Genomic DNA, 56,339 nt, shown 5'->3' on the forward strand with positions numbered 1-56,339 from the left:
CATAGTACGACAGTTGAGTCCACCGGCGAACCTACTCGCCGCGATTTCCTTTATTTGACGACAGGTATGGCCGGTGCGGTGGGTGCAGTTGCCGTCGCATGGCCGTTTATCGACCAGATGCGGCCCGACGCATCGACACTCGCTCTTGCATCCATCGAAGTCGATGTGTCGAGCCTTGAGCCCGGCATGTCCCTGACGGTGAAATGGCGCGGTAAGCCCGTCTTCATCCGTAACCGCACGCAGAAAGAAATCGACGATGCCAAGGGCACGCAGCTTTCGGACCTGAAAGATCCGGTCGCTCGCAACGCCAATCTACCGTCCGATGCACAGGCAACCGACGTTGCCCGTTCGGCCGGCGAGGGCAAGGAAAACTGGCTCGTCATGATCGGCGTCTGCACTCATCTCGGCTGCATTCCTCTCGGTCAAGCGGGCGAATATGGCGGGTGGTTCTGTCCCTGCCATGGCTCGGTCTACGACACCGCCGGCCGCATACGCCACGGGCCTGCGCCGATGAATCTTGCGATTCCGCAATATGCGTTCACGTCGGAAAAGAAGATCAAGGTCGGTTGAGGGGGAGCTGAATCATGAGTGGTCATTCGTCTTACGAGCCATCCACAGGGCTCGAAAAATGGGTCGACGCGCGGCTTCCGCTGCCACGTATGGTCTATGATAGTTTCATCGCCTATCCGGTTCCGCGCAACCTGAACTATGCCTATACGTTCGGCGCCATGCTGGCGGTCATGCTGGTCCTGCAGATCCTGACCGGCGTCGTGCTGGCCATGCACTATGCGGCCAATACGGCGATCGCCTTCAATTCGGTCGAAAAGATCGTCCGCGACGTCAATCACGGCTGGCTGTTGCGCTATATGCACGCCAACGGCGCATCTTTCTTCTTCGTGGCCGTCTACCTGCACATTGCCCGCGGCCTCTACTACGGCTCCTACAAGGCGCCGCGCGAAATCCTCTGGATTCTCGGCGTGATCATCTACCTCCTGATGATGGCAACCGCCTTCATGGGCTACGTTCTGCCCTGGGGCCAGATGTCCTTCTGGGGTGCGACCGTCATCACCGGCTTCTTCTCGGCCTTTCCATGGGTCGGCGACTGGATCCAGACCTTCCTGCTCGGCGGCTTTGCCGTCGATGATCCGACGCTCAACCGCTTCTTCTCGCTGCACTATCTGCTGCCGTTCATGATTGCAGGTGTCGTCATCCTGCATATCTGGGCGCTGCATGTGACCGGCCAGACGAACCCGACCGGCGTCGAAGTCAAGCTGAAGACCGACACTGTTGCCTTCACGCCCTACGCGACGTTGAAGGATGCGCTTGGCGTTTCCGTCTTCCTGCTGGTCTTCGCCTATTTCGTCTTCTACCTGCCGAACTTCCTCGGTCATGCCGATAACTATATTCCGGCCAACCCGCTGAAGACGCCGGCTCACATCGTTCCGGAATGGTACTTCCTGCCGTTCTACGCGATGCTGCGCTCGATCACCTTCAACATCGGCCCGATCGACTCTAAGCTCGGCGGCGTTCTGACGATGTTCGGCGCCATCATCGTGCTGTTCTTCCTGCCCTGGCTCGATACGTCGAAGATCCGCTCGGCTGTCTATCGCCCGTGGTACAAGCTGTTCTTCTGGCTGTTCATCGCCGATGCCATCCTGCTCGGCTGGCTGGGCTCGCAGCCCGCGGAAGGCATCTACACCACGGCTGCGCAGTTTGCGACGCTGTTCTACTTCCTCTTCTTCCTCGTCATCATGCCGGTTCTCGGCATTGTCGAGACACCGAGGCGCATTCCAAATTCGATTACGGAAGCGGTTCTTGAGAAACAAGGCGGTAAAGTTGCCGCTTCGGTTCAAGTATAACCGGCGATAGAGGAAGAAAACGATGAAAAAACTTGTTGTCGGCCTTCTATCCCTGACGCTCATCGGAGGCCTTTCGACCGCCGCCGTGATCGCTGCGGAAACGAAGCCTGCCGCAGAAGCAGAGACGCCGCACTATCCGCTGAAGGAGCCGCGCGAGCAGCATTGGACCTTCTCCGGCCCATTCGGCTATTACGATAAGGCGCAGCTGCAGCGTGGCCTCAAGGTCTATACGGAAGTCTGTTCCGCCTGCCATTCGATGAAGCTGGTGGCTTACCGCACGCTGGAAGACCTCGGCTATACGGAAGCACAGGTGAAGGCCTTTGCCGCCAATTACGAAGTGCAGGACGGCCCGAACCCTCAGGGTGAGATGTTCACCCGCAAGGCGCTTCCGTCTGACCATTTCAACTCGCCGTTCCCGAACGACGAGGCTGCCGCTGCCTCTAACAACGGCGCCGTGCCGCCCGATATGTCGCTGCTTGCCAAGGCACGCGAAATCGAGCGCGGCTTCCCGCAGTTCATCTTCGATATCTTCACGCAGTATCAGGAAGGTGGACCGGACTATATCTACTCGCTGCTGACCGGCTACGAAGAGCCGCCGGCCGGTTTTAAGGTGCCGCAAAACTCGCACTACAATCCGTATTTCGATGCGGCCGCGACCTTTGCGATGCCGAAGCCGCTTTCGGATGGTCAGGTGACCTACGACGACGGTTCGCCGCAGACGGTGGATCAATACGCTCGCGACGTATCTGCCTTCCTGATGTGGACATCCGAGCCGCATTTGGAAGATCGCAAGCACCTCGGCTTCATGGTCATGGTGTTCCTGCTGATCTTCTCAATCTTGATTTATCTCACCAAGCGTTCCGTCTATGCCAAGGCCGGCGCTCACTGAGCATCGCACAATGATCGAGAAAAGGCGGCCCGGCGAGGCCGCCTTTTTTGTTGGTATAGCGCCCTGGTATTGATAGGGTGCAGCCGGCCCTATCACAGCCTGAGAGACTATATTTGATGAACACTATTGCTTCGGAGCTTGCCGCCAGCATCCGCTCCATTCCGGACTATCCCAAGCCCGGCATCATCTTCCGCGACATCACGACGATGCTTGGCGATGCCAGAGCATTCCGCCGTGCCGTCGATGCGCTGGTACAGCCTTACGCCGGCACGAAGATCGACAAGGTTGCCGGTATGGAAGCACGCGGCTTCATTCTCGGGGGCGCGGTGGCGCACCAGCTGTCGTCCGGCTTCGTGCCGATCCGCAAGAAGGGCAAGCTGCCGCACGACATCGTCCGCATCGCCTACAGCCTGGAATATGGTGTCGACGAAATGGAGATGCACCGTGATGCGGTCAATCCGGGTGAGAGGGTCATTCTCGTCGACGATCTGATCGCGACTGGCGGCACCGCCGTCGGCGCGACGAAGCTTCTGCGCCAGATCGGTGCCGAAGTGGTTGCCGCCTGCTTTGTCATCGACCTGCCTGATCTTGGCGGCCGCAGGAAGCTCGAGGAGCTTGACGTGCCGGTACATACGCTGGTGGAATTCGCCGGTCACTAAATGGCCGAAAGGACTGTTGGGGCCGCTCCGAACGGCCCCGCAGCTCGCTATTCAAAAGCCAGAACGCTGCTTTCGAAGCGCAGGGCGGGAGCGCCGTCCTGGTTCACTCCATCGCAGGCGAGCGTATAGAGCGTCCAGCCAGCGCGCGAGGCCAATGGGCGGCTGTCAAGGATCGTGACGCCATAGCTGATCGTATCACCGGCGAAGACGGGCCGCAGCCATTGCAGGTTTTTGAAGCCAGGCGAGGGGCCGAGGACGGGCGGCGTCTTGCCTTCGGCAATCAACCGGGCCTGTTCGGACTTCCAAAAATCGACGAAGCTGCGCATCCACATAGAGCAGCTATGCCAGCCGGAAGCGCAGAGACCGCCGAACAGGGAGTGCTTGGCCGCTTCCGCATCCATATGGAAGATCTGTGGATCGAAGCGCGAGGCAAAGTGCACGATGCCTTCAGGCGTAAACGTATGGCTGCCGATATCGATGCGTTCGCCGACGGCATAGAGTTCGTTCATCTTCATGCCGAAACCTCCGAGACGCTGCGCATGCGGATCATGACCGCGTTCTCTCCGAGGCAGACCAGTTCGCCGCGTTGGTTTTCGACCTCATGGCGGAACCTGACGATGCCGATACCCGGACGGGAGCGCATGGGACGGGCCTCGACGACGATCGATCGGCCCGACAGGGTATCATCAGCCAGAACCGGCTTCTTCCACTCCATAAAATCGATGCCCGGCGCGCCTTGCGCATCGGTGGCAAGGAGATAGGAATCGCACATCATGCGCATGAACACCGCCGAGGTGTGCCAGCCGGAAGCGGCAAGGCCGCCGAGAATGCTGGCGCGGCCCGCTTCCTCATCCAGATGCATCGGCTGCGGATCGAATTCCCTGGCGAATTCGATGATCTCCCCCGCCGTTACATGTTTCGGGCCGAGCGGAAATTCTCGCCCCGGCTGGAAGTCTTCGTAGACGAATTTCGTCATGTCTTCTCTCCTCCTCCACGTCTCGTTTATCGGCAAATCGCATGGCCGGCCGTGGTGGCGCAAGCATTTTCACGGTCAATATAAGGAAGGGACGACGATGACTGTCTATTGGCCGCCGACAGCCCTTGATTGTATGCCGGCGATATGTTGAGGCTTGGGTCGTGGCAAGATGGTATGAGAGCTAGAATGAGCGAACTCAAAGTCGCACTGGAAGAAGCAGCAGGCGCGGGGATCATTTCCTCCGGTCAGGCCGAGAGATTGCTGCCCTATCTGGCGGACAAGAACATCGGTGCGTTGCCGACCGGACAGGGTCTCTCGGCACCGCGTTTTCCGGATGATCCCAACCCTCTGGAAGATACGGAAGCGCCGCGTTTCGTGCGAGGCTTTCACGATGTGCTCATCACCATCGGTCTCGTCGTTCTGCTCATCGGGCTATGGGGGCTTGCGAACCGCTATGCGCCCTTGCTGGCAATCGTCATCCTGGCCGAGATCCTGGTGCGCCGACAGCGGCTGGCGCTTCCGGCCGTGGTCTTGACCGTCGCGCTTGTTGTCTGGGTTTTCTACATGGTGGTCAGCTATGTGAGTTCCACACCGACGCTGAGCGATAATTTTACGATCGGCGCAATCGTCCTGGTGGCGCCATTCCCGCTGTCGCTGGCCTTGTTTTACTGGCGCTACCGCGTGCCGCTGTCGCTGGCCTTGTTCCTGTTTTCACTGTTCGGCCTGTTTCTCGCCGCGGTCTTCTATGTCGCCGGCACAGTAGCTGGCTCTTCGAATGTGCCGACGGATTACCCCATCCAGACGATGATGATCTTGCTGGTGACTGCTCTTGGCAGTTTTGCGTTGGCAATGCGTTATGATCTCAGCGATCCGCAGAGGGTTACGCGCCGTTCCGACGTGGCCTTCTGGCTGCATCTCGCAACGGCGCCGGCTCTGCTTTATTCGACGATCCTCTTGGCCCTGCGCCTCGAGCTCGCCAGCAGCGGCATCGTCTTCACCAATCTCACCGATGCCCTCTTCGGGGGCTATCTGCAGGCGGTGACCGTCCTCGTGGCGGTGCTGGTGATGATGCTGATTGGGCTTATCATCGATCGCCGCGCTTTCGTGACCGCCGGCCTCGTATCGCTGGGCTTGGCGACGGCAGCCATCCTCAGGCACAACAATGCCGGGCTCGACAAGGTCGGCTTCCTGGTGCTGATGATTGTAGGTCTGGTCGTCCTCGTGATCGGCATCGGCTGGGCCGATCTGCGCCGCCTTATCGTGCGGCGCCTGCCCGCCGGCATGCAAGCGAGATTGCCGGCGCTGAGATAGAGCTTTTCCGCTTTTTCCCCGAATCGCGAAAACGCTCTATCCTTTTGTTTTAACGCAATTCCGGACGGAAAACCGCTTCGCACTTTTCCTGAAATTGCTTAGGCGCCGGCATCCGAAAAGCGATCAGGTGTTGAAGCGGAAGTGAATGACGTCGCCGTCCTGGACGACATATTCCTTGCCTTCGTCGCGTGCCTTGCCGGCTTCCTTCGCGCCGGTTTCGCCGTTGTAGGCGATATAATCGTCATAGGCGATCGTGTTGGCGCGGATGAAGCCGCGTTCGAAATCCGAATGGATCACGCCGGCCGCCTGCGGCGCCTTCGTGCCCTGTTCGATCGTCCAGGCACGCGTCTCCTTCGGGCCTACGGTGAAGTAGGTAATGAGGTGCAGGAGCTTGTAGCCGGCACGGATCAGACGGTCGAGGCCGGCTTCATCGAGGCCGAGCGCGGAGAGGAATTCCTTCGCTTCTTCGTCGGGCAGCTGCGCCACTTCCGCCTCGATGGCTGCGGAGATGATGACGACTTCCGAATTCTGCTCCTTGGCCATGGCAGCGACGGCGGCCGTGTGCTCGTTGCCGGTTGCGGCATCGCCTTCGGCGACGTTGCAGACGTAGAGCACCGGGTGCGAGGTCAGAAGGTTCAGGCTTTTGAGGATGCGGATCTCTTCGGCGTCGAGTTTCGACAGCAGCGTGCGCACCGGCTTGCCTTCCTGAAGCAGCTTCAGCGAGGCTTCCATGATCGGCAGCATCGCCATGGATTCCTTGTCCTTGCCGGTAGCGCGCTTGCGCGTCTGCTCGGTGCGGCGCTCAAGGCTCTCAAGATCGGCGAGCATCAGCTCGGTCTCGATCGTCTCGGCATCGGCGACCGGATTGATGCGGCCTTCGACGTGGGTGATGTCGCTGTCTTCGAAGCAGCGCAGCACATGCACGATGGCATCGACTTCGCGGATATTGGCAAGGAACTGGTTGCCGAGGCCTTCCCCCTTCGAGGCGCCACGGACGAGACCTGCAATATCAACGAAGGAGATGCGCGTCGGGATCAGTTCCTTCGACTTGGCGATGTCGGCAAGCTTACGCATGCGTGGATCGGGAACCGCGACTTCACCCGTGTTCGGCTCGATCGTGCAGAACGGATAATTCGCCGCCTGCGCCGCCGCCGTCTTGGTCAGCGCGTTGAACAGAGTGGACTTGCCGACATTCGGCAGCCCGACGATACCGCATTTGAAACCCATGGCACCTTGTCCATATCTTGAAAATCTTTGCAGTGCCTATGGGGGAAGGGCCGTTGCGGGTCAAGTCTTGTGCGGAAGCTGAGCCGATTTTCTGCTGAAAGCTGGGCTTCCGGGTGGATGCTGGCGGCATTGTCCCCTGACGCAACTGTCCTTGAAGGATGTGGTGCGCTGCACTATAATCCTCTCATTAGCCCAAAACCCTTTCCCCTGTCGTCAACGGTGATGCCGATGAGTGACAATGATGTTGTCCTGAAACCGAAGACCAAAACGAAGCCGAAGGTCGAACGGCCGAAGCTCTACAAGATCATTCTCGTGAACGACGATTATACGCCGCGCGAATTCGTCATCATGGTGCTGAAGGCCGTCTTCCGCATGAGCGAGGAGGCCGGCTATCGCGTCATGATGACCGCGCATAAGCTCGGTACTTGCGTGGTCATGGTCTGCGCGCGGGATGTCGCCGAGACGAAGGCGCAAGAGGCGGTCGATCTTGCTAAAAGCGCTGGATTCCCGCTGATGTTCACGACAGAGCCGGAAGAATAGGATTGGCCGTTCTCACCGCGCGGGCCGGCGGATATGGAAGCCGGTCTTATCCTGCTTAAAGCCGCAATTGGCGTAGAAACGCAACGTTGCCGGGTTCTTCGAGCCGGTCAGCAGCATGACCTTGTAGCAGTTCTTTTCCCAGGCAGTTGCGAATGCCGCACGGATGACTGCGCCGGCAAGGCCGCGCTGACGGTAATCGGCGTGGGTTACCACGTTCTCGATCAAAGCATAGGGCGTACCGCCGCGCGTGAGATTGGGAATGACGACCAGCGTCACGGACGAGACGGCCCTGTCGCCGTCAAAGGCGGCGAGGATCGTCATGCCGGGATGAGTGAGGATTTCTGCGAGGCGGCTTTGCGCCAGTTGCAGATCCAGCACCGGGTCTTCCGTGTTCAGATGCCGATAAAGCGCAAGCAGCGTCGGAAGGTCCGCCATTGCGACCGAGCGGATGGGGAGATTTGCGGCGTCTGCGACTGCTGGCTGCGGCACCTCAATCGTCCTTCTTGCCGAACATCCTCTTCAGCATTTCCGCCATAGGCCCGGTTTCCGGAACCTTTGGCTTGATCTGATTGCGCGCCTGATGAATGTGGGACTTGGCGGGCGCTTTCTTTTCCTGCTTCGGCGCGTCTTCTTCCGGCTTGCCGCCGAGGGCAAGCGCGATCTTGTTCATCAGCTGCGAATCCTCGCCGCGCACCAGCATGTCGGCATTGTCGGCGAGCGCATCGAACAACGGGTCCAGCCAGTCCTTGTCCACTTTGGCGAAATCGCCGAGAACGTGGTTATGCACCAATTCCTTGGCACCGGGATGGCCAATGCCGAGCCGCAGACGGCGATATTCCTTGCCGCAATGAGCGTCGATGGATTTGATGCCGTTATGGCCGCCATGGCCCCCGCCCGTCTTCAGCCGGGCCTTGCCGGCCGGCAGGTCCAGTTCATCGTAGATGACAACGAGATCGGACGGCTGGAGCTTGTAGAAGCGCATGGCTTCGCCGACGGCTTCGCCGGAGAGGTTCATGAAGGTTTGCGGCTTGATGAGCAGGACCTTCTGGCCGCCGAGTTCGCCTTCGGCTATCTCCGCCTTGAATTTCTTCGACCAGGGCGAAAAGCTGTGGCGACGATAGATCGCATCCACGGCCATGAAGCCGATATTGTGGCGGTTGCCTTGATACTTCGCGCCCGGATTGCCGAGGCCCGCGATGAGAAGCATGCGCTTCATCCCTTGGAAAATACCGATGCCCTTCACCACAGCGATTTGACGGCAAAGTCAAGGCGGCATGCGGTCAGTCGTCAAGGTGCAGGCCGTACTTCAGGAAAATCTGCCGCTGCGTGCCGTTTGCGATCAGCATGTCGAGCGCCGTCTGCATTCTGCCTTGGAGTTCGGCAGGAAAATCCTTCTGGCATGCAATGCCCATGGGCTGCTGGGAAAGGATCGTCACTTTCTCGACGGCATTGCCTTCCTTGCGCAGCTTGTCGAAATAAAATTCCGAGATCGGCATCAAGTCGATACGATCGCTCATCAGCTTCTTCAGGGTAGCTTTGAAATCGCTGCCGATGTCGATGCGCGGGAAATTATTCCGGCGCAGGATCGCTTCCGTATAGTCTTCGCGCCATGTGCCGACGATATATTTCTTGGCTTCGGCGATGGTCGTTGCGGCAACGTTGGAGCCGCTATGCTTGATTAGAACGTTGCGATCGATCAGCAGCGGCTGTATCCATTTAAAGAGCTTGTCGCGCTCCTCATTATGCGCGGTGACGAACACGCAGGTCATCGGCTCCGCCAGAGCCTGATTGTAGGCTCTCGCCCACGGCATGACATCGATCGTATAGTCGACCCCAATATCGGCCATAAGCTTTTGTATCTGCTCGGTGGCTGCGCCGACGGGCGTCTTGCCTTCACGATAGTTGAAGGGTGGATATTCCTCGGTGGTGAAATGAATGCTTTCGGCGTGGGCCGGAAAGAGACATGAAAACGAAAGCAGGCTGATGGCGATTATGAACAGCAGCCCTCGCATCCGGCTCTCCATTGCTATGACGCCTGCGCCACGGGGCGGTCTTCCCGCAGGCTCGCCAACGTCTTCATGAGGTTGTCGGGATGCAGCGGGCGATAGAAAAGATAGCCTTGGCCGTAGTCGATACCCATCGTACGAAGGGTTGCGCATTCCTCTTCCGTTTCCACGCCTTCGGCAATTACCGTACAGTTCATCTTGTGCGACAGGGTGGTAATGCTTTCGACCAGCATGCGGCTCTTGGCGCTGACATCGGAGGCGGTATCATTGATCGCGCGGATGAAGGATTGGTCGATCTTGATGATATCGACCGGGAAGCGGTTTATATAGCTCAGCGAGGAATAGCCCGTGCCGAAGTCGTCGAGCGCGATGCGGCAGCCGTAGTGGCAAATCTCGTTGATGACCATGCGCGTCTCGGGATTGTCGTCCATGAGCACGGCTTCGGTGATTTCCACGACGATGCGCCGGGGTGCGATTTCGTAGCGTGACAACAGAGCCGCCATGCGCAGCGGCAATTCGGATTCGAATTGCAGCGGCGAGAAGTTGATGGCGAGATAGGTATCCTGCATGCCCTCGATCCGCGAGAGACGGGCAAAATCGGCGATAGCCTTCTCCATGATGCGGTTGCCGATGCGAATGATCGAGCCGGTCTCTTCTGCGACCTCGATGATGCGGCCAGGGGGCAGGATGCCTTTCTGCGGGTGATGCAGGCGCATCAGCGCCTCGAAGCCAGCGATGGAGCGGTCGTCTATATTGACCACGGGCTGGAGATAGGCCTCGAACCAGTCTTCGTTGAGGCCGGTTTCGATATGGCTCTCGAGTTCGGCGCGGCGGCGGGAATCGTCCAGCATGCCGTTGTCGAAAATCTGTGCGCCATTCTTGCCATCGCGCTTCTTGGCATACATGGCGATATCGGATTTCAACAGCAGTTCGGCCGCATTGGTGGCTTGACGCGGGTAGATCGCGATCCCGATGCTGGCGCTGAGGCGCGCATCGCCGACGAAGGGCGCCTCGAAGACCTCGGCGATGAGGGCGGTCATTTCGATTGCTCTTGCTTCGGCATTCTCTGCCAGAAGCAGCATGGCAAATTCATCGCCGCCGAGGCGGGCGGCGATATCGCCCGGCGTCATGCATTTCTGCAGGCGCGATACCAATTCGCGCAGTGCAGCGTCGCCGGCAGCGTGGCCCATATTGTCGTTGATCCATTTGAAACGGTCGAGATCGACGAAGAGGCAGGCGAGTTCGCGCTTGCGCAGGTCGGCTTCGTTGATCTTGGCATCCAGCGCGCTCTCGAAGCCCTGGCGGTTGAGAAGGCCGGTCAGATGGTCGGTAATTGCCTGCCGCAGAATACGGTCTTCGGATTGCTTGAGTTCGGTGACGTCGGTCATGACGGAGAGCGACAGGCCATCCTGGATCGCTGTTGTCTCAAGGATAAGGACATCCATGACCCTCCCGTCTCGGCAGAGGAATTTTACAGTGACGTCGATGCGGGCGGCGCTGTGGGTGTTGCCGCGTTTGCGCTCGATATATTGCGAGCGCGAATCCGGCGAGACCAGGCTCGCGAACTCGCGTCCGATCACTTCGGCACGATCATAGCCCGTGGTGGCAAGCCAATAGTCGCTGACGGCCGCGATGCACTCGTCCTTGTCGAGCGAAAAGAGCATGGCGGGCGTTAGATTATACGTGTCGGTTGCCCGGCGGTGGGCAAGCTTAAGTTCGTTTTCCTCTCGCTGCAGCTTGCTCTGCATGTCGTTGAAACTGCTTGCAAGCCGGCCCATTTCATCATTCGACTGCCAGTCCACATGATGACGCGAGCCGAGCCTTCGCGTAGCCTCGATGGCATGTGTCAACCGCATCAGCGGCTGGATGACGAAGATGCGATTGCCGATCAGCGCCGCGCCGAACACAGTCAGGACGGCGAAGATGAAGATGGAGATGAAGACGATCTCCTCGCTCTTCAGGCCGTCGAAGAGGCCGAGCTTAGGATAATAGACCGTGATGGTCCCGAGCCGTTTCGCACCATCGATGCCGTTATAGATGATCGGCCGGTCAATGGACTCGAGATCGCCCTTGTATGATTTCGGAATGGTCGATTGCGTGACGTCGAGCTGGCCGGAAAGATCGCGGACATTGACACGAACGATCGCGCCTTCCGCAACGGTCGTCGCACTGATCTGGGTCACGCTGTCTTCGTCCAGATCCCATAGCGGTTTTGCAAGGGCTTGGGCATTGGCGACGAGGAGAACGGTTATGTGATCCTTGATTTCCTTTTCCGCGCGTTCGGACGACAGAAAAAGGAATAGGACGAAGAGTGGCGCCACGAAAATCAGTAGCGCACCGCAGACGATCGCGAAAAACCTGTTTTCGACCGAATGACTCATAATTCCGTTAGCTCCCCAGCCATAGACCAGCAGATCTTGGGGCCGCATTCTACAACTCTTTCGCGTAGGTTTTCATGAATCCGTTAAATGTTGCTGAAACTGTGGGGTTAATGGAAATCAACCAATAGTATAGATTCCAAGTCGTTCTTAGTTTTACTTTCTCTAATATTTATTTCTAGGCATAAAAAACCCGCCGTCCCAGAGGGCGGCGGGTCTCAATGTGTGGGCTTGAAGATGCCAATCAGGCGCTGGCTTCTTCGCCGCCTTCAGCTTCGTCTTCAGCAAGGCCGGCAGCCGGGGCAACGATCGTTGCGATCGTGAAGTCGCGGTCGGTGATGACCGGCGTCACGTTCTTCGGCAGCTTGATGGCGGAGATGTGGATGCTGTCGCCGCTCTTCAGGCCCGTGAGGTCAACGGTGAAGAATTCCGGGATCGCATCGGCCGGGCAATGAACTTCGACTTCGTGGCGAACGATGTTCAGCACGCCGCCAGCCTTGAGGCCAGGCGACTTCTCGTGGTTTTCGAAGTGAACCGGGATTTCGACGGTAACCGCCGTGTTGCCGGAAACGCGCAGGAAATCGACGTGAAGCGTGAAGTCGCGGACCGGATCGAGCTGGTAGTCCTTCGGCAGAACCTTGATCTTCTTGCCGTCGACATCGATCGTAGCGATCGTCGTGAGGAAACCACCGGCGTGGATGCGCTTCGTCACCTCATTGGTGTTGAGGGCGATGGAAACGGGGGCCTGCTTGTCACCATAGATGACAGCGGGGATCAGACCATTGCGGCGAAGTTCACGGGCGGACCCCTTACCAACCCGTTCGCGCGCCTCGGCCTTGAGCTCGTAGCTTTCGTGGCTCATAGCTATTCCTTTCGAGGTTATTTGGAGAGTTCAGTCGGTCGGCCTACGCCGCATCGATTGAACTGGAGGAGGGTAGCCCTGCCTCATCCGCGTTGCCTCCAAGGGTGTCTACGCGGACGCGTGGCGTATAATACAAAGCGGCCGAAGGTGCAAGCACCCCTGGAATCGGGGCCTTGTGATGACATTGCAACTGCCGCCGACAAGCCTGCGACTTATGCCTCTATCAACGGCTTGACATATATCCTCAGCCCCATCAACAGTCGAATGCAATCGTTCCGGATCAAAAGGAGAGATCGGGCATGCGTTCCAGGGTCATCGCCGCCGCGGTTTTTTCCATGGGTCTTGCTGGTGTCTCACACGCAGCCGACGTGAACGAGCAAGGTGCCAAGGAACTCCGCAATGTTCTGGCGCATTCGCTTTCGCAGGACCTTGCCCGTAGCGACTTCGTGACCGTAAAACCGGCCGGCGATCAATATGAGATCACCTATGATCTTGCGAAATTCTTCGACAAGATCAATTCGAGCGCGTTTTCGGTGACGGGTTTCAAGCCGCTCTCCCTTTTCGCACAGCCTGTGGAGCAGGGAAGGTGGCATCTGACGGGCGACAACAGTCTCGATGTCGCCCTGCATTCGCTGACCTCGGACATTGCCTATTCCATCGCTTCCAGCTCTTTTGACGGTGTTTTCGATCCTGCCATCGAAATGATGCGGTCGATGGGTATCAAGAGCAGCGGCGTGAAATTTTCGAGCGCCGGCGGCGGCCAGAAAAGCGGGCGCAAGATCGATGCGACCATCGACAGCGCCTCATTCGCTCACACGGTCACCGACAGCAGCGAAGCGGGTAAGGTCGATCTACAATTGCAAGGTACGCTGCAGCGCTTGCATGAGCAGGTGACGCTGCGGCCGGATGCGGCACCGATCACTTTCAGCGCCGACAGCGTCGATACCAACCTTACTGCCACCAGCCTGCCGGTGAAGGATCTGCGCGCGCTCATCCGTTTCTTCGTTCAACACGTGAAGGCCAAGCAACTTTCGCAAAGTGGCAGCGAAAAGTTCGAGCAGCTGGTCCATCAGGCTCTGCCGGTTTTCGGTTCGCTCGGTAAGACCGTGATCGTGAACAACGCGCTGGTGGCAACGGAGAAGGGCAAGGTCGGCGTCAAGCGTATCGATTACAGTTTCAAGATGGACGGACTAACGAAGGCGTCCAATGTCAATCTGGAGCTTAGGGCCGAGCAGTTTACGCCCGATGCGGGTCTTGTGCCGGCTGCTTTTGTGCCCTTCCTGCCCGCGATGGTGGATGTTCAGCTCGGCGTGCCCAATATCAATTTCTCCGGCCTCATCGATGCTGGCCTCGATTCAATTGTCGCGCGGGCGACGCCGGTTTCCGGTGAGGCTCTGAAACGCACGATGTTCCCGAGCGGTTATGGAACGCTGGAGTTTCCGAAGATCAGTGCAAAATCCAATGTCTACGACGTCGAGGTTTCCGGCGAGCTGAAGGGCTCGACCAAGCCTCATTCCGGCTTTTCGCTGCAGGCGACGATCCTGGCGCGCGACTTCGACAAGACTGTCGCTGCCATGCAAGAGGCTGCCAAGACCCAGCCTCGCTTGAACAGTGTTTCCTTCAGCCTGATAGCTGCAAAGGGCTTTGCGAAGACCGATCCGGATGGCCGTCTGCGCTGGGACGTCACCATGGATGAAGACCGAACGGTGACGGTCAACGGACAGGTGATGAAGAAGCCTTGAAGTTTGAGGGTAAGCCCATGTATCAGGGCGATGATAAAGTTCTATGTAAAAGGCCGGTCGGCTCTTTCCAGATTTCCACGTTTCTTTTCCATCATATTTGGGGGTGAGTTATGCGTTTCAAAGCGGTTGCCACGGCGGCTGTTCTCGCTGTCGGCGTGGCCGGCGTTGTGCAGGCAGCTGATGTCAGCGAGCAAGGTGCCAAGGACCTTTACGGCAATCTGACCTATTTCCTGCCCGATGATATCGCCAAGAGCGGTGCGATCGCGGTCAAGCCGGTCAGCCCACACTACGAAGTCACGTATGATTTGCAGAAGCTGCTCGATAAGTTGAATGTGAGCGGTTTCGATATCAGTGGCCTCAAGCCGCTGATGATGCTGGCAACGCCGCTTGATAGCGGCCTTTGGAACATTGAAGGCAACAATGCCTTCGATGTGACGGCCCGTTCGAAGCCTGGCAGTGGCCCCGATACCGAATTTCGCTATGCCTTGGCATCATCGACCTTTCAGGGCGTTTTCGATCCGGCACTTCATTATCTGCGTTCCATGGATATGAAGGGCAACGGCATCACCATCGCGACAAAGACCACCGACGAAGATAAGAGCGTCCAGAAGAATGACGCGACCGCCGACAGCATCACCTATACCGTGTCGTCGGCAGACAGCGGCGAGCCGGGCAGGCTCGATCTCAAGATGAACGGCAGCCTGCAATCGCTCTATGACAAGATTTCGGCCGACGATGCGACGCTCGGGGAAGTCAAGATTGCAGCGATTGATTTCAGCATGGGGGCGACGAAGCTGCCCTTGAAGGCACTGAATTCGCTGCTGCAGTTCGTCTCCGAACACAAGGATGAGAAGACGCTTTCCGATGCCGATAGCAAGGCGATCAAGGCCTTGCTGATGGATGCCATGCCGATCGTCGGTTCCTTTGACGAGTCCGTCGCCATCAAGGATATCGCGGTCACGACGCCTTTCGGTAATGGCGGCCTGCAGAAGATGGGCTATTTCTTCAAGGTAGCCGGGCCAGCCAATGCCATGAATGCGGACTTCGGGCTGAATGCCGAGAAGCTCGTACTGGAAACGGGCCTAATCCCCGAAGACTATGTCGCCTTCATTCCCGATACGGCCGATATCCAGGTGCAAGTGCCGAATCTGAATTTCTCCGCTCTCGTCGATGTTTTTCAGCAGGCCGATTTGAAGAATCCTGAGAGCGACACAGCCATGGACGAGAAGCTGCAGAAGGCCATGTTCCCGGACGGGACGATGACCGTCAACTTCCCGAAGATCAGCGCCGTATCGGGTCTCTATGATGTCGAGGCATCCGGTAGCCTGCGCGGCTGGCTGAACGAGAAGGACCGCGTTGCCATGAAGATGACGGTTCTTGCTCGCGATCTCGACAAGACGATCGCCGCCATCCAGGAGGCCGCAAAGACCAAGGAGGATCTGTCTCAGCTCTCCTTCGGCCTGATGATGGCCAAGGGCTTTGCCAAGACGGATGCAGATGGGCGCTCGCGCTGGGATATCGATCTTTCAGACGATGGTCACGTGTCGGTCAACGGTCAGGCCCTGAAGTAAGCCAATTTGAAATCAGAATGCGATCATGTTTGTCCTGAAGCCGCTGAGCCAGCGCTCGATCTCTCTCCTATGGGCCGGCCAGGTGCTGGCAGCTACAGGCTCCGAATTCTACATGGTCGCAGTCGTCTGGATTGCGGCTGATTTCATCGGCAGCAATGCGGGATATGTTTCGGCGTTGCAGTCCGGCGCGCTGCTGTTCGGCAGCCTGTTCGGCGGTATCGTCACGGATCGCTGGCGGCATAGCAGGACGATGATCACGGCCGATCTGATGCGTGCGGCTCTATTGCTGATGCTGTCGTTGGCAAGTCTTCTGCATCTGATGAGCTTGCCGTTGTTGGTGGTGCTTGCAGGAAGCATCGCGTTGTTGACGTCGACGTTCGATCCGTCGCTGCAGGCGACCCTGTCGGTGATTGCGGTCGATGCCGAAGTCCGGCACGCGACCAACGGCCTCTTCGACGCCACGCGCCGCATGGCGCGCATTCTCGGTCCGAGCCTGATCGCGCTTGTGAACGGGTTCCTGCCGAAATCTCAGTTCTTCATGGTCACGGCCGCCGCCTTCACACTCTCAGCGCTTGCCGTGTGGTTGGCAGTGGCGAAGCTCCCGACGGCGTCGCGGCGCCGCAATTTCTCCGGAATGGCGGCCGTCGTGGACGGCATTCTTGGCGGATGGCGCGCGGCGCGTGGCCATGCGGCAATTCTCTATGGCCTCTTCGCCAACCTGATGGGAAATGTCGCCTGGGCGATGGGGATTCTGCTCGGCATGATCCTGCATTTGCGCGAAACCAGCGCCGACCCGCTGACCGACTACAGTCTGATGATGACGGCTTACGGTGTCGGCAACCTGACCACCAATCTGATCCTCGGAAGCGTCAAGCCGCGCCGGCCGGTGGTCTGGATTATCGTGGCGAAGCTCATTTTCGGATCTGGCGTTTTCCTGTTGCCGCTGATGCATGATCGGATCGGGCTGATGATCGTTGCCTGCTTTGCGGCGATCAACGGACCTTTCGAGAACCTTGCCATGCTCCATCTGATGCAGACGCGCAGCGAGCCGCATCGTCTGGCGCAGGTCTATCGCTTATCGATGTGCGCGATCTTCACCGGCCTGCTTCTGGCCTATCTGATGTCGCCAACGCTGTTTGCGCGGTTCGGCATCGGGCCTTCGATCATGGGATCGGGCGCGGCTGTCTTCATCTCGGGGCTGTTGGGCATTGGCCTGCTCGCATGGAAACAGGCGCATCCTGCGGGAGCAAAGGCCACCTGAGGCAGGCCGAAGGCTCAGTCGAAGAGGCTCGAAACCGATTCTTCCTGGCTGGTGCGGTTGATCGCTTCGCCGATGAGGCCAGCCGTCGTGATGACGCGAATATTCGGAGCCGATAGCACTGCGGTCGTCGGCTGGATGGAATCGGTAATCACCAGTTCCTTCAGTTGCGAGTTTGCGACGCGGGTTACGGCTCCGCCGGAGAGAACGCCGTGGGTGATATAGGCGGTGACGCTTGCCGCGCCTCGTGCGAGCAGGGCATCGGCAGCGTTGCAGAGCGTACCGCCGGAATCGACGATATCGTCGATCAGGAGGCAATCCTTGCCGGAGACGTCACCAATGACGTTCATGACTTCGGATTCGCCGGGGCGATCACGGCGCTTGTCCACGATTGCCAGCAGACAGTCGAGGCGCTTGGCGAGCGCGCGGGCACGTACGACGCCGCCGACATCAGGAGAAACGACCATGACATTGCCGATATCGTAGTTCGCCTTGATATCGCGCGTCAGGATCGGCAGTGCGTAGAGATTATCCGTCGGGATATCGAAGAAGCCCTGAATCTGGCCGGCATGCAGGTCGAGCGTAAGAACGCGGTCCGCACCTGCCTCGGTGATCAGATTGGCGACGAGCTTTGCCGAGATCGGCGTGCGCCCCGAGGCGCGGCGATCCTGGCGAGCATAGCCGAAATAGGGAAGAACCGCTGTTATGCGTCGTGCCGACGAGCGGCGCATCGCATCGATCATGATCAGCAGTTCCATAAGGTGATCGTTGGTCGGAAACGACGTCGGCTGCACGAGGAACACATCCTCGCCGCGTACATTTTCCTGGATCTCTACGAAAATCTCCTGGTCGGCGAACCGGCGGACGCTAGCTCTTCCCAAGGGAACGTTGAGATAATTGCAGATCGCTTCGGCAAGATGCCGGTTCGAATTGCCTGCGAAAACCTTCATTGTGGCCCGCCTATTACCAACCTGATAGCCGCGCTTTTAACCGCCTTGCTCTCGAATGCAAGAGGCAGAGGCCCGTTAGCTTCATATTTCTGAAAAGCTTTTAGCTATCCACCGTTGGATTCGCGCCAGGAATTGAAATCCGACATGGTTTTGGTGGCAATTTTCTGCATAACCGTTGGAGGAACGGCCGACCAAGGATCGCCACGCTTCAGAGGCGCGCTTTCCGAACCCTGGATGCGGTGGACGCGGTTGCCATTGCTGTCCAGTACATCCCAGACGTAGGTCACGGAAATCTGCGGGCCATCTTCAAAGGCGGAAAGATAGCCCTTGAGGATATAGGCGGCACTGGAATCGCTTGAGCTCTTGATCGTCAGGCCGAGCGAGCGGGCGTCGACACCAAGCTGGCGCGACAGCGGCGTGACGGCTTCCACTGGAGCGCCGATGATCGGCAAGAAGCGGACGCTGTTGCCGCCGGCTGCGGCTGTGGGCGGCAGCGACGCCTGTTGATCCGGCTGCTGTTGATCTGGCTGCGGGTCGTCGGCAGTCTGTTGTTGCTGCTGCTGCGGTTGTGGATCGTCCGACAGGCGCCGGTCGGCCTCGCGCTGCTCGTCGGCTTCCGAAAACTGATTGTTAGATGGAGCGATGGAGGCGGTGCGGGAACCATCGAGCGGGCGAGATGCATAAGGATTGGTGCCGTTCGATCTCAGCGCCGAGGCCTGGTCGTCGAGCGTGCCGCTGCCGCCGTAGTTTTGCGGCTGATAGGCCTGCTGCGAGGTCTGCTGCTGATAGCCGTAGCTCTCCTGCGCGCTTTGAAAGGTTTGGCGGCGCTGAGGCGTCGAAGCCATACGCTCGACATCCCGTTGGGTTACCGGGCTGGAGCCGGCATCACCGATGGCTTCGGGCGGCGTCAGGGCGTCCGTGGTGTTGCAGGCGGAGAGCGCCAGGCAAAAGCCGGCGACAATCAACGTTATCCTGACCACTCCCATTGACGCGATCCTTTCTCCCGACGGTCTGACCGTCCAGGATCGCTATCTTACGCCCCTAACGGTTAAGAAATTCGAGAGGGTGGCGGGAAAGGGCTTTCGGGCCCTGCGAGGTCGTCAGATAGGTCTGACCGAGTGTCATGGCGGTGCCGCTGTCGGAATCCATGATGATCATATGCACGAAGAGCGACATGTTCTCCTGGATCTCAAGCGGATTGCCCACGTGGAACATCTCGTGCTCCATCCATGAAGGCGAGAAGCGGGCGCCGAGAGAGTAGCCACAGGCGTTCAGCCGGTGGCGGCTAAGGCCGCGCTCGTCCATGATCTTGGCGTGCATGTCGAAGACGTCGCCGAAGGTGTGCCCCGGCATCAGGATTGTCTCGATCGCCTGCAGGGTTTCAAGGCAGGCGCTGTAAAGCTCGCGATGGCGATGACTGGGAGTGCCGATGACGACCGTGCGCATCATGGCTGCGTGATAATGGGCATCGACACCGGCCCACTCGAGGGTCAGCTGGTCATCTGCATCGAGCTTGCGACGGCCGGACTTATAGCGGCAGAGCAGGGCCTCGGCGCCAGAGCCGATGATGAATGCATTGGCGGGATAATCGCCGCCGCCGGCAAAGACGGCGCCCTGCATGGCTTCCAGAATGTCTGACTCATCCGCGCCCGCCTTAACCAGAGACAGGGCAGCGTCCAAGGCGTCGTCGGCCAATGCTGCGGCGCGTTCGACACAGGCGATTTCCGCCGGGCTCTTCGTCAGACGCAGGCGGCTGACGAGATAGGAGGCGTCGACGATCTGGCCGAAGCTCGCCAGTTGCTGGTCAAGCAGCCGGGCAATGCGTCCGGTCATGCCATGGGTGTCATATTCGATGCCGATACGGGCACCGAGAAGATCGAGATCCGACAATAGTTCCTTGAGATCGAGTGTCGGATCGGCGTTGACGCGATCGACCCATATACGGATGTCGGCGATGACCGAAGTCAGCTGCGCCTGGCGCAGATCGGCCGAGCGCGTCATCAGCGTCAGAGATCCATCCGCCTTGACGACCAGTGTCTGGAAAAAGCAAAAGCCGAACGTATCGTAGCCGGTGAGCCAATACATGCTCTCCTGTGCGAAGAGCAGCATGGCATCGAGTTTTTCTTCCTGCATTCTCGCCAGCAGGCGTGCCAGACGAGCATCGAATTCGCTGCGTTCGAAATGCAGGGCCATATTAACTTGCCTCCCCGATAGCGATGGCGGAAATCTGGCGTCCGTAATCCGGCTCCTTCGCATGCGTCGTGCGGCGGTAGGAGAAGAAACGCTCTGCGTCCGGATAGGTGCAGAGGTTCAGGCTTTCGGCGGTGACACCGGCTTTGCGCAGGCGATCGACCGTGAGGGACGGCAGATCGAACATGGCATGGCCGTCGCGCTCAGAAGGGGCGAAATACTTGGCATAACCGGGATCGTGAACAATAAAGCGTTCGACGAATTCTGGGCCGACCTCATAGCTCGCCTGGCTGATCGATGGGCCGAGGCCGGCAATGATGGCGTCACGCCTTGCGCCGAGCGCCACCATCGCGTCGATGGTGTTTTCAAGCACGCCGGTCAGCGCGCCCTTCCAACCGGCGTGGGCTGCGCCGATAACCCGGTTTTCGGGATCGGCAAAAAGGATCGGGCCGCAATCGGCGGCGAGCACGCCGATTGCGATGCCCGGTGTGGCCGTCACCATCGCATCGGCCTGCGGCCGGCTGCCGTCGTAATGCGCACCGATGGTCACGACATCGGGCGAATGTATCTGATGCACGGTGGCGAGCCGCTCGACCGGCAAGCCGAACCAGCCGGCAACACGGCGCCGGTTTTCCTGCACGCGCTCGCGATCGTCATGCGAACTGAGCCCAACGTTCAGCCCGCGATAAAGGCCCTCCGACACGCCGCCGGCGCGGGTGAAATAGCCGTGGCGAATGCCCGCAGCCTCGGCGGCGCTCAGCAATGTGCTTGCAAGTGGTGTCGGCAACGAGATGTCCCTTGATAATCTTGATTGACCTGTCGTGCTTGAGATAACGCAGCCGCGGCGAAGCAGTTCGATCATTGAGGAATGTTGGCCCAGCCCGATGCACGCTGTCAATCCGAAGGATTGGTGGTCAAGTCTCAGCTGACGGGACGAAAGGGCAGGAGATCGATCGCCGGACTGGAGACTGCCAGCACCTTGAAAAGCTCCCCCATCTTGCCTTCGCCGGCGCCGGCAAGCCGCTCTACCGCGACGCTGATATTCTCCTGCGTTGCTGCATCCTGGTCGCGGCCGAGGGCGGCTGCACGCTCCAGCAGACCGAGCCCGACAAGAAAATCGCCCTGATGACAGCAGCCGTTGATATGCAGGCCGGAGGCGAGCGCCGTCTGGGCCAGATGCTGGAAATCGACATGGCTGGTCAGGTCGGCTTCGCCGGGGTGCTCCAGCGGCGAATCGTATTCGTGCATGCGGACGGCCTGCAACGTATCGCCGAAGCTTGTCGCCATATGACCGTAGTCGATGGCAAGCGCCGTGCCGCCATGGGCGGCAATCCTGTCGCAGATCGTCGTCATGACGGCCTGACGGGCGGGCGCAATTTCAAAGATCGTGCCGATCGGCGGCAGGCCACCGTCGGGAAGAAGCAAGGGGTCGAGAGTCGCGACGCCTGTCGTGAAGGTCAGCTCATCGCTGATGTCGAGACCGACCATCCGCTCGCGAAAACCATTGGCGGTGCGCACGAACTGGCGGATCGGAATGGCGTCGAAAAGCTCGTTGGTGGCGAGCAGGGTGAAACCCTCAGGCACCTCGCCGAAATCGGTATGCCAGGAAATTTTGGCGCCATACGCTTCCAGGGTTTGCCGCTGGAAGCCCTGCAGGCGTTCACTGGTCTCGACGAGATGCACTGTCATGACATCGTAAAGCGGCGGCGCCAGCTTGCCGATGACGCGCAACATGTCGGACATCATCGTGCCGCGGCCGGGGCCGATCTCGACAAGGCGTACCTGGGCCGGCATGCCATGCCGCTGCCAGGCATGCACCATGAAGACACCGATCATTTCGCCGAACAACTGGCTTATCTCGGGTGCGGTGACGAAGTCGCCGGATTGGCCGAAGGGTTCACGTGTCTTGTAGTAACCATGCACGGGGTCGGCGAGACACAACGAAAAATAATCCGTGATGCTCAATGGTCCGTTGGTGCGGATGATGGCTTTGATTTTTTCCCCGAGCGCCGTCGTCATTCTTTGCTTTCGCTAATGCGTGATCCTGAAAGGCTGCGAGCCGTTCCTGAAAGGATCCCGCGTATTGAACTCCACCTCAAGCCATCTGCCTTGCCGCGGCCTGCCGGGCGCGGATGACAGCCCATAGGCCGATGGCGACCATCGGAAGCGACAGCACCATGCCCATCGTAAGCCAGTTCGTGCCGAGCAGATAGCCGAGCTGCTGGTCAGGCTGACGGAAGAATTCGACAAAAATACGCGAGAAGGCATAGCCGATGACGAAAATACCGCTGACCGTACCCGGCTTTTTCAATGCCAGCGCCCAGCGCGTAAGCACAAAGAGAATAAGGAAGAGGATGATGCCTTCGATGCCGGCTTCATAAAGTTGGCTCGGGTGCCGCGGGTCTGGGCCTGCAGGGCATACGCCATTATGGGCGGCGATCACATGTGGGCTGCAGAAGACCATCGCCCAAGGAACGTCGCTGGCCCGACCCCAAAGCTCGCCGTTGATGAAATTGGCGATGCGGCCGAAGAATAGACCGATCGGCGCGACGGCGGCGACGATATCGAACAGGCTCCAGGTGGGGATCTGGTTGCGCCTTGCGAACAAGATCATGGCGATAGTCGTGCCTATTAATCCGCCGTGGAAGGACATGCCGCCATTCCAGACCTCGATAGCGCGGATCGGATTGGCGATCACCGGGTCGAGATCGTAGAAAAGGATGTAGCCGATGCGGCCGCCGAGAACGATGCCGAAGGCGACCCAGAGAATGAAGTCATCCAGATGCTGGCGCGTCATCGGTGCAGTATCGTTCAGCCAGAGTTTGCCATTGTCGACCAGCCGCCTTGCATAGAACCAGCCGAGCAGGATGCCTGCGACATAGGCAAGCCCATACCAATGCACTGAGATCGGGCCGAGGGAGACGGCGATGGGGTTGATGTCCGGGAACGGCAGGATGGCGGCGAGATTGGCGGATGTCAGCAAGATCGTCAGGCCCGTTTCAGCATGTTCCCGAAAGCACCGTGCCATTCCGGAACGGGGATCATGCTATATAGCTAAATGTGCGCGGAACATGGCGTTCGCTGTCGAAACGGTCAAGTCGATTGTTGATCCGGCCGAGATGGGGCTCCGGTTGTCCAGTCCTATATCAATTTGCTTGCATCGGCCCCTTGGAAATCCTACCTCAGCACTATCTGGCCCATATCGATGCCTGACCGTTGAGGGCCGACGGCTGCAAGGAGATTGCCATGAGCACTGGACCGAACCGAATCTTGGATGAATTCGCCAAGCTGATGACCGATGCCGCCGGTGCTGCCCAAGGCGTGCGCCGTGAAATCGAGACCGCCTTCAATGCCCATGCCGAGCGCTGGCTGAACAGCATGGATATCGTCAAGCGCGAGGAATTCGAAGCCGTCCGCGAAATGGCGATCAAGGCGCGCGACGAAAACGAGGCGCTGCTGGCGAGAATCGAAGCGCTTGAAACCAAGCTTGCTTCCAAGGGCAAATAAGCCCGGTCTTACGTTTGCAGATCGGCACGGCACCCGTTTGCCGTGCCTTTTTCCTCTGAAAATTTGCGTTTGTTTTTCCACCTGTGGAAATAGGCAAAAAAGCCAATCGCCAGAGTCGGTTATGACTCCCTTCTGAATAGGCGTCGGAAGAGCTTTCCACAGTGCCGTTTCCAAAATCACCGTTCAGGGGCTGGCATGCCGGGCATGCCGCTATACACTGATTTTAAATGATGATTCGAAACGGACTTGGTAAGCCCCGGGCATGGTGGAAGCGTTAGTCTGGCAGCCGTTCAACATCATCCCGAGGATGTTTCCGGAGTAAAATTGTTTGCGTTCTTTCAGTGTCGAGCCACGGGAAAACTGCAACCGATCCGGTCAAGAAGGTGCTGCATGAGCCTTATGGAAATGGAAGCCGAACGACAATCGAACCCGGTCGACATGATCGAATTCGTCGCTGCCAATAACGATTGGTCGTTCGAACGGTCCGGCGAGGACGAACTCGCCATGACCGTCGAGGGGCGATGGACCGACTATCACGTCTCGTTCTCCTGGATGGAGGAGTTCGAGGCGCTGCACATAGCCTGCGCGTTCGACGTCAAGGTTCCGGATCCCCGGGTCAACGAGGTGATCAAGCTCCTGTCCTGCATCAATGGGCAGGTGCTGATGGGTCACTTCGATCTATGGCGTCAGGAAGACATCGTTATCTTCCGCCAATCGCTTCTCTTGTCGGGTGGGGCGGAGCCCACCAACCGTCAGGTGGAAGTGCTGCTTTCCAACGCGCTTGACACCTGCGAAGCTTACTATCAGGCTTTCCAATTCGTTGTATGGTCCGGCCTTGACGCAAACCGCGCCATGGAAGCCGTACTTTTTGAAACGGTAGGCGAAGCGTGACATGACAGGCGAACAATCCGCCAATGCATTTGCAGCCTCCGGGCCGATCGTCCTGATCGGCGCCGGTAACATGGGCGGGGCATTGCTGACGGGGTGGCTGAAAAACGGCGTGCCGGGATCATCCGTCATCGTTGTCGATCCAAACCCTGCCGAAGCGATGCGCAAAATGATTGCGGATGCCGGCGCAAGCCACGTCACCGAAGTGCCGAAAGGCGTGACGGCGGGGGTTCTCTTCATCGCCGTCAAGCCGCAACTGATGGACGCAGTCCTGCCGCCGTTCAAGCCGCTTGTGGGCGAGACGACGGTCGTCGTCTCCATCGCGGCCGGCAAGACGCTCTCCGCGCTTGAAACGCATCTGGGAAAAGCGGCCATGGTGCGCGCCATGCCGAACACGCCCGCCATGGTCGGGCGTGGTGTGACGGGCGCTTTTGCCAATGCGCGCGTGAGCGACAGCCAGCGGCAGCTGGTTCAAAACCTGTTGAAGGTATCCGGTCCGGTCGAATGGGTGCCCGGCGAAGCCGATATCGACTCGGTAACCGCCGTTTCCGGCAGCGGCCCGGCCTATGTCTTCTATCTCGTGGAATGCATGGCGGAGGCGGGCCGAAAGCTTGGCCTGCAGGCGGACCTCGCCATGCGGCTCGCACGGGAAACCGTCGCGGGGGCTGGTGAACTGTTGCACCAGTCTCCCGACGACGCTTCGCGCCTGCGCCAGAACGTGACCTCTCCCGGCGGCACCACAGCTGCGGCGCTGAGCGTCCTGATGGCGGAGGATGGCATGCAGCCGCTGTTTGATGCGGCCCTCGAAGCGGCGCGCAAGCGGGCACAGGAATTGGCCGGCTGAGTTTTCTAAAAAGGCAGGACATGGCGGAAGAGATCACTTACGGCGATTTCGAGCGGGTGGACATCCGTGTCGGGACCATCATCGAAGCGGAGACTTTTCCGGAAGCGCGCAAGCCCGCTTACAAGCTCAGGATCGATTTCGGGCCGGAGATTGGCATCAAGCGTTCCTCCGCGCAGATCACGGCGCACTATACGCCGGAAACCCTTGTCGGCCGGCAGGTGCTGGCGGTCGTCAATTTTCCGCCGCGTCAGATCGGTCCGGTGCGCTCCGAAGTGCTGACCCTGGGCTTCGAAGACGAATCCGGCGCGATCGTTCTGGCCGCGGTGACCCAGCCGGTGCCGAATGGCAAAAGGATGATGTGAGCCTTTCCCTTTCGCAATAGGAGGGGAAGGCGTCAGTGAATATCCCGTGATACCGGGTCGGTCAGGCTAAAGTCGAGGAATTCCGCTTCGAAGCCTTCGCGTTGCGGCGAGCAGAAGGCCGGGCCGACCAACACTTCCTCGAGCGTCGGATCGAACCAGGCGAGCCTTGCCATGCGCCATTCGCTCATGCGGTCGGTGCGGTACTGGATAAAGAGGGCGTCGCCGTTGCGGGTGACCCGTGCCGACATGGCATCGAACTCGTGATCGAGGCGGAAGGCGGACCAATCGGAATTGCCATTGGTGACGACGACGCTGAAATGCCTGGCGCCGTCGGTATATTCTATCCCGCATTTCATCCAGTGCCTGGCATCATGGCGGACCATCAGGCCGGCCTGATCGTAAAGCTCGCGATAATGCCCGACGAAGGTGACTTCGGCGGTAAAATCGCCCCGGCGGGGCAGCCCAAGAAAATGACCGTCGTCGCGGTGGAAGCCGTAATAGGTTTCCTGCCAGAAATCGGTCTTGTTGCCGGATTGAACGAACAGGCGTCCCTGGTTCACTTCCCACATGGGCGGCGTGTTCAACCAGTGCATGCCCTCGATATCGATCGGCATATGCTCTCTCCCTCAGGCAGGAATGCGGATGGTGGCGCGCAAGCCCCCAAGCGGGCTGTCGCCGAGCGTGACGTTGCCGCCATGGCTGCGGGCGATGTCGCGCGCGATGGCAAGGCCGAGACCTGTGCCCGATTTATCGAGATTGCGGGCCGAATCCAGCCGGAAGAATGGTTTGAAGACATCATCGCGCGCCGCGACGGGAATGCCGGGGCCATCATCATCGAAAATGATCGTCAGCCATTTAGCACTGTGCCTGGCTTCGACGCGGAGGCTGTTGGCATAGCGTCGTGCATTGGTGGCGAGGTTCGTCACCAGACGGTTGAATGCATTCGGTCGGACGGAGATTTCGTCATCCCCTTCAATGGAGAAGCTCATGGACTTGTCATGCAGCGTGAAGTCCTGCCGGATCTTTTCGAGGATATCGCTGAGCTTGAATTGCCCGACATCTTCTTCGGCTTCGCCGCGCGCGAAGGCCATATAGCCCTCGAGCATGCTTTGCATGTCCTCCACGTCTTCGCTGAGGCCGACAAGATCCGGATTTTCGCCCACAAGGGCGAGCTGCAGCTTGAAGCGGGTGAGAACGGTGCGTAGGTCGTGACTGACCCCGGAAAGCATCGCCGTGCGCTGCTCGATCTGCCGTTCGATGCGCTCGCGCATCAGGATGAAGGCAAGGCCCGCGCGGCGTATTTCGTCGGCACCGCGGGGAGAGTAGTTTTCCAGGCGCTGGCCCTTGCCGAAGCTTTCAGCCGCCTGAGCCAACGCCAGGATCGGGCGGATCTGGCCGCGCAGGAACAGGACGGCGATGCCGATCAGCACCAGTGAGGTGCCGACCATCCATAAAATGAAGATATGGGTGTTCGAGGCATAGGTCTGGCTGCGCTTGGCGAAGACGCGCAGCACCTTGTCTGGCAGTTTGATGCGGATTTCGACCAGACTGGAGTTGCCGACGGTATCGATCCAGAAGGGTAGATTGATCTGTTCCTTTATCTCGTCGCTCAAAATGCCATCGAGGATCGAGAAGAAGGGCTTTTCGCGCGGCGGCGGCAATTCGCCCCCGGGTTCGATCGATATGCTGAGGTCGAGCTTTTGCCGCGCCATCTGCGTTATGGCGGAATAGTCGGCATCCTGCGGATAGGTCTGGATGATGGTGATGATGGCGGCGATGTCGCGCGTGGTCGCCATCGACAGCCGCTGCGTCACCATCTGCCAGTGGCGCTCCATGAAGACGACGGTAACAACCGCCTGCAGAATGATCATCGGCAGGATGAAGATCAGCAATGAGCGGGCGTAGAGGCCGGTCGGCAGGATATAGCGACGCATCCAGCGCGAAAGCCACCGCAATCCGTTGGACGGCGTGTGATCCTGGTCGCGTCTGATGGAATCGAATGTCACCATAATCTGGTCCCGCGGGGCGATCTCAATCTATGCTCAGGCGATAGCCGATACCACGCACCGTCTGCAGCCAGATAGGGTTGGCAGGGTCATCTTCAATCTTGCGACGCAGCCGGTTGATCTGCACGTCGATCGTCCGCTCTCCCACTTCGGCGTCACTGCCGATGAGTTCATGGCGCGGGATCGTCTCGCCGGCGCGCTTGGCAAAGAGCAGCATGATTTCCTGCTCGCGATCGGTAAGCCGGATGAGTTCCGTGGCCTTCTTTAACTCCTTGCGGGTGAGCGAAAAGGTGTACGGCCCGAACATGACCAGTTCGATCTTCGGGGAATCGGCGGGCGCATTGCGCCGCAGGATATTGTTGATGCGCAGCACCAGCTCACGCGGGTCGAAGGGTTTCGGCAGATAGTCATCCGCGCCGGCCTCAAGGCCGGCTATGCGGGAATCGGCTTCGGCCAGCGCCGTCAGCATGATGATCGGAATGTTCTTGATGGCCCGCAGGCTCGACGTCAGCGCAATGCCGGATTCGCCGGGCATCATCACATCCATGATGATGAGATCGAAATCGAGCCCTTCCAGCTTGCGGCGCGCTTCGGCGCCATCGGCGGCAGCCGTGACGCGGAAGCCCTTCTCCATAAGATAGCGGTTGAGGAGGGCGCGGATACGGGTATCGTCGTCCACTACCAGAAGATGTGCTGCATCATCCGAAATTGCTGCTTTTGTCGTCATTCGATCAATCTCGATCCTGTCCTACCCGTCGGTTTCGTTGACGCATTCCATTCCGGCCCCGCAGACTGGAGTGCCGTCATTTTACGGTCTGCATTCCTCTCAGGAAACGCTTCACGCTTTCGCGCGTCGCTTCGGACGCGCCTTCGAATGCCCTTTCAATGCGGCGCGATTGGGGCTCGGCCAAAGCCAGCGCCAAGTCTCTGCCGGCTTGCGTCGGGTACAGCTTGCGCTGCCGCCGGTCCTCCGGACCTGCGACCTGGCGAATATAACCCGAATCGATCAATTGTTTGAGAACCCGCGCCAGACTCTGTTTTGTGATCTGCAATGTTTCCAGAAGGTCCGCAACCGTCATGCCGGGTTCGCGGTTAACGAAATGGACGACGCGATGATGAGCCCGGCCGAAGCCGCTCTTGAGCAGAATCTGGTCCGGATCGGAAACGAAATCGCGGTAGGCGAAGAAAAGCAGCTCGATGATCTCGAAATCGATGCTTCCCGCGTTCTGCAACGGCGTGGCCAGCAGCTCCGTCTTTGCCGCATTCTGGCTCATCTGTCGTGGCACCGTGGCATTTCCTTTCCTATTATGGAGCATTCGGGAAACTTCCGCAAAAATACGTCAGGCCTGTTGACGCATTTTTACGTTGCCGCCCGGCTTCGCACAATGCCATGTTGCTCGAATGGCGCTGCTCATGAGGAAATTAAGCGCGGTCCCAACGAAAACTCTAACATATCCTGTATTTTCGCTCACTGCCACCGGTGTTGAGACTCGGCGATTGGCCGCATGGCGAATCGGCAGATCGTCTTGGGCAAGTGGAGACGAGAGACGGACGCCTCGGGCTGGAAAGCCCTGCATATCCGACCGTCGAAGATGGCGAAAACCCTGGAGATGTCATATTTTTCCGCTCCGCCCGGCTAGAAGCACGGTGGAGGCAGCTGTGGCCAAGCAGAATTGCGCATTGATCCGCACAAGCCGGGTCATTGCCAAGCCCGGCCTGCACGATCCGATTATTTACGCCTTGCGGCCGAGAACGGCACCGACGATTGCGGAGAGTACGCCGCCGGCAACCAGCGAGGATATGCCCTGCGCGATAAGGCCGGTAAGGGCCTCGCTGCCGATCAGGTTCAGGATCAGGCCGCCTCCAAGGCCGCCGACGGCCCCGGCGATCGTTCTCGCAACAAGATTGATCCCATCCTGCTTCAAAACGGCGCTCGCGGCGTTGCCACCGATCGCACCGGCAATCAATTGCGTAATGATAGGCCCTAGACTTTCCATGACTGCCCTTCTCCCATAATTCCGGAGACGCTTCCGGATGCCCTCTCGCCGCAAACAGGTTCGATGCCAGGCAGCGGCGATAATCCCTGCTGATATTAGAATTACATCATGCATGGATCGCTGGAAATAGAAGGGCAACTCAAACGGGAGAATTCCGCAATAATTTCAGGGGAAATCCGCGGTTTGGGCATGCGGCTGTCTGGCCGCATGTCACTTTCGCCATTTTATGCGGTCCCGTGAGGCGAATCAGCGGTAGACGTAGACGATCCTGCGCGTGCCGGGATCGACCAGAACCGGCTGATGGTTCACCTCGACATAGCTGTATTGATAATCCGGAATGCGGTGCACCTCCACGCTTTGCGGGACGGTGGCGCCCACGACCAGATCACCATTCAACCGAACCGTATCGACCGGGTTGTCATCAATATAGGTCCGGACTTCCTCAGGCGGGGTGACGGCGACCACATCGGTGCCGTTCTCATCGACCGGACCCAGTAACTGATCGTTCGGACTTGGCTGAACGCGCTGGACGCTGCCGGTCTGGACTGGGTCTGTCTGCTCATAGGTGATGGTGGGAATGCCCAGGTCATCCCGGTGGTCCTGGACGACGACCGAGGCGCCATTCTGTTCCACGCTTAGATATTGCGCATAGACCCAGCCCCGCATGCCGTTGACATCGACCCGGCACCAGCGGCTGCCCTCGACGCAGCCATCCAGAGTGGCTTCGGACCCTCGTGTGGCGACGCCGACTGTGGGGAATTCCGCGCCTGGACCGGAACGAACTTCGATATCGGTGGCGGTCGTTGCGGCCATCTCGGCCTCGGCGAGACCCGCACTGCCGAGAAGGACAAAGCTGGCCAGCAACAGATTTCTTTTCAAGGACATTGGTTTTCTCCTTCTGTCTTGAAAGACTTCTCTTCAACGCTTCGGATGCTTCGGTGTTCCGATTGGCCAGGTGAGAGCAATGTGACAATCAATCGAAAATCAGAATAACCGTATGGAATAACTTGCCCTTCCGGAGTTTCACGAGGATGGTCTTCGTTACCCGCGCCACTTTGCAGCCTACAGGGGCTGTTTTACCTGGAGTTTGCCGCTATACCGGCGACAAGACGATCAAACAGACGAGGCGCTCCATGGGCATGCTCCAGGCCGGCATCATTCCGGTGACCCCTTTCGAACAGAACTGCACCATCCTGTTCGATCCGGAGACGAAGGAGGGCGTGGTGGTCGATCCGGGCGGTGATGTCGATATCATCCTACATACGGTGCGCGAGAACGGCATTACTCTGAAGGCCATCTGGTTGACACACGGCCATATCGATCATGCCGGCGGTGCCGACGAGGTGCGCGAAGCGCTCGGCATCGAGGTGATCGGTCCCCATGAAGACGACCGCTTCCTGCTCGAGGATATCGAAGCCAAGGGCAAGATGTTCAACATCAGCGGCGTGCGCAACGTCACGCCGGACCGCTTTCTGAAGGAGGGGGACAAGGTCTCCTTCGGTGAACATGAGTTCGAGGTTTTCCACTGCCCCGGCCATGCACCGGGTCACGTCATCTATGTCAACCGGAAGCAGGGTTTCGCCCATCTCGGCGACGTGCTGTTCAACGGCTCGATCGGCAGAACGGATCTGCCCGGCGGCAATCACCAGCAGCTTTTGGAATCGATCCGCGACAAGGTCTTTCCGCTGGGCGATGAGGTAGGTTTCATCTGCGGCCATGGACCTGGAAGCCGCATCGGCGACGAGCGCCGCACCAATCCCTTTCTGCGCGGATTATGAGGAACGCTCCGCTCGCTTGCTAGCGGCCATCCGGCCGCTTTGCTAACATTTCGAGAGAATATCATCGACAACGCTGACGAGCGGCGCGGTGGCGTCAATGGTCACCGCGTTCTTCGGAACATCCTCCTGCGTCGCGTGCAATCGCATGATGACATCTCGCTCGGCAGGCCTGCCGCCAAATTCGTCTTCCGGCCTGCTGGCAAGGCGGTGCCTCAGCGTGTCCAGATCGACATTCAGAACGAAGACTTTATCGAACAGATCGATAAAGCGATAGAAATTCCGTGAGCCGCCGCAGAAGAAGGAGATCGGGTGGCTTCGATCGGCGGCCAGGGATTTGACCTTGCCGACATCCCAAAGGTGATGTCTGTGCCCGAAGACCACATCCGCAATGTGCTTCCGAAGGGCATAAGCATCCAGCGGTTCACCCGTCTCCGGATCGCCCTTATAGGCCAACTCCCGGTCACCATGGATCACATGATGCCCGCGCCGCTGCAGTTCGGCGGCGACAGCGGTCTTGCCGGTTCCTGAAACACCTTCGATCAAATAGTTCTTGATGCCCATTTGAAAGTGGTGCCTTGGTTCCTGCATTCTCATGCGGGGCTACGGTCGAAATCAATCGGCCGTGCAGAAATGGCGCATGCCGTCATAGCCGGCATAGGTGCCGGAGCGGCTGTCGAAGCTTCTATAACGGTCGTAGCAATAACGCATCCACGCCGGCGACCAGGGACGCAGGCCATATGCCGGCGGCGGCGCGTAATAACTGACGTCACGCTCGACATAAACACGGCGCGGCGGTGGACGATAATAATAGGCCGGAGGAGGCGCATCGTAGTCCGGATCGACATAGGCCGGGGCCGGCTCGACGTAGCGCGGCTGGCTGGCAATGGCGGAGCCGACGATCAAGCCGGTTGCAAGCCCCGCAGCGCCGAGCGCCCAACCATCGCGGTTGTGATGGCGCCAATATTCATCGGCGGAAGCAGCGCTCATCGAAGCGACTGTCACCGCCGCGGCGACAGCGGACATGACGAGCGTTTTGCCGAGTATGGTCATTGGCCTGTCCTCTAACGGAGGCGGGATAAAAATCAGTCCCGCTCTTTCATGGAAGGCAAATTATATGGGGCAAACTGAATGCAGACTGAATGACAAAACCCGGCATTGCTGCCGGGCCTCAACTCGAATTTGATAACCGTAGGGTGTCTCAGCCAGCAATCTGCAGATTGACGGCCTTCGGTCCCTTGCCGCGGCGATCCGGTTCCGTGTCGAAGCTTACCTTCTGGTTTTCCGACAATCCTGCCAGACCAGAAGCCTGAACTGCAGAAATGTGCACAAAGATGTCTGCGCCACCCTTGTCCGGTTTGATGAAACCGAAGCCCTTATCGGTATTGAAAAACTTTACAGTGCCAGTCTCGGCCATGCCTCAGGTCCTTTTCTCTCTGCCCACCATCCACACGGGCAGCATTACTTCAGTTGCCCTTGCGGGCGCTTGCAGGCAGTTCTCGAAATTTGAAGGAAAAGGTCCCCGTAACTCGGCATGGACGCGATGCGATGTTTGCCACCCCGCTTCTCGACCAAGCTGACCGGAATATTAGCGTTTCCGGCTCGCAATTCTATTAGGACTTCCCATGCTCTAAAAATGCCCGAACACTGTTGAGAGTGCTGTGTTTAGGGGAAATTGGCAAGCAAAAGTTTTTTAACGTGGCACAACGAGCACAATACCGTAACGCGAATATGTTAAGGCGATTCGCAAATTTTCCCACTTTGAAACAGGTTTCTAAGGGTTTTGCATCGTCCACGATATAGTTTTGACAAAATTTCCCCAAATCCGTTGGTGTGAACGGTCGTTTTCGATCGTTCGAAAAATTTTGCCAAGCCATAGAGGCACGCGACCGAAAGCCCGCATTTCCGGCGTTTTTACGCTGCAGCGTCGCGCCGGCGTGTCAGTTCTGGGACCAATTCTACAGCGAGCATCGCCGCAAACATTAAGGCGCAGCCGGCATAGCCAAGCGGTCGGATGGTCTCGCCGAGCAGCAAGGCGCCGAGTGAAGCTCCGAACAGTGCTTCCGAAGACAGGAAGATCGCGGCCTGGGGTGCGGTCGTATAACGCTGGCCGATGATCTGCAGCGCAAAAGCCAGGCCGGAGGAAAAGACGCCGACGTACAGGATCTCGCCGAGTGCGGCACTTATATCGGCAATGCTGATTGGTTCGATGACGGCGGCAACCGCGAGAGCGAGAACGGCGGTGACGGCAAATTGCGTGGCCGAAATACCGAGCGGCCGACCGGTTTCGTTGACGGCGGAGCCGGCGAGCGTGATTTGGGCTGCCCAGAAGAGGGCGCAGATCACAGTCAGGAAATCGCCAACGGTAAGGCGCGAGAAAGAGCCGCCCGAGAGCAGGTAGATGCCGCAAAGCGCCATCAAGGCTGCGGGCCAGATGACCCAATGCGGCGAGCGTCGCAGGAAGATAACGGCGATCAGCGGCACGAAGACCACGTAAAGGCCGGTTATGAAACTCGAGTTCGTGACGGTGGTCGTCAGCAGGCCGAGTTGCTGCGTTGCCGCTCCGCCGAAAAGAGCAAGGCCGATCAGCAAAAAGGAGAGCCAGTTGCGAGGCGTCAGGGGCTTCGCAGCCTTCCTGTTTTCCATCCACACGAAGGGCAGGACGACCAGGGTGGCGACGGCGAATCTGAGACCGATGAACCAGAAGGGGCCGATCGCCTTCATCGCTGTCGATTGCGCAACGAAACCGCCACCCCAGATCGCGGCGGCAAGCAACAACAACAAATTCGCCTGTATGCGAGACATCTGCATCCTGCGGAAAGGGGAGGAAAGAACGAGGCCGACCGTTAGCAGCTGCTTTTGTTTGCGGCAAGGCAGAAAGGCGCAAGAAGCGGAATGCTTCCCACTAGCTTGCAGCCCTCGAAATCCTCAGGAGCGCACCATCGCTTTCATCCGTCGTTATCAGCAAGGCACCATCGGGCGCGACTATTACATCGCGCATGCGGCCGAATTTTCCCTCAAATATGCGTTCCTGTTCGATGATCTTGCCTTTGCCGTCCTGGCTTAGCCGTGAGAGCAGCTCGAACTTCAGCGCTGTGACGAGAAAATCGCCATTCCACTCGGGAAACATCTTGCCGCGATAGACGGCAATGGCGCCGGGCGCGATCGAAGGATCCCAATAGAAGCGGGGCTGCTCCATGCCGGCGTTTGCGGTTCCGATGCCGATCTTGGTGCCGTTATAATTGACGCCGTAAGAGATGACTGGCCAGCCGTAATTCTTGCCGGCTTCGGGCGTGTTGATCTCATCGCCGCCCCTGGCGCCATGCTCGGCCGTATAGAGCCTGTTTGTCTGGCTGTCGAAAGTGATGCCCTGTGGATTGCGATGGCCCTTCGACCAGATTTCGGGCAAAGCGCGCTTGCCGTCCTTGAACGGATTGTCGGCGGGGATGCTGCCGTCGGCGCCGATGTGAATGATGGAGCCGGCGTCGTCGTGAAAGTCCTGAGCTCGGTCTTGCTGGCCTCGATCGCCGAGGCTGACGAAGAGGCTGCCGTCGCGGGCAATTGCGATGCGCGAACCATACTGGATATTGCCGCGCGACAGCTTGTTCATCAGGAAGATGCGCTTCACATCGGTCAGCCGAGTTTCGTCCGGCGATAGTCCGGCGCGGAATACGGCTGTGCCGCTTCCGCCGTCACCTGCCACGGAGGCCGTGAAATAGAGGGTGTGGTTGCTGGCGAAGTTCGGATCAAGTGTTATATCGAGGAGGCCACCCTGACCATGCGCGTAAACTTCGGGCACGCCTGATATAGGGCCTGAGACCTTGCCGTCGCGGATAAGGCGAATGCGGCCGGGCCGCTCGGTCACGAGATAGGCGCCATCCGGCAGCACTTCGACGGCCCAGGGGTGATCAAGCCCCGTCGCGACCGTTTCGACTTTGACATCAACCTTTTGCGTCTTGAAAGTCTGCACCGGTTCGGCAAGCACCGATGTTGCCGTGAGCAGAGCGCCGGCCATCAAGGCGATGGAGAAACCCGTTCTGCCTAATCCCGTTCTGGCGCCGCGCATCTTTTCGACCTCCCCATAGGCTCGCTTTTGGAAGGTGGGACCGTTCGGTTGCCATTCAAGGCGGATCGCGGAACCGATAACGTCATTGTGTTCCTGCCTTCGGCGAAAGGGACGTTTTTGGATCTGCCGATCTCGTCGGCAGGCGAAAGCATTTCCCACGCAAGAGCCATTCGACTGAAGGCGCGAGAGGCCGATGTTGAAGAAGTGTCTGATCCATATAGGAAATTCCCACCATCTTCAGAGTTTGATTCAGGTGCTTCGCGTGATGATTCAAGTTGAGAGGGGTTGGAGGTGCCGGGCTACGGCCGATCTAACCTTGGCGAAAGGGGCGTGCGGTCTCTTAGGCAGGCTTCTAGCCGGATAAAAAAGCTAGCGCGCACGGCGCGGAAAGCCATGAAATAAAGCCACTGTGACGCCTTTGTGCTTGAAACGTCGGTCCATATTCGACATAGAGCTTAGCGCAGAAATCTGGTCCACAGGCTTTCTGCCATTTTCAACCGAATAGGACCGATCACCATGGCCTTTCTTGCCGACGCTCTTTCCCGTGTAAAGCCTTCTGCCACCATCGCCGTTTCCCAGAAAGCGCGCGAGCTGAAAGCAAAAGGACGCGACGTGATCGGCCTCGGCGCCGGTGAGCCCGATTTCGATACGCCCGATAATATCAAGACGGCGGCCATCGACGCGATCAACCGCGGCGAGACGAAGTACACGCCGGTCTCCGGCATTCCGGAACTGCGCAAGGCGATCGCCGCCAAGTTCAAGCGCGAGAACAATCTCGATTATACGTGGGAGCAGACGATCGTCGGCACCGGCGGCAAGCAGATCCTGTTCAATGCCTTCATGGCGACGCTGAACCCGGGCGATGAAGTCATCATCCCGACGCCTTACTGGGTTTCCTACCCGGAAATGGTGGCGCTGTGCGGTGGAACGCCCGTTTTCGTCGCGACGACGCAGGCCAACAACTTCAAGCTTCAGCCCGCCGATCTTGAAAAGGCGATCACGCCGAAGACCAAGTGGTTCATGTTCAACTCGCCGTCCAACCCGTCGGGCGCTGCCTATTCGCATGCCGAGCTGAAGGCGCTGACGGACGTGCTGGTCAAGCATCCGCATGTCTGGATCCTGACCGACGACATGTACGAGCACCTGACCTATGGCGAGTTCAAGTTCGCCACCCCGGTCGAGGTCGAGCCGAGCCTCTACGACCGCACGCTGACGATGAACGGTGTCTCGAAGGCTTATGCCATGACCGGCTGGCGTATCGGCTATGCCGCCGGCCCGCTGCAGCTGATCAAGGCCATGGACATGATCCAGGGCCAGCAGACCTCGGGCGCAACCTCGATCGCGCAGTGGGCTGCCGTCGAAGCGCTGAACGGTCCGCAGGACTTCATTCCGCGCAACAAGAAGATCTTCGAAGGTCGCCGCGATCTCGTCGTGTCGATGCTGAACCAGGCGAAGGGCATTTCCTGCCCGGTTCCGGAAGGCGCCTTCTACGTCTATCCGTCCTGCGCCGGCCTGATCGGCAAGACGGCTCCGACCGGCAAGGTCATCGAGACGGACGAGGATTTCGTCTCCGAGCTGCTGGAATCGGAAGGCGTTGCCGTCGTCCACGGTTCGGCTTTCGGCCTCGGCCCGAACTTCCGCATCTCCTATGCGACCTCGGAAGAACTGCTCGAAGAAGCTTGCCGTCGCATCCAGCGCTTCTGCGGCGCCTGCAAGTAAGCGGCTAGCGATAGCTTACATGGAAAGCCCGCCAGAGATGGCGGGCTTTTTCGTATTCAGGCTGACGGTTTCGGCTTCATCAAATGATTCAAGCACTTTGCATTTTGAATCCGCCAATCGGCGCAAGTCCTTGAAATCGAAATCAAAGACCGAGCGCCGTCAGCATGATGAAGGTGGCGAAGAGAATGAAATGGGTCATGCCCTCGATGGCGTTGGTTTCGCCGTCATTGAGGTTGATGGCGGCGACGATCAGCGTGATCATCACCATAACGGTCTGCACCGGCGACATGGCCATCATGAAGGGCTGGCCGGTATAGAGCGCGATCGCCTCCATAACCGGTACGGTCAGGATGACGGTCGAGAGTGAGGCGCCGAGGGCGATGTTAACTGTCGCCTGCATGCGGTTTCTAAGAGCTGCCCGCAGAGCGGTCAGAATTTCCGGCGCTGCCGAGATGGCGGCAACAACTATCGCGGCGATGGCGGGCGGAGCGCCGGTGCCCTTGAGGCCGGTATTCATGAAGGCCGACATGAATTCGGCGAGCGTACCGATCAGGACGACGCCGATCAGGATTGTCACGATCGAAGTCGCCGTGGAGTCCTCTTCATGATGTTCTTCAGCCTTTGTAGCTGCGAGCTTCTTTTCCGCGCGCGGATAGCTATAGCTGAAGAAATAGCTGTGCCGGCCGACCTGCATGCGCAGGAACAGCGCATAGAGGGCGATCATCGCAACGATGGTGAAGGCCGAATAATAATGCCATCTCGCATCCGGGATGAATTCCGGCACGATCATTGAAATGCCCATGGCAGTCAGGATCATCACGCCATAGGTCCGGCTGGAATCGTCATTATAGGGCTGTTCACCATGCTTCAACCCGCCGAGAAGGGCGGCGAGGCCGAGGATGCCGTTGATATCGAGCATGACGGCGGCGTAGATCGTGTCGCGCACCAGCGTCGGCGAACTCTCGCCGCTCATCATGATGGCAAGGATGATAACTTCGACGGCAACGGCGGAAAGGGTGAGGATCATCGTGCCGTAGGGATCGCCGACCTTGACGGCGAGCGTCTCGGCATGATGGGCGACGCGCATGGAGGCCAGCACAATGGTTGCGATCAATGCCGCGGCTGCGATCATTGATGCGCCCTGGCCCATTTCCAGAATGGAATGCTCGCCGACATAGGCGCCAACGGCAACTATCAATGCCACCAGCAGGTTTCCTTCCTGCTTAAACCACTTTGCTATGAGCACTTTCCCACCTCTGCGCCGATTCACGGTTGCACTCTAAAGCAAGGAGTTCGCACATCAAGCTTGCGGGAAGAGGGCGAAATTTGCAGTTAACGCGGTTTAATGGAATACTGCGCGGATAGGTCTGCCCAACCACAACGCCGCGGCATCCTCGAATCCGTCTCAGATGCACGCGATCCCGCCGGCGACATCCGGTTCGAAGGTCTTGGCAGATGAGAAGGAGGGTCTGAATGGTCAAGGTCGTTTACGAAATCGTGCCGCATGACGGTGGGTGGGCTTATCGCTTCCGTGATGTTTATTCGGAAGCGTTTCCAACACATTCCGAGGCGGTGGAGGCCGCCAGGATCGTGGCGGCGGAACAGCAGATCGGGGGAGACTCAGCCGAAATCAGCTGGCAGGACGAGAGCGGCAAGTGGCATGAGGAATATGCCGACGGCGGTGACCGACCGGAAACGGAAGTCATCGATGGCCAGGTGCATTTCCCGCCGATCGATACTGCTCCTGGCGCTTAGCCTTTCGGCGTCTTTAACGTTTAACGCCTTTTCTATAATCGCGTCGACGAAGCGACGCTTTTCGGCGGTGTAGTGATCGCCATCATGGCGATGGAGTTCGGCCAGCTCCACTTTCAGCGCAGTATAGGCTGCTGCTTCTGCCGGGTGGGTCCGAAGATAATCGCGAAAGATCAAACGTCGTTCGTGTGTTCGATTGTCCGGTGGGCAGAGATAAATTCGTTCCGGCGGCCTGCCGTCGCGCCGCATGAATGCCCAGACATCGTCGTCATAGCGATTGCCACGTGCTTCGTAATTCTCCCTTAGAAGAATCTGGGTCGCCGGCGGTACATCGGCTGAGCTGCGCAGGATGATGTCGATATCGATGAGCGGTTTTGCGACAATCCCGGGAATTGACGTACTGCCGATGTGCTCGATCGCCATGACATAGGGCGCCAGCAATCGCTGAAGCTTATTACGGATGCGCTCGAAATCCTCTGGCCAGCGCCGATCGTATGGGACCAGTTCCACTGCTGTTGCCATGGTCAGGATCCATTATCCACGCTGTTTTCCTTGATATAATCAAGCAACCCCATCACCAGCGCATCGAACGTCACGCGGCAGCGTGGCGATGTCTTCAGGTTTTCGTGCATGACGATCCAGGTGTCGATCTCGACCTTGATCTCCGGCAACAGCTGCACGAGGGCCGGATCGCGGCTTGCCAGGGGGACTTGAAGGAAGCCGATGCCGATGCCGGCGCGCAGGGCGTTATGCAGAGCAATGCTGTGATCGGAACGAAAGCTGAAGGAAATGCCTTCGAGCACTGGATAACGCTTCGTCATCATGCGGATATAGGCAGTCTGGCGATCGAAGCCTATGAGCTTGTGCCGGCCCAGTTCCCCGACGGTTTCGGGCTTGCCGTACCGCTCGATATAGCTGCGATGGGCGAAGAGGCCGAGAGAGATGATGCCGATGTGCCGAGCGAGCAATGCTTCTTGCGCGGGCGCGACCATGCGCACGGCGATATCGGCCTCGCGCTGCAGCAGATCCTCCACCGTATCGGAGGCCGAAAGCTCTACGATCAGATCGGGATATCCTGCCTGCAGCATGGCAAGGATCGGCGGCAGCACTTCCGTGCCGATGACCTCGCTTGCGCTGATGCGCACCGTGCCGCTGACCTTATCCTTCGAGCCGGAGGCCGCGCGCAGCAGAGCCGCGGCTGTGCTGGCCAAAGTCTCGGCATAAGGTTTCAGAACCATAGCGGCATCGGTGGGCAGCAGCCCCTGTTGCGAACGCGTGAACAGCTCCGCGTCGACCGATTGCTCCAATGCGAGGATGTGACGGCCGACCGTCGGCTGTGTCAGACCGAGCTCGCGCGCCGCAGCCGACAGCGAGCCGTGCTCCAGCACGGCGAGAAAGGTACGATAGAAATCCCAGCTTGGCTCAGCGACTCGAGTCATACATTTATGTATAGCATCTGAAAATTTTTCGGCAATTTCGTTTATTGCCAATACCAAGCATAGTCAGCCCATCGAAACCGATGGAGATGACAATGAGCAACAACAAGGAAAGCACGAAGACGGCCCTGGTACTCGGTGCGACTGGCGGCATTGGCGGTGCTGTCGCGCAAGGGCTTGCCCTTCGCGGCTGGCGCATCCGGGCGCTGAACCGCAATGCGGCCGAGGCGGCTCGCCGCCAGCCGGATTTCGACTGGTTCCAGGGCGATGCCATGCAGGCGGATGATGTTCTGAAGGCGGCGCAAGGTGCGGATGTCATCGTGCATGCGGTCAACCCGCCCGGCTATCGCAATTGGGGCAAAGTCGTCCTGCCGATGCTCGACAATACCATTGCCGCCGCCGAGGCGGTCGGTGCACGGATCGTGCTGCCAGGTACGGTCTATAATTTCGGTCCCGATGTTTTCCCGATTGTCACGGAAGACAGCGCGCAGCGGCCGAAGACCCGCAAGGGCGCCATCCGTGTGCAGATGGAGCGGCGTCTGAGGGCAGCGGCAGAGCAGGGCGATAGCCCGGTCATCATCGTTCGCGCTGGCGATTTCTTCGGGGGTGCGCGCGCCAACAGCTGGTTTTCTCAAGCCATGGTGACGCCGGGTAAACCGATCACTTCGATGACCTATCCGGGCAAACGCGGCGTCGGCCATCAATGGGCCTATCTGCCCGATGTTGCCGAAACCATGATCCGGTTGATCGAGAAGAGCGACGAGCTGCCGGCATTCGCCGTCTATCATATGCGCGGTCATTGGGATGGAGACGGCAGACAGATGATCGAAGCCGTGCAGCGCGTCGTTGGACACAAGGTGAAGGTGAAATCGTTTCCCTGGTGGATAGTACCGCTAGCCTCTCCCTTCGTGACATTCATGCGGGAACTGCGCGAGATGAGCTATCTCTGGGATGTGCCGCTGGAGATGAGAAACGACAGGCTGGTGGCCGTGCTCGGCGAAGAACCGCATACGCCGATCGATCAGGCCATCAAGGAAAGCCTAGCGTCGATCGGCTGCCTGCAAACTGCGTGAATGGCTCGTTTCACTCGCTTCAGAAGCCGATATGGAGAGTCCCCGCAACATGGGTTGCGGGGGCTCTTTGTCCAAAGCGCACCCTAGCTGGGAGGCCCTAATTAGGCTGCTTCTTCGAGTGTCGGATAGTCGGCATAGCCCTTGGCGCCGCCGCCATAGAGCGTTGCCTGGTCCCATTGGGCGAGCGGCGCATTTTCCTTCAGGCGACGGACAAGATCCGGATTCGAAATGAACGGCTTGCCGAAGGCAACGACATCAGCCTTGCCGCTCTCGACAGCTTCGATCGCCATTTCGCGGGTATAGGCATTGTTGAGCATCCAGCCGGCCGTGCCGCCTGCAGCCTTATAGGCCGCGTGCAGCGCGTCGTAGTCGAAGGGCAGGAAGTCGCGCTTGCCGCCGGTCTGGCCTTCGACGACATGGATATAGGCAAGGCCGTATTTCGCCAGGCCTTCGACGACCTGGGTGAAGAGCTGCTGGGGAGCCGGGTCGCTGGCATCGCCAGAGGGCGTGACGGGAGAAATGCGGATTGCCGTGCGGCCAGCGCCCACTTCCTTGGTGACCGCATCGACCACTTCGAACAGGAAGCGGGTACGGTTCTCGATCGAGCCGCCATACTGGTCGGTGCGATCGTTGATATCGCCGCGCAGGAACTGGTCGATCAGATAGCCGTTGGCGCCGTGGATTTCGACGCCGTCGAAACCGGCATCGATGGCGGCGCGGGCGGCCTTGCGATAATCTTCAACGATGCCCGGAATTTCCGAGGTTTCCAGGGCGCGTGGTTCGGAAACATCGGCAAAACTGCCGGTGCCGTCGCTATTGACGAGATAGGTCTTGGAATTTTCAGCGCGCTTGGAGGTCGAGGAGACCGGCTTGCCGCCGTTCGGCTGCAGGGTCGTGTGGGAGATACGACCGACATGCCACATCTGGACAACGATCTTGCCGCCATTGGCGTGCACGGCTTCCGTCACTTTCTTCCAGCCGTCCAGCGCTTCCTTGCTGTAAAGGCCGGGAACGTTGGCATAGCCCTGACCTTGATGGGTGATTGCCGTTGCCTCGGTGATGATCAGGCCCGCGGTCGCGCGCTGGGCATAATATTTGACGTTCAGATCGTTCGGCACAGCATTCGGCGAGCGATTGCGCGTCAGGGGCGCCATGACGATGCGGTTGGCGATGGAGATATCACCAAGCTTCGTCGGTTCGAATAATTTGGTCATGGGTAGTCCTTTCTTTTGGGGGGAGGGAGAAATCAGGAAGAGGCGACCGCCAAGGCCGGGAACCTATGGGTTGAGGTAGTCGCTTGTTGGGGAAAATCGCGTCGGTTGCGAGGACGTGAGCGTGTGTGCAGGGAGAGCAGTTGACATTTTCAGAGCTCCTTTTGCATGGCTGCGAGGAATTCTGTGATGAGCTCCTCGTTGCGCTTGTAGAAAATCCACTGGCCGAGGCGCCGGGTCGTCACCAGGCCGGCACGGTGAAGCGTGCCGAGGTGGGCCGAGACGGTGGATTGCGAGAGACCGCACCGCTCAAATTGGCTGGCGCAGACACCAAGCTCCAGCGGGTGTTCTTGCGTCGGAAAATGGGCTTCCGGATCTTTCAAGTGGTTGAGGATTTCGAGCCGGGCCGGATTGGCCAACGCCTTCAATATCTCGTTTTTGTCCATGGTACTTACCAGCAATATCGAATAATTACGATTTATGTATCGATGATTTTCGATATATCAAGGGCGACGCCGAATATTATTTTCGGCAAGGCTGCCGACGTGCGTGCTTAGAAATTGGGCAAAAAAAGAGGGCCACCGGTATGAACCAGGGCCCTTATAGGTGTGAAGGTCAAAACCTCCAGAGGGGAACAGCCAATGCGGTGGAACTGGGAGGAAAAGCCACCGTGTGCATCAGCTGTGTGCGTTATGATGTTAATTTGTGCAGTGCGCAATGCTTTTTTGTGCATGGCAGTTATGCGTTTGGCGTGCCTGGGACAAAAGAGCAAAAAAAAGGGCCTCCGGAGTGAACCAGGGCCCTATAGGTATGAAGGTCAAAAACCTCCAGAGGGGAACAGCCAATGCGGTGGAACTGGGAGGAAAAGCCACCGTGTGCATCAGCTATGTGCGATATGGTAGTTAAATGTGCAGGCTTCAACTCTCATTTGTGCATATCAGCTATGCATCATATGCGCGGCTCGTATGCTGGCCCTAAAAAGAGTTGGTTATCAGTGACTTACCTTCGTCAGAAATTCCAGTTGCGCGCTTTCGCGACGATAAAATCACGGAAAACCTTGAGCTTGGCCGCATTCTTCATTTCGTCCGGATAGCAGAAATAGGTGTCGAAGGACGGCACGTCTGCATTGATCGCGAGTTGAATAAGGCCTGGATCGCGGCCGACGATATAATCGGGCAAGACTGCGATGCCAATGCCAAGCAGGCAGGCGCGCTTAATTGATGTCTGGCTATTGATCTGCAGATGCGGAGCGCGCTTGTTGTCGGATGAGCGGCCGGCAATCTCGAGCCAGTTGACATCCAGCAGGTAGTTCGGTGCCGGTTCGCCGAAGCTGATGATGCGATGCTCGTCCAGATCTTCGACCGACTGCGGCTCGCCATAGCGGTTGATATAGGAGGGGGCGGCATAGACGTGCATATGCACGGTAAAGAGCTTGCGCTGTATCAGATCCGATTGTTGCGGCTGGCGCAGACGGATGGCGCAATCGGCGTGACGCATGTTCACGTCCAGCTCCTCATTGTCGAGGATGAGCTGAATTGACATGTCAGGATAAAGCTGCAGGAATTCCTGGATCTTGTCGGTGAGCCAGCCCTGGCCGAGGCCAACGGTCGTCGTCACCCGCAGTTTGCCGCTTGGCTTGTCGGTCGTCTCGGTCAATTGCATCTTGACCGTTTCGAGCTTCAGCAAAACGTCGTGAGCGGTGCGATAAAGCAGCTCGCCCTGTTCCGTTAGGATGAGGCCGCGCGCATGGCGGTGGAAGAGTTTTATGCCGACATCCTGCTCGAGGGCGCTGACCTGGCGGCTGATGGCGGATTGGGACAAATGCAACTTGTCTGCCGCATGCGTGAACGAACCCGCTTCGGCAGCCGCGTGAAAGATACGCAGCTTGTCCCAATCCAATGGCATGCCGTTTCCCCTCATCGGCTGCATCACTCCGCAGCCACGGCGACGGGCATGTGCCCAGTCAGATAGCGTTCCGCTTCAAGCGCGGCCATGCAGCCCATTCCTGCTGCCGTGATCGCCTGCCGGAACGTATCGTCGGTCACATCACCGGCCGCATAAATGCCTTCGACGTTGGTCGCGGTCGAATCCGGTGCGGTCCAGAGATAACCATTGTCCTTGAGCTTCAATTTGCCCTTGAAGAGTTCGGTCGCCGGCGCGTGGCCGATGGCAACGAAGACGCCGTCGATCGGCATCTCCGTGATGGCGCCAGTGCGCGTATCGCGCAGGCGCGCGCCCGTGACGGATGGCGGCATCGGCGGCTTGGCCGGCGTGCCGGTGATCTCCGCGACCTCAGTGTTCCAGAGAATCCTAACGTTTTCCTTGGCGAACAGGCGCTCCTGCAGGATCTTTTCCGAACGGAAAGTATCGCGGCGATGCACCATCGTCACCGATTTGGCGATGTTGGAGAGATAGAGTGCTTCCTCGACAGCGCTGTTGCCGCCGCCAACCACGATCACATCCTTGTTGCGATAGAAGAAGCCGTCACAGGTGGCGCAGGCGGAGACGCCGAAGCCCTGGAAATGCTGTTCGCTCTCGATACCCAGCCATTTCGCCTTGGCGCCGGTGGCAATGATGAGAGTGTCGGCGGTCCAGACCTGGCCGCTGTCGGTATGGGCAACGAAAGGACGCTTGCTGGTATCGACTTCGGTCACGAGGTCGTTGACGATCTCGGCGCCTACATGCTGGGCCTGCTGCAGCATCTGCTCCATCAGCCACGGACCCTGGATCGGATCGGCAAAACCCGGATAATTCTCGACATCGGTCGTGATCATCAACTGGCCGCCCTGTTCGAGACCGGCGATCAGAACGGGCTGCAGCATCGCGCGCGCGGCATAAACCGCTGCGGTGTAGCCGGCTGGGCCGGAACCGATGATGAGCACCTTCGTGTGGCGGGCAGGCATAGTCAGTCCTTTCAATTCGGCGATTGCGAAACCGCGGCTTCAAGCGCGCAAAACAGGCGATTTCGCGATCCGCGCTTCATTTATGATTGCCTTATGCATTTATTCAAGGGCAGCCTTGCATTACACACAGAGCAAATCTGCTTTGTGTTAGAATCAACTACGCGGGAGAAACTTTCTTGCGTATTTTCCAGCCTTATATAGAAGCTGGCGAGGGGGAATTAAAGAAAGGCAAAAAAGTGCTTCGCGCTGAGCTCGATGCTATCGATATCAAGATTCTGCGGGAACTCCAGCGGGACGGACGCATGACCAACGTCGAGCTCGCGGACAGGGTCGGCATTTCGGCGCCGCCATGCCTGCGCCGCGTGCGCAAATTGGAAGAGGCTGGCGTCATCGAAGGCTATCACGCCATGCTGAACAGCCCGAAACTGGGCTTCGATCTCGTGGCTTTCTGCATGGTCGGCCTCAAGCATCAGTCGGAAGCGAATCTCAAGGCTTTTGCCAGCGCAACCTCGGCTTGGCCGCTGGTTCGACAGGCTTGGATGGTGTCCGGCGACAGTGATTTCCTGCTGCATTGCGTTGCGGAAAATCTCACCCGTTTCCAGGATTTCGTCATCGAAGTCCTGACGGCGAATGAACATGTCGATACCGTGCGCACCATGCTGACCATCCGACAGGTCAAGAAACTCGGCTTGGTGGAGCTCTAGGCGAATGGCGGATCGCCCCTGGCATCGGTCGCTGATCAAAACCGGCGTGCGCCTCTTTCTGGGCGGCTCGCGGGCTCATGTGCAGGACTGGTTTCCGGGGCTCAGTATCGTCCGCAGCCAGAATGTTAGCGAGGTGCTTTACCGCGGCGTCAAGGTCGCGAGCCTTGCGGGCATGGACCGCCTGCGCGAACGCTGCGGCGATGCGGTCTACATCGTCGGATCAGGGCCATCGATTCGCGATAGCGATCTGAGCGGCCTGGAATTCCGCAGCGCCATTCTTTTGAATGGTGCGATCGGCCTGTCAGGCGACACAATCTCCGAGCCTTTGGCAATTGCAGTCGAGGATGAGCGTTTTGTCTGGCGGCATCTCGATATGCTGCGCGAGAAGGTGGCTCCCGGTTCGCTTTGCCTGTTTTCCGTGGCGGTGCTGCGTGCACTCTGCGAGATCGACAAAAGCTGGCTGGCGGACAAGACGATCATCCTGATCGACGATATCCGCAAGCCCTATGGCGCGCGCCGCCGCTCCCTCGACGATCTCAAAAAACTGCAATATGTGCGATTGGATGCTGAGGGTTCGGCAGGTTTTTCGCTTTCGCCTGATCGCGGAGTTTTTCTGGGCGGATCCGTTGCCGTCTCGGCCCTGCAATTTGCTCTTTACTGCGCGAAGCATCAGGTCGGCTTTCTGGGGATCGATATCTCCAATGCCGGCGAGCCCCGCTTTTATGAGACCGCCGGCGATACCGCTTTTTCCGGTATTGCACGCGCTGAAGCCCGCATCATCGAGCATCTCGTACTTGCACGGCAAATCGCTGCCGAGCGCGGCGTCTCTTTCGTCAACTATTCCCGTGTTTCGGCGTTGCTCAAATATGATTTTGGTTACGACGACAGGTTTGCGTTGAAGCCGCAGGCGTGATCTTTGCCGGAACCGGCGAGCCTGCTTTGAAATTAGGGTCGATGGAATGAAGCTTATGCGCTGGCTAAAACCCAAGGCGTCCGACGCCAAGAAGCTGTCCATCGAACCGCCCGAGCCAAGGGCAGGACGCCATGGCATCGCCATTGCCGCCTGTGTGAAGAACGAGGCTCGTTATATCGAGGAATGGGTGCGCTTCCACCAAGCGGTCGGCATTCGTCACTTCTATATCTATGATAATGGATCGACGGATGAGACCTGCTCGCTTCTTCGAAGCCTGCTCTCTGAAGATGCGTTGACGATTGTTCCCTGGGCCGGGCGCATGCGCGATGCGGCGACATCGGCGGTACTGAACGGCCAGGTCATTACCTTCGCGCATGCCATCCTGAATTTTGGCGGTGACTACCGCTGGATGGCGTTTATCGATGTGGACGAATTCCTCCTGCCGAAGGAGGCTGCGACGGTCGAACAGGCGTTGGAAGCCGTCGGCGATTTCCCGAATGTCTCGCTGCCCTGGCATATGTTTGCGACCAGCGGCCATGAGATGCCGTCGGACGGACCGTTGACGTTGAATTATACGATGCGCGGCGCCGATCCAATGACGACGAAGGAAAACGTCAGCAATTTCAAGTGTATCGTCGATCCATGTGAAGTAACCGAAGTCAGTGTGCACCAGTTCCGGACGCGGGCCCACGGGGATCTGACGGCCAATGACGCGGGCAAGCGGTTTACCCGGCGTGCGCGGAAGTCGCCCGAGTTCTATTCGAACCGTTTTCTGCAGCTGAACCACTATTATACGAAGTCCCGGCAGGAGCTGATGGAGAAGCTGGCGCGGGGTTGGACCTATGACAGCAGTGCGACGAAATATCGGGACAAGGTCCTGTCCATCGTCAAAAGCATCGAGGAAGACATGGTGGAGGATCGTTCGATGATCGATTTCATCGAGCGCAAGCGCATCGATCTCGGCCGCTGATTGATCCGCTCACTTGTTGGCGACCAGCAGCCGCTTGTAGACGTCGCCGATGGCGGTCGCTTCCTTTTCCAGGGCGAATTCGCTGCGCACATGGCGCACGGCATTTTCTCCCTGGCGAAGCGTTTCCTCCGGATTGGCCAGATAGAAGGCGATCGCTCTGGTGAGAGCCTCGCCATCGCCCGCCGGCACCACGGCGCCGGTTTCGCCCGGCACGATCATTTCGGCATAGGCGCCGGCATCCGATGCGACGACGGCGGTGCGGGAAGCCATGGCTTCGAGCGGCGTCAGACCGAAACCCTCGTTGCGGGAAGGGGCGACATAGAGGGTAGCGCGGCGATACCAGGGCTTGATATCGTCGACTTCGCCCATGAAGCGGATGCGATCGGTGAGGCCTGCATCCGCCGCCATCTTTTGCAACTGGTCGCCAAAACCGCGATGCTCTGATGTCACGCGGCCGCACACGACGGCTGTCCAGTCCGGATAGCGCGGCAACAGCTCGATCATCGCCTTGACGAAGAGATCCGTGCCCTTCTGATGGCGGACGCGGCCGAAGCAGCCGATCAGATAGGTGCCGGGCAGGCCGGTTGCGGCCATGCGGTCATCAGGCTTTTCCGGCGGATGGAAGCTGTTGAGGTCGACGCCGTGCTGGATGACGGTGTGCGGCACCTCGAGAAAGCTGCCCGAGCGGGTGCTGGTGGCAATGACCGCGTCCATGCGGCGGATCAGCCAGCGCGTATAGCCTGTATGGCGGCGCTGGGCGGCCGAGGTAAAGACTAACTTGAGAGGCATGCGCAGAACGGAGCGCAGCAGCAAACCCGCTAGCATTTCGTTATTGCGGCGGGCATGCCAAATGCGGACGCGATAGCGGCGCGGCTTCATCCACAGACCGGGCAGGCGGAGCCAGCCGAGCCTTGGCAGGCTCTCCGGCAGGCCGGGGCCGAGTGTGGCGATATGATAGCCGAGCTCGACCTGCTTGGGGATCAGTTGCACGATCGTAGACGTAACGCCGGAAAGCCGGCGTTTGAAGTTCGTTGCTATGATTTCGATCTCACGGAGATCGCTCGCATGCGCTGTCTCGCGATCGCGCACGGGCGATCAGCCCCAAGTGATGGAGAGAATTTCGTAACCCTTGGCGCCGCCGGGTGCATTGACCTCGATGGAATCGCCGACTTCCTTGCCGATCAGGGCGCGGGCGATCGGGGAGGAGATAGAGATGCGGCCTGCTTTCACGTCGGCTTCCTGGTCGCCGACGATCTGGTAGATCTTCTCTTCTTCTGTGTCTTCGTCGACCAGCTTGACCTTGGCGCCGAACTTGATCTTCGAGCCGGACATCTTGGTGAGATCGATGACTTCGGCGCGCGCCGTCAGATCTTCGAGCTCGGAGATGCGGCCTTCATTATGGCTCTGGGCTTCCTTGGCGGCATGGTACTCGGCATTTTCAGAGAGATCGCCATGGGCGCGCGCCTCTGCAATTGCCTCGATGATTCGCGGGCGCTCTTCCTGCTGACGCCAGCGCAGTTCTTCCTGCAGCTTGACGAACCCGTTCTGCGTCATCGGTACCTTTTCAACCATTTTTCTTGTCCTTCACTCCCTGTGTTGCTCTGCTGCAGACACAAAAGAAAACAGGTCCCGAAGGGGTACTTCGGAACCATCCAGAGCCGTTATTCCCTCATCTATAGCAGATTGCGACAGACGAATGCCAGAAAATTCGAAGGTTTAAGACAAGCTCCTGTTGAAGCCCTTGACCATTCGACCGGCTGGCGGGGGCGCAGCGAAGGTGAGCCGGCTATCCCGCTCACGCTCCTGACTACGGAATTAACTGCTTCAGAAATAGCTCTGCAACGGTTGAACTTCGAGGTTTCCGGCCTTCAGCGCCTTGATCGCCATGGCGGCTGCTTCGGCACCAGCCATGGTGGTGTAGTATGGCACCTTCTGCATCAGCGTCGCACGGCGCAGGGACTTCGAATCCGAGATCGCCTTGTTGCTGTCGGTCGTATTGATGACGAGCTGGACCTGACGGTTGCGGATCGCGTCCTCGATATGCGGACGTCCCTCAAGCACCTTGTTGATCTTCGTCGCCTCGATGCCGTTTTCGGCGAGGAAGCGCTGGGTGCCGCCGGTTGCGAGCACCTTGAAGCCCTGTTCCGCCAGCATGCGGATGGCCGGCAGCACGCGCGGCTTGTCGTCGTCGCGGACCGAGACAAACACCGTTCCGTCACGCGGCAGTTCCACGCCGGCGCCGAGCTGGGACTTGGCGAAGGCGAGCGCGAAATCCGTATCGAGGCCGATGACTTCGCCGGTCGAGCGCATTTCCGGCCCGAGCAGGGTGTCGACGCCAGGGAAGCGGGCGAAGGGGAAGACTGCTTCCTTGACGGCGATATGCTTCAGCTTGCGCGGATCGGGTTTTTCGCCATAGGCGGCAAAGGTCGCATCCAGCTTTTCGCCGGCCATGACGCGGGCGGCGATTTTGGCGATCGGCGCGCCGATGGTCTTGGCGACGAAGGGCACCGTGCGCGAGGCGCGCGGGTTGACTTCGAGCACGTAGACCGTGTCGTCCTTGATGGCGAACTGAACGTTCATCAGGCCGCCGACATTCAGAGCCTTGGCCATGGCTTTCGCCTGGCGCTCCAACTCGTCGATCATCACAGGAGAGAGCGTGCGAGGGGGCAGCGAGCAAGCGGAGTCACCCGAATGAATGCCGGCTTCTTCGATATGCTCCATGATGCCGGCAATGTAGACGTCGGTGCCGTCGGAGAGGCAATCGACGTCGACTTCGATGGCGTTCGTCAGATAGCTGTCGAACAGCAGCGGGTTCTTGCCGAGCAGCGTGTTGATCTGGCCGGTCTTGTCGTTCGGATAACGCTGCTTGATGTCTTCCGGCACCAGTTCCGGAACCGTGTCGAGCAGGTAGCCCTGCAGCTGGCCTTCCGAATGGAGGATCTGCATGGCGCGGCCGCCAAGAACGTAGGACGGGCGCACGACCAGCGGGAAGCCGATTTCGGAGGCGACGAGGCGTGCCTGTTCGACGGAGTAGGCAATGCCGTTATTCGGCTGGTTGAGATCAAGCTTCATCAGGAGCTTCTGGAAGCGGTCACGATCTTCGGCAAGGTCGATAGCATCAGGCGCAGTGCCGAGGATCGGGATACCGTTCTTTTCCAGCGCTTCGGCGAGCTTCAGCGGGGTCTGGCCGCCGAACTGGACGATGACGCCAACGACTTCGCCCTTTTCCTGCTCCGCACGCAAGATCTCGATGACATCTTCGGCCGTCAGCGGCTCGAAATAGAGACGATCCGACGTGTCGTAGTCGGTCGAAACCGTTTCCGGGTTGCAGTTGATCATGATGGCTTCATAACCGGCATCCTTCAGCGCGAAGGCGGCATGGCAGCAGCAATAATCGAATTCAATGCCCTGGCCGATTCGGTTCGGGCCGCCACCGAGGATGACGACCTTCTTGCGGTCGGAAACCTGGGCCTCGGAGCGGGCAGCGCCGACGAAGGGCGTCTCATAGGTCGAGTACATGTAGGCCGTCGGCGAGGCGAATTCGGCGGCGCAGGTATCGATGCGCTTGAAGACCGGGCGGACATTCAGAGAATTGCGGAGTTCGGCGACTTCCTTCGGGCGCTTGCCGGTCAGCGTCGCCAGACGGGCGTCGGAGAAGCCCATGGCCTTCAGCATGCGCAAATTAGCGGCGTCCTGCGGCAGGCCGTGCTCGCGGATGCGGCTTTCCATGTCGACGATGTTCTTCAGCTGCTCAAGGAACCAGGGGTCGATCTTGCAGCCTTCATGCACCTCTTCGACGCTCATGCCCTGGCGCAGCGCCTGGGCGACCATGCGCAGGCGATCGGGCGTCGGCGTGCCGATGGCGGCGCGGATGGCATTCTGGCTGCCTTCGCCTTCCTCGATGCCGGGAATTTCGATCTCGTCCAGGCCCGTCAGGCCGGTTTCGAGACCACGCAGAGCCTTCTGCAGCGATTCCGCGAAGGTACGGCCAATCGCCATGACTTCGCCGACCGACTTCATCGCGGTGGTTAGAACCGGGGATGCGCCAGGGAATTTTTCAAAGGCGAAGCGTGGGATCTTGGTGACGACGTAGTCGATCGAGGGCTCGAAGGAGGCCGGGGTTGCGCCGCCGGTGATGTCGTTTTCGAGTTCGTCCAGGGTGTAGCCAACGGCGAGCTTGGCTGCGATCTTGGCGATCGGGAAGCCGGTTGCCTTCGAGGCCAGCGCGGAGGAGCGCGAAACGCGCGGGTTCATTTCGATGACGACGAGGCGGCCGTCCTTCGGGTTGACGGCAAACTGTACGTTCGAGCCGCCGGTTTCGACGCCGATCTCGCGCAGGACCGCGATCGAGGCGTTACGCATGATCTGATATTCTTTGTCCGTCAGAGTCAGAGCCGGGGCGACGGTGATCGAATCGCCGGTATGAACGCCCATCGGGTCGATGTTTTCGATCGAGCAGATTATGATGCAGTTGTCCGCCTTGTCGCGGACCACTTCCATCTCGAATTCCTTCCAGCCGAGAACCGATTCTTCGATCAGGACTTCCGTGGTCGGGGAAGCATCGAGGCCGCCGCCGACGATTTCGAAGAATTCCGAGCGGTTGTAGGCGATGCCGCCGCCCGTGCCGCCCAGCGTGAAGGACGGGCGGATGATGGCGGGCAGGCCGACATGGTCGAGCGCCTGCGCGGCAATTGCCATCGCATGGCTCATATAGCGCTGCTTGCGGTCGCTCTCACCGAGGTTCCACTGGTTTTCCAGTTCGTCGAGTGCCTTGTCGAGCTCGGTGCCGGTAAGCTGCGCCTTCAGCTTGCTGCGCTCGGCCTCGTGGGTCTTGCGGTCGGCATCCTTGATGTCTGTGGCGTTTGCCAGCATGGAGCGCGGCGTTTCGAGGCCGATGCGGGCCATGGCTTCGCGGAAGAGGGCACGGTCTTCGGCCATGTCGATGGCGGCAGGTTTCGCGCCGATCATCTCGACATTGTAACGGTCGAGCACGCCCATGCGCTTCAGCGACAGCGCGGTATTGAGTGCGGTCTGGCCGCCCATGGTGGGCAGCAGCGCGTCAGGGCGCTCCTTGGCGATGATCTTGGCGACGACCTCGGGCGTGATCGGTTCGACATAGGTCGCATCCGCCAGGCCCGGATCGGTCATGATCGTTGCCGGATTGGAGTTGACGAGGATGACGCGGTAGCCTTCCTCTCGGAGCGCCTTACAGGCCTGCGTGCCGGAATAGTCGAATTCGCAAGCCTGTCCGATAACAATCGGTCCTGCGCCGATAATGAGGATCGATTTGATATCTTGGCGCTTCGGCATGGGCTCACATCCATTTTTTCGTTGCGCCAAAAACCGGCCAGGGTGGGAGATCACCGGCCGGGGGCGCTATGGGCAATATTTTCAGGCTAGAAGCGGCTTATAGGCAAATGTATTTGCAAACGGAACCCCATAAATGGCGGAATCGACATGAATTCTGCCAAGATCGCCCAGGGGCGGTTAAATGATATGCCAAATGGGAAAGCGCGACAGCGACGGGACCCTCGTTGATCGGCTAACCCTCAATATAATGTGGTACGAAGCGGGACGTGTCACGGGTGATGGGGGTGTCATCCTCGCGAATGCCGATGCCCGCTGGCTGGCCGGCGACAACCCAGGAGCCGATGACAGTCCAATCATCGCCGAAACAGGGGAGCAAGTGCATTGCCTGCCGTATATATCCCTCTTCGCCGTAAGGTCCTTCGACCTGATATATGCCGGCACCGGCTTCGTAATTGACGAGCGTTACATTCGCGCCTTCGCGCGATAGCAACGGCTTGCGGACATATCGCACGCCGAGATCGCCGATACGCGTATCGTCCTCGAAATAAGCGGGCAGAAGGTTTTCGTGACCGGGGAACATATCCCATAGAACCGGTAGCAGTCCCTTGTTGGACAAGGTCAGTTTCCACAGCGGCTCAATGACACGCGTCGGGGTGAGCGGCAGATGGCGGCCGAAAGGTTCGCGCACCATGTCTTCGAGGGGATAAAGCTTGAACAGGCAGTCGATGGGCTCATCCTGAAGGTCGATCAGCCGATGCTCATCGTCGACGCCGATATCCGGCATGGCGATGAGCTTCGCCTTGCAGCCGGCCTGAGCGGCGCAGTCGACAAGATAGTTCAACGTCACGAGGTCTTCTTCGGATTCCAGCATGCCGGCAAAGTGCATGTGCCCCGAAGGTGCCGCAAGAATACGTATGGCATCGATCAGTCGTTCGTGCACCGAATTGAACTGGTCTGCCGAGGAGGGAAGTTCGCCGCGCTGCTTCATATCTTCCAACCAGCGCCACTGAAAAACAGCACTTTCGAATAGACTGGTCGGTGTATCAGCATTGAATTCAAGAAGCTTTGCCGGACCGTTCCCGTCATAGGAAAGGTCGAAACGGCCGTAGAGGTCACGCTCGTGATTGCGCCAGGAACGCTGTACAGCATTATGATAGGCCGAGGGAATGGCCATCCGGCGCATCAATTCCTCGTCCGAGGCGATCCTTTCGACCGCCGCATAGCACATGTCGAGCAATTCGGTAGAAGGATCTTCGAGTTTCGTCCCTACTTCCTCCAGGGTAAAAGCGTAGGCGTGTCTCTCATCCCAATAGCGTTGCCCGTACATGGAATGTATGGTGAAGCCGCAGGCTTCGGCGTCGGCCGTCCAATCCGGCCGTTCGTTCATCACTACGCGTTTCATTCGTTCACCCGTCAGCCCGAAAGATGGAAGCCACGAAAGCCCCAACCACCGCGTTCTACTGCGCCGCTCGAACGGCTGGCACGTTCGGAGGATTTTCCCCAAGAGCCACCGCTACCGCCGCCACCGGAAGAAGACGATTGTGTGTTGTCGTCTTTTCTTTCAGCATATTTCGTTTTTCCAAGCAGCATGCCATTGGCAAGGCTTCGTCCGGTCGCCGTTCGAAAGTCGGTACTCCCAAACGGCTGATATAGCGCCTTCGTATCAAACGATCTGGCGGCGCTGCCGACGAGATAACCGGCCAGGAGGGGAATGAAGTGACCCATACCGGACTGATGCGTGCTTGTCGTTGGCTGACAATTGTTGACGCCATAGTCCTTTTCGCAGTTTGCGGCTGTTTCATAGGCAGGTGCATTCTGCTGGCGTTCCACTTCGGCCGAGGCAAAGTCAGATCGACATTCATCAGCGGAAAAGACTTTACCCGCAATGCAGGCATTGACGTCTTTGTAAATTTGAACCCTATCCTCCTTCTCGCCACAGCTCGTCAATGCCGCTGTTCCCATGAGCAGCAAAGACACACTCATCGATCGCTTCATAAAACCCCCTGCGCGGTGCGCGTTAAGGCACCCACATCGTTCAGGATCGCCTGACGGCATCGCGGTTGTCCGCTTATGTAAGAGATACAACGTGAAGAATGTGGGCGCGAAATCTGAGTTAGGTGCAAATCGTCCGCATTTAAAGAATGCGGACGCGAGTTAGGCCGATTTTTTTAGATCAATGGTTGTGACCGTAAAGAATATCTTTCCAACTTTCATAAGTCGCATTGACTCTATGTATTTGGAGGGAGCTGTCTTTGCCTCCGGTCCGCCCAGCAGAAGCGGTTCTGTGATAATCCGGCAGCCATCAGCCGAAACGACGCCGAACGGCTTCCGCATAAGAGCGGCTGACTGGCATCTCCATTCCGTCGCGTGCGACGACGAAAAGCTTGCCGTTGTCGCGTTTGAGGCCGGCAACATGATCCGCCGCGACCCAGTGCGATCGATGCAGGCGGATACCCTCGGTATTGCCGATTTCCATCAGGGCATC

At 58.8% G+C, this 56,339-nt stretch carries 57 protein-coding genes and 1 pseudogene (2 of these 58 only partly in view); 20 read left to right on the plus strand and 38 right to left on the minus strand.

Annotated features, from left to right (window positions below; genetic code table 11):
- From petA to FHT73_RS01655, 4 genes are all read left to right on the plus strand, one after another.
- Positions 1-570 carry the 3' portion of a ubiquinol-cytochrome c reductase iron-sulfur subunit gene (gene petA / locus FHT73_RS01640; protein WP_112413579.1) on the plus strand. The gene continues 9 nt to the left of window position 1, outside the view, so 570 of the gene's 579 nt are visible here — the last part of the coding sequence; the start codon falls outside the window, past its left edge; its stop codon occupies positions 568-570.
- A 14-nt stretch (positions 571-584) separates the two neighbouring features.
- Complete coding sequence (locus FHT73_RS01645; RefSeq protein WP_112604906.1) at positions 585-1,859, plus strand: cytochrome b N-terminal domain-containing protein; 1,275 nt, start codon at positions 585-587, stop codon at positions 1,857-1,859.
- A 22-nt stretch (positions 1,860-1,881) separates the two neighbouring features.
- The gene (locus tag FHT73_RS01650; RefSeq protein WP_112334311.1) at positions 1,882-2,748 is read left to right on the plus strand and encodes a cytochrome c1; all 867 of its coding nucleotides are present in this window, start codon (positions 1,882-1,884) and stop codon (positions 2,746-2,748) included.
- 116 nt (positions 2,749-2,864) lie between these two features.
- The gene (locus tag FHT73_RS01655) at positions 2,865-3,407 is read left to right on the plus strand and encodes an adenine phosphoribosyltransferase (RefSeq protein WP_112334312.1); all 543 of its coding nucleotides are present in this window, start codon (positions 2,865-2,867) and stop codon (positions 3,405-3,407) included.
- 47 nt (positions 3,408-3,454) lie between these two features.
- Here FHT73_RS01655 and FHT73_RS01660 read toward each other — a convergent pair whose 3' ends face one another.
- On the minus strand, positions 3,455-3,922 hold the full coding sequence (locus tag FHT73_RS01660; protein ID WP_112604909.1) for a MaoC family dehydratase: 468 nt from the start codon (positions 3,920-3,922) through the stop codon (positions 3,455-3,457).
- The gene (locus FHT73_RS01665) at positions 3,919-4,383 is read right to left on the minus strand and encodes a MaoC family dehydratase (protein ID WP_112399086.1); all 465 of its coding nucleotides are present in this window, start codon (positions 4,381-4,383) and stop codon (positions 3,919-3,921) included. The genes FHT73_RS01660 and FHT73_RS01665 overlap by 4 nt, the downstream gene beginning before the upstream one ends.
- A gap of 186 nt (positions 4,384-4,569) precedes the next feature.
- Here FHT73_RS01665 and FHT73_RS01670 point away from each other — a divergent pair, with 186 nt between their 5' ends.
- Complete coding sequence (locus FHT73_RS01670) at positions 4,570-5,694, plus strand: hypothetical protein (RefSeq protein WP_183709469.1); 1,125 nt, start codon at positions 4,570-4,572, stop codon at positions 5,692-5,694.
- Between the two features lie 123 nt (positions 5,695-5,817).
- On the opposite strand, the gene ychF is transcribed toward FHT73_RS01670, so the two are convergent.
- Positions 5,818-6,921 carry a redox-regulated ATPase YchF gene (ychF, locus tag FHT73_RS01675; RefSeq protein WP_069612665.1) on the minus strand — a complete coding sequence of 368 codons (1,104 nt, stop codon included), beginning with the start codon at positions 6,919-6,921 and terminating at the stop codon, positions 5,818-5,820.
- Between the two features lie 228 nt (positions 6,922-7,149).
- Here ychF and clpS point away from each other — a divergent pair, with 228 nt between their 5' ends.
- Positions 7,150-7,461, plus strand: coding sequence for an ATP-dependent Clp protease adapter ClpS (gene clpS / locus FHT73_RS01680; protein ID WP_183709471.1), 312 nt, complete (start codon positions 7,150-7,152; stop codon positions 7,459-7,461).
- A 12-nt stretch (positions 7,462-7,473) separates the two neighbouring features.
- On the opposite strand, the gene FHT73_RS01685 is transcribed toward clpS, so the two are convergent.
- The 5 genes from FHT73_RS01685 to FHT73_RS01705 all read right to left on the minus strand — a co-directional run bounded on the left by FHT73_RS01685 (position 7,474) and on the right by FHT73_RS01705 (position 12,707).
- Entirely contained in the window at positions 7,474-7,896 is a 423-nt protein-coding gene (locus FHT73_RS01685) for a GNAT family N-acetyltransferase (RefSeq protein ID WP_183710123.1), read from the minus strand.
- Between the two features lie 55 nt (positions 7,897-7,951).
- Positions 7,952-8,668, minus strand: coding sequence for an aminoacyl-tRNA hydrolase (gene pth, locus FHT73_RS01690; protein WP_183709472.1), 717 nt, complete (start codon positions 8,666-8,668; stop codon positions 7,952-7,954).
- Positions 8,669-8,741: 73 nt separating this feature from the next.
- A complete protein-coding gene (locus FHT73_RS01695) occupies positions 8,742-9,473 on the minus strand; it encodes a transporter substrate-binding domain-containing protein (protein ID WP_183709474.1) in 732 nt (243 codons plus the stop codon).
- 14 nt (positions 9,474-9,487) lie between these two features.
- Positions 9,488-11,848 carry an EAL domain-containing protein gene (locus tag FHT73_RS01700; RefSeq protein WP_183709476.1) on the minus strand — a complete coding sequence of 787 codons (2,361 nt, stop codon included), beginning with the start codon at positions 11,846-11,848 and terminating at the stop codon, positions 9,488-9,490.
- Positions 11,849-12,089: 241 nt separating this feature from the next.
- Positions 12,090-12,707 carry a 50S ribosomal protein L25/general stress protein Ctc gene (locus FHT73_RS01705; RefSeq protein ID WP_015340613.1) on the minus strand — a complete coding sequence of 206 codons (618 nt, stop codon included), beginning with the start codon at positions 12,705-12,707 and terminating at the stop codon, positions 12,090-12,092.
- Positions 12,708-13,006: 299 nt separating this feature from the next.
- Here FHT73_RS01705 and FHT73_RS01710 point away from each other — a divergent pair, with 299 nt between their 5' ends.
- From FHT73_RS01710 to FHT73_RS01720, 3 genes are all read left to right on the plus strand, one after another.
- Complete coding sequence (locus tag FHT73_RS01710) at positions 13,007-14,449, plus strand: hypothetical protein (RefSeq protein ID WP_183709478.1); 1,443 nt, start codon at positions 13,007-13,009, stop codon at positions 14,447-14,449.
- 110 nt (positions 14,450-14,559) lie between these two features.
- Positions 14,560-16,020 carry a hypothetical protein gene (locus FHT73_RS01715; protein WP_112604924.1) on the plus strand — a complete coding sequence of 487 codons (1,461 nt, stop codon included), beginning with the start codon at positions 14,560-14,562 and terminating at the stop codon, positions 16,018-16,020.
- A gap of 25 nt (positions 16,021-16,045) precedes the next feature.
- Complete coding sequence (locus tag FHT73_RS01720) at positions 16,046-17,281, plus strand: MFS transporter (protein WP_112334322.1); 1,236 nt, start codon at positions 16,046-16,048, stop codon at positions 17,279-17,281.
- A gap of 14 nt (positions 17,282-17,295) precedes the next feature.
- On the opposite strand, the gene FHT73_RS01725 is transcribed toward FHT73_RS01720, so the two are convergent.
- From FHT73_RS01725 to lgt, 6 genes are all read right to left on the minus strand, one after another.
- Complete coding sequence (locus tag FHT73_RS01725) at positions 17,296-18,228, minus strand: ribose-phosphate pyrophosphokinase (RefSeq protein ID WP_015340609.1); 933 nt, start codon at positions 18,226-18,228, stop codon at positions 17,296-17,298.
- Between the two features lie 104 nt (positions 18,229-18,332).
- Positions 18,333-19,214: a hypothetical protein gene (locus FHT73_RS01730; RefSeq protein ID WP_183709480.1), complete on the minus strand. Its 882-nt coding sequence runs from the start codon at positions 19,212-19,214 to the stop codon at positions 18,333-18,335.
- A 55-nt stretch (positions 19,215-19,269) separates the two neighbouring features.
- Positions 19,270-20,421, minus strand: coding sequence for a Xaa-Pro peptidase family protein (locus FHT73_RS01735; RefSeq protein WP_183709482.1), 1,152 nt, complete (start codon positions 20,419-20,421; stop codon positions 19,270-19,272).
- A 1-nt stretch (position 20,422) separates the two neighbouring features.
- Complete coding sequence (gene pgeF, locus FHT73_RS01740; protein WP_183709484.1) at positions 20,423-21,205, minus strand: peptidoglycan editing factor PgeF; 783 nt, start codon at positions 21,203-21,205, stop codon at positions 20,423-20,425.
- Between the two features lie 134 nt (positions 21,206-21,339).
- Positions 21,340-22,437: a class I SAM-dependent methyltransferase gene (locus FHT73_RS01745; RefSeq protein ID WP_183709486.1), complete on the minus strand. Its 1,098-nt coding sequence runs from the start codon at positions 22,435-22,437 to the stop codon at positions 21,340-21,342.
- Positions 22,438-22,513: 76 nt separating this feature from the next.
- Positions 22,514-23,401: a prolipoprotein diacylglyceryl transferase gene (gene lgt, locus FHT73_RS01750; protein WP_183710125.1), complete on the minus strand. Its 888-nt coding sequence runs from the start codon at positions 23,399-23,401 to the stop codon at positions 22,514-22,516.
- A gap of 263 nt (positions 23,402-23,664) precedes the next feature.
- Between lgt and FHT73_RS01755 the strand changes: the two genes are divergently transcribed.
- The 4 genes from FHT73_RS01755 (at position 23,665) to FHT73_RS01770 (ending at position 26,019) form a co-directional block, all read left to right on the plus strand.
- Positions 23,665-23,925: an accessory factor UbiK family protein gene (locus FHT73_RS01755; RefSeq protein ID WP_015340603.1), complete on the plus strand. Its 261-nt coding sequence runs from the start codon at positions 23,665-23,667 to the stop codon at positions 23,923-23,925.
- Between the two features lie 390 nt (positions 23,926-24,315).
- Complete coding sequence (locus FHT73_RS01760) at positions 24,316-24,816, plus strand: YbjN domain-containing protein (RefSeq protein WP_041677603.1); 501 nt, start codon at positions 24,316-24,318, stop codon at positions 24,814-24,816.
- A 1-nt stretch (position 24,817) separates the two neighbouring features.
- Positions 24,818-25,657: a pyrroline-5-carboxylate reductase gene (gene proC, locus FHT73_RS01765; RefSeq protein WP_183709488.1), complete on the plus strand. Its 840-nt coding sequence runs from the start codon at positions 24,818-24,820 to the stop codon at positions 25,655-25,657.
- Between the two features lie 20 nt (positions 25,658-25,677).
- A complete protein-coding gene (locus tag FHT73_RS01770) occupies positions 25,678-26,019 on the plus strand; it encodes a tRNA-binding protein (protein WP_183709489.1) in 342 nt (113 codons plus the stop codon).
- Between the two features lie 32 nt (positions 26,020-26,051).
- On the opposite strand, the gene FHT73_RS01775 is transcribed toward FHT73_RS01770, so the two are convergent.
- The 6 genes from FHT73_RS01775 to FHT73_RS01800 form a co-directional block, all read right to left on the minus strand.
- Positions 26,052-26,633 carry a DUF1349 domain-containing protein gene (locus FHT73_RS01775; RefSeq protein ID WP_183709491.1) on the minus strand — a complete coding sequence of 194 codons (582 nt, stop codon included), beginning with the start codon at positions 26,631-26,633 and terminating at the stop codon, positions 26,052-26,054.
- A gap of 12 nt (positions 26,634-26,645) precedes the next feature.
- On the minus strand, positions 26,646-28,028 hold the full coding sequence (locus FHT73_RS01780) for an ATP-binding protein (protein ID WP_112399072.1): 1,383 nt from the start codon (positions 28,026-28,028) through the stop codon (positions 26,646-26,648).
- A gap of 22 nt (positions 28,029-28,050) precedes the next feature.
- Positions 28,051-28,752, minus strand: coding sequence for a response regulator (locus FHT73_RS01785; protein ID WP_183709493.1), 702 nt, complete (start codon positions 28,750-28,752; stop codon positions 28,051-28,053).
- A gap of 76 nt (positions 28,753-28,828) precedes the next feature.
- Complete coding sequence (locus FHT73_RS01790) at positions 28,829-29,299, minus strand: MarR family transcriptional regulator (RefSeq protein WP_181476084.1); 471 nt, start codon at positions 29,297-29,299, stop codon at positions 28,829-28,831.
- A 459-nt stretch (positions 29,300-29,758) separates the two neighbouring features.
- On the minus strand, positions 29,759-30,022 hold the full coding sequence (locus FHT73_RS01795) for a hypothetical protein (RefSeq protein WP_112399071.1): 264 nt from the start codon (positions 30,020-30,022) through the stop codon (positions 29,759-29,761).
- A gap of 246 nt (positions 30,023-30,268) precedes the next feature.
- Positions 30,269-30,907, minus strand: a complete 639-nt coding sequence (locus FHT73_RS01800; RefSeq protein ID WP_183709495.1) for a DUF1236 domain-containing protein — start codon at positions 30,905-30,907, stop codon at positions 30,269-30,271.
- A gap of 248 nt (positions 30,908-31,155) precedes the next feature.
- Between FHT73_RS01800 and FHT73_RS01805 the strand changes: the two genes are divergently transcribed.
- Positions 31,156-31,800 carry an MBL fold metallo-hydrolase gene (locus FHT73_RS01805; RefSeq protein WP_183709497.1) on the plus strand — a complete coding sequence of 215 codons (645 nt, stop codon included), beginning with the start codon at positions 31,156-31,158 and terminating at the stop codon, positions 31,798-31,800.
- Between the two features lie 42 nt (positions 31,801-31,842).
- Here the strand turns inward: FHT73_RS01805 and FHT73_RS01810 are convergent, their stop codons facing one another.
- The 5 genes from FHT73_RS01810 to FHT73_RS01830 all read right to left on the minus strand — a co-directional run bounded on the left by FHT73_RS01810 (position 31,843) and on the right by FHT73_RS01830 (position 35,863).
- On the minus strand, positions 31,843-32,361 hold the full coding sequence (locus FHT73_RS01810) for an AAA family ATPase (RefSeq protein WP_183709499.1): 519 nt from the start codon (positions 32,359-32,361) through the stop codon (positions 31,843-31,845).
- Positions 32,362-32,412: 51 nt separating this feature from the next.
- A complete protein-coding gene (locus FHT73_RS01815) occupies positions 32,413-32,850 on the minus strand; it encodes a BA14K family protein (protein ID WP_112334335.1) in 438 nt (145 codons plus the stop codon).
- A gap of 148 nt (positions 32,851-32,998) precedes the next feature.
- The gene (locus tag FHT73_RS01820; RefSeq protein WP_004116423.1) at positions 32,999-33,214 is read right to left on the minus strand and encodes a cold-shock protein; all 216 of its coding nucleotides are present in this window, start codon (positions 33,212-33,214) and stop codon (positions 32,999-33,001) included.
- A gap of 497 nt (positions 33,215-33,711) precedes the next feature.
- The gene (locus tag FHT73_RS01825; protein WP_112334336.1) at positions 33,712-34,602 is read right to left on the minus strand and encodes a DMT family transporter; all 891 of its coding nucleotides are present in this window, start codon (positions 34,600-34,602) and stop codon (positions 33,712-33,714) included.
- 100 nt (positions 34,603-34,702) lie between these two features.
- On the minus strand, positions 34,703-35,863 hold the full coding sequence (locus FHT73_RS01830) for a PQQ-dependent sugar dehydrogenase (protein WP_183709501.1): 1,161 nt from the start codon (positions 35,861-35,863) through the stop codon (positions 34,703-34,705).
- Positions 35,864-36,379: 516 nt separating this feature from the next.
- On the opposite strand from FHT73_RS01830, the gene FHT73_RS01835 reads away from it, so the two are divergent.
- Positions 36,380-37,582: a pyridoxal phosphate-dependent aminotransferase gene (locus FHT73_RS01835; protein ID WP_112604963.1), complete on the plus strand. Its 1,203-nt coding sequence runs from the start codon at positions 36,380-36,382 to the stop codon at positions 37,580-37,582.
- A gap of 142 nt (positions 37,583-37,724) precedes the next feature.
- On the opposite strand, the gene FHT73_RS01840 is transcribed toward FHT73_RS01835, so the two are convergent.
- Complete coding sequence (locus FHT73_RS01840; protein WP_348648115.1) at positions 37,725-38,786, minus strand: calcium:proton antiporter; 1,062 nt, start codon at positions 38,784-38,786, stop codon at positions 37,725-37,727.
- A gap of 269 nt (positions 38,787-39,055) precedes the next feature.
- Between FHT73_RS01840 and FHT73_RS01845 the strand changes: the two genes are divergently transcribed.
- Positions 39,056-39,337 (plus strand): DUF2188 domain-containing protein, encoded by a 282-nt coding sequence (locus FHT73_RS01845; RefSeq protein ID WP_015340586.1) that lies wholly within the window; start codon positions 39,056-39,058, stop codon positions 39,335-39,337.
- 42 nt (positions 39,338-39,379) lie between these two features.
- Here FHT73_RS01845 and FHT73_RS01850 read toward each other — a convergent pair.
- A pseudogene (locus tag FHT73_RS01850) lies at positions 39,380-39,856 on the minus strand (GrpB family protein); the annotation flags it as partial.
- 2 nt (positions 39,857-39,858) lie between these two features.
- Positions 39,859-40,773 carry a LysR family transcriptional regulator gene (locus tag FHT73_RS01855; RefSeq protein WP_183709505.1) on the minus strand — a complete coding sequence of 305 codons (915 nt, stop codon included), beginning with the start codon at positions 40,771-40,773 and terminating at the stop codon, positions 39,859-39,861.
- A 92-nt stretch (positions 40,774-40,865) separates the two neighbouring features.
- On the opposite strand from FHT73_RS01855, the gene FHT73_RS01860 reads away from it, so the two are divergent.
- Complete coding sequence (locus tag FHT73_RS01860; protein WP_246712025.1) at positions 40,866-41,843, plus strand: SDR family oxidoreductase; 978 nt, start codon at positions 40,866-40,868, stop codon at positions 41,841-41,843.
- Positions 41,844-41,944: 101 nt separating this feature from the next.
- Here FHT73_RS01860 and FHT73_RS01865 read toward each other — a convergent pair whose 3' ends face one another.
- The 4 genes from FHT73_RS01865 to trxB all read right to left on the minus strand — a co-directional run bounded on the left by FHT73_RS01865 (position 41,945) and on the right by trxB (position 45,957).
- Positions 41,945-43,057 (minus strand): alkene reductase, encoded by a 1,113-nt coding sequence (locus FHT73_RS01865; RefSeq protein ID WP_183709508.1) that lies wholly within the window; start codon positions 43,055-43,057, stop codon positions 41,945-41,947.
- 149 nt (positions 43,058-43,206) lie between these two features.
- On the minus strand, positions 43,207-43,500 hold the full coding sequence (locus FHT73_RS01870; RefSeq protein ID WP_183709510.1) for a metalloregulator ArsR/SmtB family transcription factor: 294 nt from the start codon (positions 43,498-43,500) through the stop codon (positions 43,207-43,209).
- Between the two features lie 562 nt (positions 43,501-44,062).
- On the minus strand, positions 44,063-44,959 hold the full coding sequence (locus FHT73_RS01875; protein WP_015340580.1) for a LysR family transcriptional regulator VtlR: 897 nt from the start codon (positions 44,957-44,959) through the stop codon (positions 44,063-44,065).
- Between the two features lie 23 nt (positions 44,960-44,982).
- Positions 44,983-45,957, minus strand: coding sequence for a thioredoxin-disulfide reductase (gene trxB, locus FHT73_RS01880; protein ID WP_183709512.1), 975 nt, complete (start codon positions 45,955-45,957; stop codon positions 44,983-44,985).
- A gap of 236 nt (positions 45,958-46,193) precedes the next feature.
- Between trxB and FHT73_RS01885 the strand changes: the two genes are divergently transcribed.
- The 3 genes from FHT73_RS01885 to FHT73_RS01895 are packed head-to-tail and all read left to right on the plus strand — an operon-like array spanning position 46,194 to position 48,544.
- Entirely contained in the window at positions 46,194-46,661 is a 468-nt protein-coding gene (locus tag FHT73_RS01885; protein WP_015340578.1) for an Lrp/AsnC family transcriptional regulator, read from the plus strand.
- Positions 46,662-46,665: 4 nt separating this feature from the next.
- Entirely contained in the window at positions 46,666-47,574 is a 909-nt protein-coding gene (locus tag FHT73_RS01890) for a glycosyl transferase (RefSeq protein ID WP_112604981.1), read from the plus strand.
- A 55-nt stretch (positions 47,575-47,629) separates the two neighbouring features.
- Positions 47,630-48,544 (plus strand): glycosyltransferase family 92 protein, encoded by a 915-nt coding sequence (locus FHT73_RS01895; RefSeq protein ID WP_183710127.1) that lies wholly within the window; start codon positions 47,630-47,632, stop codon positions 48,542-48,544.
- 9 nt (positions 48,545-48,553) lie between these two features.
- On the opposite strand, the gene FHT73_RS01900 is transcribed toward FHT73_RS01895, so the two are convergent.
- The 6 genes from FHT73_RS01900 to FHT73_RS01925 form a co-directional block, all read right to left on the minus strand.
- Positions 48,554-49,633: a glycosyltransferase family 4 protein gene (locus tag FHT73_RS01900; RefSeq protein ID WP_112604984.1), complete on the minus strand. Its 1,080-nt coding sequence runs from the start codon at positions 49,631-49,633 to the stop codon at positions 48,554-48,556.
- 6 nt (positions 49,634-49,639) lie between these two features.
- A complete protein-coding gene (greA, locus tag FHT73_RS01905; protein WP_015340574.1) occupies positions 49,640-50,116 on the minus strand; it encodes a transcription elongation factor GreA in 477 nt (158 codons plus the stop codon).
- Between the two features lie 252 nt (positions 50,117-50,368).
- Positions 50,369-53,854, minus strand: a complete 3,486-nt coding sequence (carB, locus tag FHT73_RS01910) for a carbamoyl-phosphate synthase large subunit (RefSeq protein WP_112604987.1) — start codon at positions 53,852-53,854, stop codon at positions 50,369-50,371.
- Positions 53,855-54,086: 232 nt separating this feature from the next.
- Positions 54,087-55,256: a glutathionylspermidine synthase family protein gene (locus FHT73_RS01915; protein WP_183709514.1), complete on the minus strand. Its 1,170-nt coding sequence runs from the start codon at positions 55,254-55,256 to the stop codon at positions 54,087-54,089.
- Positions 55,257-55,267: 11 nt separating this feature from the next.
- Positions 55,268-55,837 carry a DUF1190 domain-containing protein gene (locus tag FHT73_RS01920; RefSeq protein ID WP_162708022.1) on the minus strand — a complete coding sequence of 190 codons (570 nt, stop codon included), beginning with the start codon at positions 55,835-55,837 and terminating at the stop codon, positions 55,268-55,270.
- A gap of 319 nt (positions 55,838-56,156) precedes the next feature.
- Positions 56,157-56,339, minus strand: the end of a protein-coding gene (locus tag FHT73_RS01925) for a LytTR family DNA-binding domain-containing protein (RefSeq protein WP_183709516.1). It continues 642 nt past the right edge of the window; 183 of the gene's 825 nt are visible here — the last part of the coding sequence; its start codon lies off the right edge, out of view; the stop codon is at positions 56,157-56,159.

It is taken from the genome of Rhizobium sp. BK098, from assembly GCF_014193155.1.
GTDB lineage: Bacteria > Pseudomonadota > Alphaproteobacteria > Rhizobiales > Rhizobiaceae > Rhizobium.

Coding starts and splice junctions, on each gene's coding strand:
- FHT73_RS01780 (WP_112399072.1), bottom strand. CDS start 28,028: ATGGTGACATTCGATTCCATCAGACGCGACCAGGATCACACGCCGTCC.
- FHT73_RS01700 (WP_183709476.1), bottom strand. CDS start 11,848: ATGAGTCATTCGGTCGAAAACAGGTTTTTCGCGATCGTCTGCGGTGCG.
- FHT73_RS01870 (WP_183709510.1), bottom strand. CDS start 43,500: ATGGACAAAAACGAGATATTGAAGGCGTTGGCCAATCCGGCCCGGCTC.
- FHT73_RS01920 (WP_162708022.1), bottom strand. CDS start 55,837: ATGAGTGTGTCTTTGCTGCTCATGGGAACAGCGGCATTGACGAGCTGT.
- FHT73_RS01860 (WP_246712025.1), top strand. CDS start 40,866: ATGAGCAACAACAAGGAAAGCACGAAGACGGCCCTGGTACTCGGTGCG.
- FHT73_RS01865 (WP_183709508.1), bottom strand. CDS start 43,057: ATGACCAAATTATTCGAACCGACGAAGCTTGGTGATATCTCCATCGCC.
- FHT73_RS01730 (WP_183709480.1), bottom strand. CDS start 19,214: ATGGGAGTGGTCAGGATAACGTTGATTGTCGCCGGCTTTTGCCTGGCG.
- FHT73_RS01715 (WP_112604924.1), top strand. CDS start 14,560: ATGCGTTTCAAAGCGGTTGCCACGGCGGCTGTTCTCGCTGTCGGCGTG.
- FHT73_RS01810 (WP_183709499.1), bottom strand. CDS start 32,361: ATGGGCATCAAGAACTATTTGATCGAAGGTGTTTCAGGAACCGGCAAG.
- FHT73_RS01915 (WP_183709514.1), bottom strand. CDS start 55,256: ATGAAACGCGTAGTGATGAACGAACGGCCGGATTGGACGGCCGACGCC.
- FHT73_RS01685 (WP_183710123.1), bottom strand. CDS start 7,896: ATGGCGGACCTTCCGACGCTGCTTGCGCTTTATCGGCATCTGAACACG.
- FHT73_RS01875 (WP_015340580.1), bottom strand. CDS start 44,959: ATGCCATTGGATTGGGACAAGCTGCGTATCTTTCACGCGGCTGCCGAA.
- FHT73_RS01855 (WP_183709505.1), bottom strand. CDS start 40,773: ATGACTCGAGTCGCTGAGCCAAGCTGGGATTTCTATCGTACCTTTCTC.
- FHT73_RS01805 (WP_183709497.1), top strand. CDS start 31,156: ATGGGCATGCTCCAGGCCGGCATCATTCCGGTGACCCCTTTCGAACAG.
- FHT73_RS01895 (WP_183710127.1), top strand. CDS start 47,630: ATGCGCTGGCTAAAACCCAAGGCGTCCGACGCCAAGAAGCTGTCCATC.
- FHT73_RS01790 (WP_181476084.1), bottom strand. CDS start 29,299: ATGAGCCAGAATGCGGCAAAGACGGAGCTGCTGGCCACGCCGTTGCAG.
- FHT73_RS01655 (WP_112334312.1), top strand. CDS start 2,865: ATGAACACTATTGCTTCGGAGCTTGCCGCCAGCATCCGCTCCATTCCG.
- FHT73_RS01720 (WP_112334322.1), top strand. CDS start 16,046: ATGTTTGTCCTGAAGCCGCTGAGCCAGCGCTCGATCTCTCTCCTATGG.
- FHT73_RS01710 (WP_183709478.1), top strand. CDS start 13,007: ATGCGTTCCAGGGTCATCGCCGCCGCGGTTTTTTCCATGGGTCTTGCT.
- FHT73_RS01705 (WP_015340613.1), bottom strand. CDS start 12,707: ATGAGCCACGAAAGCTACGAGCTCAAGGCCGAGGCGCGCGAACGGGTT.
- FHT73_RS01755 (WP_015340603.1), top strand. CDS start 23,665: ATGAGCACTGGACCGAACCGAATCTTGGATGAATTCGCCAAGCTGATG.
- FHT73_RS01830 (WP_183709501.1), bottom strand. CDS start 35,863: ATGCGCGGCGCCAGAACGGGATTAGGCAGAACGGGTTTCTCCATCGCC.
- FHT73_RS01660 (WP_112604909.1), bottom strand. CDS start 3,922: ATGAAGATGAACGAACTCTATGCCGTCGGCGAACGCATCGATATCGGC.
- FHT73_RS01795 (WP_112399071.1), bottom strand. CDS start 30,022: ATGGAAAGTCTAGGGCCTATCATTACGCAATTGATTGCCGGTGCGATC.
- FHT73_RS01735 (WP_183709482.1), bottom strand. CDS start 20,421: ATGGCCCTGCATTTCGAACGCAGCGAATTCGATGCTCGTCTGGCACGC.
- FHT73_RS01645 (WP_112604906.1), top strand. CDS start 585: ATGAGTGGTCATTCGTCTTACGAGCCATCCACAGGGCTCGAAAAATGG.
- FHT73_RS01760 (WP_041677603.1), top strand. CDS start 24,316: ATGAGCCTTATGGAAATGGAAGCCGAACGACAATCGAACCCGGTCGAC.
- greA (WP_015340574.1), bottom strand. CDS start 50,116: ATGGTTGAAAAGGTACCGATGACGCAGAACGGGTTCGTCAAGCTGCAG.
- FHT73_RS01815 (WP_112334335.1), bottom strand. CDS start 32,850: ATGACCATACTCGGCAAAACGCTCGTCATGTCCGCTGTCGCCGCGGCG.
- FHT73_RS01745 (WP_183709486.1), bottom strand. CDS start 22,437: ATGACGACGGCGCTCGGGGAAAAAATCAAAGCCATCATCCGCACCAAC.
- FHT73_RS01695 (WP_183709474.1), bottom strand. CDS start 9,473: ATGCGAGGGCTGCTGTTCATAATCGCCATCAGCCTGCTTTCGTTTTCA.
- FHT73_RS01890 (WP_112604981.1), top strand. CDS start 46,666: ATGGCGGATCGCCCCTGGCATCGGTCGCTGATCAAAACCGGCGTGCGC.
- FHT73_RS01650 (WP_112334311.1), top strand. CDS start 1,882: ATGAAAAAACTTGTTGTCGGCCTTCTATCCCTGACGCTCATCGGAGGC.
- FHT73_RS01725 (WP_015340609.1), bottom strand. CDS start 18,228: ATGAAGGTTTTCGCAGGCAATTCGAACCGGCATCTTGCCGAAGCGATC.
- FHT73_RS01665 (WP_112399086.1), bottom strand. CDS start 4,383: ATGACGAAATTCGTCTACGAAGACTTCCAGCCGGGGCGAGAATTTCCG.
- FHT73_RS01670 (WP_183709469.1), top strand. CDS start 4,570: ATGAGCGAACTCAAAGTCGCACTGGAAGAAGCAGCAGGCGCGGGGATC.
- proC (WP_183709488.1), top strand. CDS start 24,818: ATGACAGGCGAACAATCCGCCAATGCATTTGCAGCCTCCGGGCCGATC.
- FHT73_RS01800 (WP_183709495.1), bottom strand. CDS start 30,907: ATGTCCTTGAAAAGAAATCTGTTGCTGGCCAGCTTTGTCCTTCTCGGC.
- trxB (WP_183709512.1), bottom strand. CDS start 45,957: ATGCCTGCCCGCCACACGAAGGTGCTCATCATCGGTTCCGGCCCAGCC.
- FHT73_RS01825 (WP_112334336.1), bottom strand. CDS start 34,602: ATGTCTCGCATACAGGCGAATTTGTTGTTGTTGCTTGCCGCCGCGATC.
- FHT73_RS01770 (WP_183709489.1), top strand. CDS start 25,678: ATGGCGGAAGAGATCACTTACGGCGATTTCGAGCGGGTGGACATCCGT.
- clpS (WP_183709471.1), top strand. CDS start 7,150: ATGAGTGACAATGATGTTGTCCTGAAACCGAAGACCAAAACGAAGCCG.
- pth (WP_183709472.1), bottom strand. CDS start 8,668: ATGCTTCTCATCGCGGGCCTCGGCAATCCGGGCGCGAAGTATCAAGGC.
- FHT73_RS01785 (WP_183709493.1), bottom strand. CDS start 28,752: ATGACGACAAAAGCAGCAATTTCGGATGATGCAGCACATCTTCTGGTA.
- FHT73_RS01845 (WP_015340586.1), top strand. CDS start 39,056: ATGGTCAAGGTCGTTTACGAAATCGTGCCGCATGACGGTGGGTGGGCT.
- FHT73_RS01820 (WP_004116423.1), bottom strand. CDS start 33,214: ATGGCCGAGACTGGCACTGTAAAGTTTTTCAATACCGATAAGGGCTTC.
- FHT73_RS01775 (WP_183709491.1), bottom strand. CDS start 26,633: ATGCCGATCGATATCGAGGGCATGCACTGGTTGAACACGCCGCCCATG.
- FHT73_RS01835 (WP_112604963.1), top strand. CDS start 36,380: ATGGCCTTTCTTGCCGACGCTCTTTCCCGTGTAAAGCCTTCTGCCACC.
- carB (WP_112604987.1), bottom strand. CDS start 53,854: ATGCCGAAGCGCCAAGATATCAAATCGATCCTCATTATCGGCGCAGGA.
- ychF (WP_069612665.1), bottom strand. CDS start 6,921: ATGGGTTTCAAATGCGGTATCGTCGGGCTGCCGAATGTCGGCAAGTCC.